Below are 57,671 nucleotides of genomic sequence, written 5' to 3' on the forward strand. Positions count from 1 at the left end.
CTTCTCCCTTTTGTCTCATCAATTACTAATTCTCTCTTGACAAATATGTATCGCAGTGCTATATATAATATATAACGAAGTGCGATATATCGCACTGGAATGGAGGGTATTATGGATTCTCATATCAGGAAGGTATATGTACCGATGACAGAGACGGGATTTTATATATTGCTTTGTCTTCGAGAAGAGTCTCATGGTTATGGTATTGTCCAAAAAGTAGAAGAGATGACCGCTGGGGAACTGAAATTAAGTCCTGGTACCATGTATGGAAGTCTTTCTAAGATGGAGAAAGATGGTTTGATTCGATTCGTAAGAGAAGAAGAGAAAAGAAAGATCTATATTATTACAGATCTGGGACAGCAAGTATTAGATCTGGAGATGAAGCGAATTGAGAGATTATATCGTAATATGATGGAGGTGCGGAAGAATGGAAGATAAGAATGTGAAGACGGAATTTCGGTATTTTACGGTGCCTGAATGGGAGAGAGAGCAGAGATATCTGCAGGAACAGCACAAAAATGGGTGGAAATTTATTAAAGTGACGGGACTTGGAAGATATCATTTTGAGAAGTGTGAGCCGGAGGATGTTGTGTATCAGCTGGATTACAATCAGGAAGGGATTGCCCACAAGGAGGAATATATTCAGATGTTCCGGGATTGTGGATGGGAATACCTGCAGGATTTCTTTGGATATAGCTATTTTCGTAAGCCGGTCGCTGAGATGAATGGCGAAGAAGAGATCTTCTGTGACGATGCCTCCAGAACAGAGATGATGAAGCGCGTTTTCCGGGGAAGAATCATTCCGCTGCTTATTATATTTTTTCTGATCATTCTTCCGCAGTTGTTTTTACAAAGAGGTCTGGGCAATCGAGTGGTGGTTGGAATGTATATAGCGCTGTTCGTTCTTTATCTTGGAATATTTGCTTATTTTGGATATCGCTTCTGGGAATATCAGAAGAATTTAAAAAAGTAATGAGGGAAAGAGGAAAATGAAAGCAACAGTATTAGTAGATAATATTTCAAATGGTGGACTTTGCGGGGAATGGGGCTTAAGCATCTATATTGAATATGAGGGGAAAAACATCCTTCTTGATACAGGAGCTTCAGACTTGTTCCTGAAAAATGCAAAGGAACTTGGAAAGGAAATTGAGGATGTAGATTATGCGGTTTTATCTCATGCTCATTATGATCATTCGGATGGGATGGACGCTTTTTTTAAACATAATGAAAAAGCGAGTTTCTATCTAAGAAAAGGCAGCAAAGAGAATTGCTATGGGAAGAAATGGATTTTTCATAAATACATAGGGCTGCCGAAGGGAATTCTTGAGAAGCAAAAGGAAAGAATTATTTTTGCAGAAGGAGATACTTCCCTTTGTCAGGGCGTCTCATTGATTCCGCATAAAACAGCTGGATTGGATGAGATTGGAAAGGAAAATCATATGTACATCCGTACAGGCAGTGGATGGGCTGCAGACGATTTCTCACACGAGCAAAGCCTGGTGTTTGATACAGATCAGGGATTGGTCATCTTTAACAGTTGTTCTCATGGGGGAGCTGCGAATATCATTCATGAAATCAAAGCGACATATCCGGGAAAAACAATCTGCGCGCTGGTCGGAGGATTTCATATCTTTGGCAAAAAAGAGGCAGAAGTCCGAAGGCTTGCACAGCATATTAAGAATACCGGTGTGAAAGAGATCTATACCGGACACTGCACCGGAGAACGTTCTTTTGAGATTCTGAAAGAAGAACTGGGGGATATGGTACATCAGCTGAAGGTTGGGCTTGAGATGGAGTGGTTGTAGAATGAACTCTACGTATCGTAGGTTGTAATGTGTAAGGCGATTATTTACAATGAACTCATAATAAATGAAAAGAGGAATCTATTATGAGTTATGTGACTGGAATGGTTATTAAAGAGATAAGAGAAAAGCAAAATATCACACAGAAAGAACTTGCAGATAAAATTAATGTAAGTGATAAGACGGTCTCAAAATGGGAGACTGGAAAGGGACTTCCTGATATTGCGATTATTGAGGATCTGGCAAAGGCACTGGGGACATCCATTGCAGAATTGCTAACAGGAGATTTGAGAAAGAATGAAAATCCAGCAGGAAATATGAAAAAGATGCATTTTTATGTATGCCCGGTCTGTGGTAATATCATTACATCCGTCGGACAAGGATCTTTTTCCTGCTGTGGAATTACTTTGCCAGAGCAGGAATGTGAAAATTGTGATGAAGATCATATGATCAATCTGGAGACGGTGGATCAGGAGTATCATGTAACATTGAACCATCCGATGACAAAGAGGCATTATATTTCTTTTGTCGCTTATGTGACATCTGCAGGAGCAGAAATTGTAAAGTTATATCCGGAGCAAGACATTTCCATAAGATTTCGTAAGAAAGGGCATGGACTTTTATACACATACTGTAACAGGCATGGTATGTTCAGGATAGTAATATAAGAATAGAAATAAGATGAAAATTGTTGGTATTATAGGAGATGACGATATGGGAGAATTATCGAAATTACCGAATATAGGAAAAGTCGTTGAAGAACAGTTGAACCAGGTGGGAATTTTTACTGAAGAGGAGCTGCACTCTGTAGGGGCAAAGCAGGCATGGTTGAAAATTCAGCAGATAGACGAATCGGCCTGTATCCACAGACTTCTAGCATTGGAAGGAGCAATTCTGGGAGTAAAGAAGACCCAGTTATCGGATGAAAAGAAGGCAGAATTAAAGGAATTCTATCAGTGGCATAAAAAATAATCGGTGGAGGCAGGTAACATGATCAGGATTGCAACGGAAAATGATGCAGAAGAATTACTGGAAATCTATGCATATTATGTAGAAAATACGGCTATTACTTTTGAATATGAAGTTCCTTCTGTGGAAGTATTCCGTGAGCGAATTCGCAAGACACTTTGCAGATATCCTTATCTGGTTGCTGAGCATAACGGAACCATTGTGGGATATACATATGCAGGTCCATTTAAGGAGAGAAGAGCCTATGACTGGGCAGTAGAAACAACAGTCTATGTTTCCAAAGATGCAAGAAAACAGGGAATTGGCAGAGAATTGTACGAAGCGTTGGAACATGTGCTGGCTTTACAGAATATTGTGAATCTAAATGCCTGTATCGGATATCCGGTCGAAGAAGATGAATATCTTACGAAGAACAGTGTTCAGTATCATGAGCATATGGGTTATCGCTGGGTTGGAGAATTCTACAAATGCGGATATAAATTTGGACGATGGTATAATATGGTGTGGATGGAAAAATGCATCTTGGAACATCCGGCACATCCTTTGCCAATAAAAACTTTTGCGGAAATCAGAGGCAGAATCTGAGGAGGAAAAGCAGTAAAGGGAGGAAGATTATATGTGCGCAAGTATCGTTTCCAATAGAAAGAAGACGATTGTTGGATGGAATCTGGACATTCTGGACATGGAATACCGTGTAGTCGTTGAAGAGGACAAGGTGTATATAGCAATTCTGGATGAAAAGGAAGGATGGATGCCGTTATTTGGCGCCAATGCAAAGGGAGATTTTGTGGCAATGCCTACTTGCTGGCCATTTGATGACAGGAGTGATCCAAAAAGTGCAGATGTTCATAATATAATTATGTTAGATATAGATCTGCTTTTAGGTAAAAGAACATTGGATGAATTGAAGATTATTGTAGAGCATGAAAGTTTGAATTGAATCAACAGAAACGAAAAGAGAAGCACAGGGGCAGATGATGCCCCTGTGAAAAGCTGTTTTATGAATTGTTGGGGAATAATTTCCCAAAAATCCAGTGTGTAAATGGTGCCGCTGCAAACATGTTCCAGAAGAATGCCATCGGAAAGTTCTTAAAAAAGGTTCCGACCCAGATGGCAGGCAGTTGGTAAATCGGTGCTCCTGCAAGGATAATGTTGAACAGAATAGATGCTACGAGGCTCATGGTCGGACACATAATGGCAACAGTTCCTGCCTGGCGAAGCAGTTGGCAGATATAGGGATTATCTTTACTTGGATCACAATGTCTGGCGGCAAAGGCTGCTCCTATACGATTGCCCCAGAGATTAGAGAAGATGAAGACGAATAATCCCATGTAGACAGCTTCTTTTAATGCATCCCAGAAAACGAGATTCGTCATGTTACTGAAACCTCCGGCAGTCAGGTTGATTCCCTGTTTGATGGCGATGTTGTAGATTTCCATGCCGTATGCCATGGCATAGGACATGATGATTCCAAAGATAATTCCTTGTTTTTTGTTTCTTGGCATATTGATTCCTCCATTTTGGTTATTGTGTAAGAACTATAATTATGTATTGCTTAGAATAATATAGAATTCTGCGGAAACAAAAGTTCCCTATAACAGAATAAAAAAAGCGCGTGACTTCTTATAAGAAGTTCACACGCTTTGCATACATTAATTTAAGCTACACGGCTTTTTTATTTTATCTCAAATAATTTTGCGCTGCAAGTAAAATTTTTCAATAAAATATGAAAAAAATAAAACAGTCTCATTGCCTGACAGAAAATTCTAAGGTAAATTATGTGTAGGAGGTGCTCTTATAGCAAATGAAGATAAAAAGATTTTAAGAACAGAAAATAAATGCAAAAGGGGGAACAAAAGATGAACTATCTGCAAAATGCAAAAAAGAGAGAAATCATCATACAGAATATGTATTCCATTATAGGAAATCTGATCTATTGCTTTGGATTTAATATGTTGATCGTGCCAATGGGATTGTATAGCGGAGGCTTTATGGGTGTCTCGCAGTTATTTGGATTGCTCCTTACGAAAGGACTGCATATTCCGATTCCGCCGCAGGCGAACCTTACTGGTATCATATATTTTGCAATTAATGTACCGCTTTTGTACATGGGATATCGAATTCTGGGCAAAGAGTTTGCTGTAAAAACGATGATTATGGTAGGGATGATGAGTGCCTTCCTTGTTGTAATCCCGATTCCTGAGACTCCTATCGTAGAGGACTATCTCACAGCCTGTATTATCGGAGGAATTGTGTGTGGAGTAGGCTGTGGACTTGTGCTTCGTGGAAGATCATCAGCAGGAGGACAGGATATCATAGGATTATGCTGTTCGAAGAAATATAAGAATTTCAGTGTTGGTAAAGTCACAATCATTATGAATATCTTTGTATATGGAATCTGTATGTTTTTATTTAACATTGAGATTGTCATCTATTCACTGATATTTGCAACCGTATCTTCTCTGGCCGTTGATCGGGTACATATTCAGAATATTAATACCAGTGTCATGATATTTACCAAAAAGGTTGGTATCTCAAAAGCAATTATGGAGCAAATGGGACGAGGTGTCACGAATTGGGATGGCGAAGGTGCATACACGAATAAGACATCCTATATTTTGTTTGTTATGATATCCAAGTATGAAGTGGCACAGATAAAGAAAATCGTACATAGCATTGACCCTAATGCATTTATGATATTTACAGAGGGATGCTCTGTAGATGGAAATTTTGAAAAGAGATTATAAATTATTGCCCCCGTTCTGTTTAATAGAACGGGGACATATTTAGAGGGGCAATAATGGAGAGTGCAATTATAGGAGACGAAATACCTGTTCAACAGCTGCCTGCATATTTGCTTTCGCACAGTCTGGATCCATAGCTTCTTTCAGGGTTGTAATTCCTCGTACAATTGGGAAAAATGCATCGATTCCAGTCTCGTTGCAAGCGGTTGCTTCAGGAGTGACACTTCCGGCAAATGCAATGACTTTGGCGTCATATTTTTTCGCAAGTTTCGCAACACCGACAGGTGCTTTCCCCATAGCTGTCTGATGGTCCAGACGACCTTCGCCGGTGACAACAATATCTGCATCTTTTAGTTCTTTTTCTAATTCTACGGCATTGAGGATTAAGTCGATTCCGGGTGTGAGTTTGGCGTGAAGGTAGCTTAACAGTGCAAAGCCAAGACCTCCTGCAGCGCCTGCACCTTCTGCTTTCTCATAATCACATCCAAGGGCTGCACGAGTAACTGCTGCATAATGAGCCATTGCCTGGTCCAGTTCTTCTTTGATGTTATCGGTAACACCTTTTTGTGGTCCATAGATATAAGTGGCTCCATTGTTTCCGCAGAGAGGATTCGTTACATCACAGGCAACCTGAAAATGGCAGTCTGTTAAATGGGGATTTTTATTCTGGATATTAATGGTATGAACTTTGCCAAGTGCCTGCCCACCTTCACCCACATCGTTTCCCTTTTCATCAAGAAATACAAAGCCAAGTGCTTTTAACATTCCGATTCCGCCATCGTTCGTGGCACTTCCGCCAATTCCGATAATAAAGTTCCGGCATCCTTTTGTAATAGCATCATTAATCATCTCACCGACTCCATAAGTTGTTGAATGTAGAGGATCCTTTTGGCTGGTAAGAGTGATTCCGGCAGCAGATGCCATTTCAATAATGGCGGTATCTGTCTCTTTTAGATATCCGTAATAACAGGAAACGGGATTGCCAAGAGGTCCAGTCACTGTGACATCGATCCGCTCGCCGTTCAATCCTTCAATTAGAGCATCTGTAGTACCTTCACCACCATCAGCAAGAGGCTTCACAACTACTTTGGCATCTGGTTTTGCAGCAAGAATTCCAGCTTTGACGGATATTCCTGCTTCCATAGATGTCAGGCTTCCTTTCAGAGAATCCATTGCGACTACGACTTTCATATTATATCCTCCGATCATATAGGGGTGTACTTTTTTTGTTGTTTATTATACAATTTTGGTTGAAGGGATGCAATAGACAGAAAGGTGTTGGTGATAAAGTTGAAGCTTAGGAATGTATTAATCGTAGTAAATGATATTCAACGATCAATAGAATTTTATAAAGATTTATTTGGCCTGGATGTCATTCTGGATCAGGATGGCAATGTAATCCTGACAGAGGGGTTGGTATTACAGGATGCATCGGTGTGGAAGCAATTTATTCAGAAAGAGATCATTCCGAAAAATCACGCTACAGAACTTTATTTTGAGGAGACAGATATAGAAGGATTTGTTGAAAAATTAGAAAACTACAAAGAACCCATACAGTATGTAAATCCATTAATGGAGCATACTTGGGGACAAAAAGTGATTCGATTTTATGATCCGGACGGTAATCTGATAGAAGTTGGGACACCGATGTAAGGAGAGAAAAACGATGAATATTAGAAATGCAACAATGAGTGATTTGAGTAAGATTGCTGCTGTAGAAGCAGAATGTTTTCCGGCGGCAGAAGCAGCAACAGAAAAAGATCTAAAAGACCGCCTGGAAGTATATCCTGATCATTTCTGGCTGTTATTTGATGAAGATAAGATGGTCGGATTTGTCAATGGGATGGTGACGAATGAACCGGATCTGACAGATGAGATGTATGAAGATGCTTCTATGCATGATGAGTCAGGTGATTGGCAGATGATCTTTGGAGTAAATACGATCCCAGAATATCGCAAGCAAGGCTGTGCAGCAGTATTGATCAGACAGGCGATCGAGGATGCGAAAGAACAGGGAAGAAAGGGACTGGTGCTTACTTGCAAAGACAGGCTGATTCGTTATTATGCAAAGTTTGGCTTTGAAAATGAAGGTGTCTCTGCATCTGTACACGGAAATGTAGTGTGGTATCAGATGCGACTGACGTTTTAAGGATATCTAAAGCCATTGATATTTATGATATTAAGTGATAGAGATTGGATGAGGCGAAATATGGAAGAATTATACAGATTGATTGAAGAAAAGATAAAGAAAGCGGGATATCCGGGAGAGATTGATGGAAGAGAGTTTTATGATGAAGTCAGCGATGAAGCAGATTCGCAGGAGAACGGCACATATATTTTTATGATCAAGAAAAGCGATTCCATCTATTATCAGGGATGCATGGAGATTATGGATGAACAATTCGATCTACATTATGTAGATATTCATGATAGCGATAAAGTATATCATGTGGATTTTGATTAAGGTGTATATAGTGTAAAAAGTGCTGATGAACCGGCTTGATTTTGCAAAGTTTTTTGTTGATATATAGTATTGCATTCGTTTTTTTTATTTTTTATAATGATGTGAGTTTTGAGAAAATAAGATTACTTTGGAAGGATGCAGACTATGAAGAGAGATATGACAACAGGAAATCCTGCAAAGATTATTGTGAATTTTACGATGCCGATTTTTATAGGAAACATATTTCAGCAGTTTTATAGTATGGCAGATACCATTATCGTTGGTAAATTCGTTGGAAATGCAGCATTAGCGGCAGTTGGTTCCTGCGGAACACTGGTATTTTTGATTATTGGCTTTCTACAGGGATTGACGGCTGGTTTTACGGTCATTACGGCGCAGCATTTTGGTGCGGGCAATATGAGAGCTATGCGCCAATCAGTGGTGACCGCTTCTGTATTGTCGGCAGTTGTATCTGTAATTCTTACCATTATTAGTATGGTAATGATGCAAGATGTTCTGCGCTGGATGAATACGCCATCTGATATGTATGATCAGGCATATGAATATATTATGGTAATCTGTGGCGGAATTGTAGCGCAGGTATTGTATAATCTGTTATCAAGTATTTTAAGGGCAGTTGGTGACAGTAAGAGACCATTATATTTTTTGATTCTGGCAGCAGGACTGAATATTGTATTAGATCTGGTGTTTATTATTGTGTTCCACATGAGTGCCGGCGGTGCTGCTTATGCAACTGTAATTGCACAGGGAGTGTCAGGACTTTTGTGTCTTGTGTATATTAAGAAGAAGGTACCGATTTTGCATCTGTGTAGGGATGATTGGAGATGGAATACAGACCTTGCAAAATGGCAGATGAAGATTGGATTCCCAATGGCTTTTCAATATTCTATTACGGCTATTGGAACAATTGTCGTTCAGACAGCTCTGAATAGTCTTGGATCAGTAGCAGCGGCTGGATTTGCAGCGGCGGTTAAGATTGAGCAGATTGTAACACAGGCTTACATTGCGCTGGGAACTACGATGGCCAATTACTGTGCTCAGAATGTCGGCGCGGGTAAGATTCTTCGGATTCGTAAGGGATTCTGGTCAGGAACATGGATGGGCATCGGATATGCCATAGCGACAGGTGCACTCATGTTTTTCGCGGGGAAATACATGACGGTTCTCTTTGTATCGGAGAACCTGAAAGAAATTATGGGATATGTAGATATATATCTAAAATGTGTCGGAGTGTCGTTTGTCCCGCTGGTGTATGTTAATCTCTATCGCAATGGAATTCAGGGAATGGGCTATGGATTATTACCGATGACAGCAGGGATTGCAGAACTGATTGGAAGAAGCATAGCAGCAGGCGTGGCATCCCATTGTCAGAGCTATATTGGGATCTGTCTGGCAAGCCCTGTTGCCTGGATATTGGCAGCTATATTGCTCATTGTTATGTATTTCTGGATTATGAAGCAGTACAAATTAAAGGGAATGTTGCCGTAGCATATTCCTTTTTTTTTCTTCCTATGATATAATTTAATATAATTATGCGAAAGCAATAACAGAACTGAAAATAAGGAGCACAGACTTATGAAAAGAGTATTGTTGAAACTCAGCGGGGAAGCACTCGCAGGGGATAAAAAGACGGGATTTGATGAAGCTACTTGTATGGGGGTAGCAAAGCAAGTTAAGCAGCTGGTGGATGATGGTGTTCAGGTTGCGATTGTTACTGGTGGTGGCAATTTCTGGAGAGGCAGAACCAGTGAGACGATTGACCGTGTGAAGGCAGATCAGATTGGTATGCTGGCTACCGTTATGAATTGTATCTATGTTTCGGATATTTTCCGTTATGCCGGAATGAAGACAGAAGTGTTCACTCCATTTGTATGTGGTGCATTCACGACGCTGTTTTCTAAGGATGCAGCAGTAGAAGCTTTGAATGAAGGAAGGGTGATTTTTTTCGCTGGTGGAACTGGACATCCTTATTTCTCAACGGATACAGGAGCTGTACTTCGTGCAATTGAAATAGAAGCGGATGCAATGTTGCTGGCTAAGGCGATTGATGGAATCTATGACAGTGATCCGAAGGTCAATCCGCAGGCGAAGAAGTATGATGAGATTTCCATTCAGGAGATTATTGACAAGAAACTGATGGCAGTAGATCTGACAGCATCCATTATGTGTCTGGAGAATAAGATGCCGATGCTGGTATTTGGACTGAATGAAGAAAACAGTATCGTAGAAACTATGAAAGGAACATTTACAGGAACGAAAGTGACTGTATAAAATAGGAGGATATCAATATGAATGAAAGATTAAAAGTTTACGAGGATAAGATGAAGAAAACGATGGCTAACCTTGAAGGGGAACTGGGAGCTATTCGTGCAGGACGTGCCAATCCAAATGTGTTGAATAAAATCGTCGTTGATTACTATGGCTCTCCTACTCCGATTCAGCAGGTAGCCAATGTATCTGTACCAGAAGCTCGTATGATTCAGATTCAGCCATGGGAGAAGAATATGCTGAAAGTCATTGAAAAAGCGATTCTGGTATCTGATCTTGGAATTAATCCAACCAATGATGGAACATGTATTCGTCTTGTGTTCCCGGAATTAACAGAGGAGAGAAGAAAAGAACTGGTTAAGGATGTTAAGAAAAAAGGTGAAGCTTCCAAAGTCGCAATCCGTAATATCCGTCGTGATGGAAATGACGAATTTAAAAAGCTGAAGGGTTCTGATGTATCTGAGGATGAGATTAAGGATATGGAAGAAGATCTGCAGAAACTGACGGATAAGTTTGTAAAAGAAGTAGATAAAGCAGTAGAAGTGAAATCCAAAGAAGTAATGACTGTTTAATAAGAGTTGAGAGTGGGACAGAACCGAAGCCTGTGCATAGAGGGTCTGTCCCTCAATTCATATAAAGTATCAGCAAGAGCGCCGTTAAGTGCGCTTTTTGTGTGGAAGGAGAATAATCTTATGAATATACCGCAGCATGTTGCGATTATTTTAGATGGAAATGGACGTTGGGCAAAGTCTAAAGGAATGCCACGAAATTATGGACATGCGCAGGGCAGTAAAAATGTTGAGCGTATCTGTGAAGAGGCATATCGCATGGGAATTAAATATCTGACTGTGTATGCATTTTCCACAGAGAATTGGAACCGCCCCCAGGACGAAGTTGATGCGTTGATGAAGCTTCTGAGAAATTATATGAAGACTTGTCTGAAAACAGCGGCAAAAAATGATATGAAGATTCGTGTTATTGGAGATATTACAAGGTTGGATGATGATATCCGCACTAGAATTGAAGAGTTGGAAGAAGCAACAAAGAATAACGGAGGATTGAATTTCCAGATTGCAATCAATTATGGAAGCAGAGATGAAATTATCCGAGCCGTCAGAAAACTTGCCAGAGACTGTGTAGATGGAAAAGTACATCCTGATCAGATTGAGGAGAAGACCTTTGAAAACTATCTTGATACACATGATATCCCAGATCCCGATCTTTTAATCCGTACAAGCGGAGAATTGAGACTTTCTAATTATCTGTTGTGGCAGCTTGCGTATACGGAATTTTATTTTACAGATGTCCCGTGGCCGGATTTTTCAAAAAGAGAATTAGAAAAAGCGATTGAACAATATAATGCCAGAGATCGGCGTTATGGAGGAATAAAGGAGGAACAGAAGGAAGATGTTTAAGACAAGACTGTTAAGTGGTATCGTATTAGTAATTGTATTACTTATTACGGTTGGATATGGTGGCAATCTGTTATTCGCATTTCTGGGAATCATCAGTCTGATTGGATTGTCAGAATTGTATAAAGTTGTAGATGTGCAGAATAAGATATTAGGATTTGTTGGATATCTGGCTGCAGCTGCTTATTATGCAATGCTGCTTACTGGAAATATTCAATATGTGATGTTGCTTACCATTCTTTTCCTGGTTCTGGTAATGGCAGTGTATGTATTTTCATTTCCTACTTTCAGGGCAGAGCAAGTAATGACAGTTTTCTTTGGTCTGTTCTATGTTGCTGTTATGTTGTCTTATGTATATCAGACTAGAATGCTCCCAGATGGAGGTGTCGTGGTCTGGTTGATATTCTTAAGCTCCTGGGGTTGTGATACTTGTGCATACTGTGTTGGAATGTTGATTGGTAAGCATAAGATGGCTCCGAAGCTGAGCCCAAAGAAATCTGTGGAAGGAGGAATTGGAGGAATTGTTGGTGCAGCACTGCTGGGAGTTCTTTTTGCCCTGGCGATGAACCAGTGGGGAGGCGCTCAGGCTAATCCGATACATTATGCGGTTATCTGTGCAGTTGGAGGAATGATCTCACAAGTAGGAGATCTTGCTGCTTCCGCAATTAAACGTAATCATGACATTAAAGATTATGGAAAATTAATTCCAGGACATGGTGGAATTCTGGATCGTTTTGACAGTGTAATCTTTACGGCGCCTGTCATTTATTATCTGGCAACATTTCTTGCTGGAAATATCTAAAAAAATACTGTTAAGATGGAAGTTACCATATAATGATTAAGAGAGGATATCTATGAAAAAAATAGCCATATTAGGATCTACAGGGTCAATTGGAACCCAGACACTGGAAGTTGTCAGAGAAAATGGAGATATTGAAGTCCTTGGCTTGGCAGCTGGAAACAATATACAACTTCTGGAAACACAGATTCGTGAATTCCATCCAAGACTTGCTGCGGTCTGGTCAGAAGAAAAGGCGCAGGAGCTCCGTACGCGTGTCTCAGATATGAATACCAGAATTGTATCGGGAATGGATGGATTGATTGAAGTATCAACAATATCAGAGATGGAAATACTAGTGACAGCGATCGTAGGCATGATTGGCATTCGCCCTACCATAGAGGCGATTAAAGCCGGGAAAGATATTGCGCTTGCGAATAAAGAAACATTGGTAACGGCAGGTCATATTATTATGCCGCTGGCGGCAGAAAAGCATGTGTCGATTCTCCCGGTGGACAGTGAGCACAGCGCAATCTTTCAGTCTTTGCAAGGTAATGACCATAAGGCAATCCATAAGATTCTTCTGACAGCTTCCGGTGGACCGTTCAGAGGAAAAAAGCAAGAAGATCTGTTGGAAATAAAAGTAGAGGATGCATTGAAGCACCCGAATTGGTCTATGGGACAAAAGATTACGATTGATTCTTCTACTATGGTAAATAAAGGATTAGAAGTTATCGAAGCAAAGTGGCTCTTTCATGTAGATGTAGATCAGGTACAGGTAGTCGTACAGCCACAGAGCATCATTCATTCTATGGTAGAGTATGTAGATGGTGCCATAATGGCAGAACTTGGGACGCCAGATATGAAGCTTCCGATTCAATATGCTCTGTATTATCCAGATAGAAGATATCTTCCGGGTGAGCGAGTTGATTTCTGGAATTTAGGAAAATTAGACTTTGAAAAACCGGATATGGATACCTTCTATGGATTGCAGTTGGCATATGAGGCGGGGAGAAAAGGTGGCTCTCTTCCGACCGTATTTAACGCGGCTAACGAACTTGCGGTCAGTCAGTTCTTAAAACGTGAGATTAAGTATCTCGAGATCATTGAGATTATTGAAGACTGTATGCGTGCTCATAAAAATATTGAGAATCCTACGCTTGAACAGATATTAGATACAGAAGCAGCAACTTACGAGAGAATTAACAGCAGGAGGTAATTCATAACTTGGGTATTATATTAGCGATTATAATCTTTAGTTTCATTGTGTTCTTTCATGAATTTGGTCATTTTATATTGGCGAAAAAGAATGGAATTGATGTAGAAGAGTTTGCCATTGGAATGGGACCTGCTTTGTGTTCTAAAGAATATAAAGGAACAAAGTATGCAATCAGACTTTTCCCAATTGGCGGTTATTGTGCTATGGGAGAAGATGAGGCAGCAACAGATTCACCGAATAATTTTAATAATAAATCCGTATGGGCACGAATTTTCGTTATTGCAGCAGGGCCGATCTTTAATTTTATTCTTGCTTTTGTATTTGCTGTAATATTAACAGCTATGGTAGGGTATGATCCACCAGTTGTCAGAGAAGTGGAGCAAGGATATCCCGCGGCAGAAGCAGGAATTCAAAAAGGCGATACCATTGTAAAGATGGGCAACAAAAAAATCAATATCTACCGAGAAATCAGTATCTATAATCAGTTTCATCAAGGAGAGGATGTAGAGATTACTTATATTCATGATGGAAAGAAGCAGACCGTTACATTGATACCAAAAATGGATGAGGAATCTGGTTATACACGTATAGGAATTACAGGATCTGGAAATACAAAGGCAAATATATTTACTTCGATTCAATATGGTGTGTATGAAGTGAAATTCTGGATATGTACGACTCTTGAAAGCTTAAAGATGCTGATTACAGGACAGATTGGAGCTGATCAATTGTCCGGTCCTGTTGGAATAGTCAGCGTAGTGGATAACACATATCAGCAGAGTAAATCTTATGGCCTCTTTATTGTAATTGCTCAGATGTTGAATATTGCGATTCTCCTATCTGCGAATCTGGGAGTTATGAATCTGCTCCCATTACCGGCACTGGATGGCGGACGTCTTGTATTCCTGTTTGTTGAAGCAATCAGAAGAAAAAGAATACCACCAGAAAAAGAAGGATATGTACATCTGGTCGGGATTGCATTATTGATGGTGCTAATGGTATTTGTAATGTTCAATGATATCAGGAGAGTGTTCTTTTAAGTGGGAATTTAGATTAGTTAGTAATTGGGTGTGTACGGCGCAAGGGAGTTGGATAAGCTGGTCTGTTTCCGGTATCCTTCGCCAAGAATCCATAACAGAAAAAAGAGTTGCAATTTCGTGACCGGACTGATTCACCGAGAAATTTGAATAATTTCTCGATTCAACAGTCCTTTCGAATTTGGCTGGATGCCAAATTCTCACACGGAATTGCAACTCTTTTTTCTGTAACGGATTCTATCGCTTGGCTGGACGGAAACAGACCAGCCTATCCAGCTCCCTTGCGCCTGACATTCTCAATCACGGAATGAACTCATCTGGGGGAATTCCTAGCGTGAAGCGCAATGGGGAGCGATGTTTTTATACTATTCATCATTATTTCAATGGAAGATTCAGTTAGTTATTCTGCCAGTTTTTTGACAATATCTTTACTATGATCGTTCGCTCTGCATGACGCGCAGGAATTCTCCCGGATGAGGAAGTTGCGGATTTGGGGGATGTCAGGCGAGAAGATGGCCTCGAAATCATCAAGATTTCGGGGTGAATCAGCCTGGTCACAAAATATCTGCTTCTTTTCCTGTTATGGATTCTTAGCGAAGGACTCCGCAATGGCAACCATCCCATCTATCCTCTCGCCGTACACCTCCCAATTACCAACTAACTAATCTAAATTCCCATAAAGATTGAAAAATGCATATTTATTCATTATAATATATAAATATTGCGATGTTTTGAGCATAACAATTCGACTCTGGAGGATGACAAGATGAAAACGAATAAGAGAGCAATTTTGAATCTACATATAGCAGTAATGATGTTTGGACTATCAGGTGTAATTGGTCAGTTTGTAGAGATACCTCCGGTTATGGTTGCTTTTGGGAGGGTGGCATGTTCTTCGGTTTTGTTATTGTTAATGATGCGAATGAAAAGAGAGCCGTTGAGGTTGAAGGAGAAGAAAGATTATGTATTGATAATTGTAACGGGTATGATATTGGCAGTACACTGGACTACGTTTTTTCAGTCAATACAAGTATCTTCTGTAGCGATTGGAACGATTACTTTCTCGACATTTCCACTGTTTTTGACTTTTCTTGAACCGTTAGTCTTTCATGAGAAGCTTTATAAACAGAGTGTTATTGGAGCAATGCTGTTGATGATAGGTGTATTTATAACAATTCCTGAATTTTCCATAGGAAATCAGACGACAGTTGGAATCATCTGGGGAATGATCTGTAGTTTGACATATGCATTCTTGACCTTGGCAAATCGTTATTTTTCAGATAAATATGATGGTAAACTAATATGTTTTTATGAGCAAGGAACAGCTGCAATTGTGTTAATTCCGGCCTTATTTTTGTTAAATGTACACTGGAGGAGGCAAGATATAGTAGGTGTAGCATTTATTGGATTTGTGTGCACGGCATTTGCATATACATTATATGTAGATGCACAAAAGAAAGTAAAAGCGCAGACGGCGGGACTTATATCAGGAATGGAAACGGTGTATGGAATATTATATGCCTTAATCTTTTTGGGAGAAATTCCAACCATACGAGAAGTAATAGGAGGAATGATGATTCTAGGTGTCGCACTTTTCTGTTCTATACAAAAGAATAATTAACAATGAAATATCAGAAAATATATTAATATTAGATGAGGATAGAAATATTAATAATAAATTTGAAATATATATTGACAAATATACCGATTAGTGTTAATATCTAATTACAAAATAACAAAATTGATTTATAAAACAGATAAAAATCATTTGTTATCAGAATCAACAGCAATGTTGAAAAAGTTCCGAGAAATAAGGCGCTAAGTATCGGAAAAAGTTTATGAAAGGAAGGTACAAGCCACCAAAAACGTAAACTAAATCTTATAATTTAAAGAAAGTAAGAGGTATAGACCATTGGATAGTGAGTCAAAATAAGAACGGATGCGAAGTAATTGTTTTTTGCATCCGTTCTTATTTTGTGAGGAAATATAAAAGTAAAACGGGTTAATTGTCAGTGAATTCGACATATAAAGAAAAATAATAAAAAAACACATGAAAACACTAAAAATATATTGACAAATATTGATTTGGATGATAATATATAATCATAAAATAACAAATCGGAATTGTAAGACAGACGCGAGCTGTAAACAATCATTTGTTATTAAAATCAACATCAATGTTGAAAAAAGATTTCCGAGAAAATAAGGCGCTAAGTATCGGGAAGAGAAGTTTATGAAAGGAAGGTACAAGCCACCAAAAACGTAAACTGAATTTTAAAAATTAAAGAAAGTAAGAGGTACAGACCATTGGATAATGAGTCAATATAAAGGCGGATGCGAAGTGAAAGATATTTGCATCCGTTTTTATATTGTGTTACCATACATTCGATAAGAGTAATTAAGTTGGGATGGAACAGATCCTGGCGGAGAGGGGAATACAAAGTGTCTGTTCATGATAATGTGCGAAAAGAGTATGGGAAAATAGCTTTGGAGTTGTATGGGGAATCTGTTCTGACTGAGACAATTTCGCCAGAGAATATGTCTGAAAATGTAGGATATACATTCGAGGAATTAGCGATGGCTCCCGAGGGAGCGAATATGGGACTTGGTTGTGGAAATCCTCATCGAAAAGCGCAGATTCAGCCTGGGGAGATCGTACTGGATCTGGGAAGCGGAGCAGGATTGGATTGCTTTATTGCCGGAAAGATCGTGGGAAGAAGAGGACGTGCGATTGGAGTGGATATGACTCCAGAGATGTTATCACGTGCCAGAACTATTGCAAAAGAAAATAAGATTCGTAATGTGGAATTTCGTCTTGGAGAGATTGAAAATCTGCCGGTTGCAGATAATACGGCAGATGTCTGTATCTCGAATTGCGTGATTAATATGTCTGATAATAAACTGCGAGTTTATAAGGAGATATTCCGTGCATTGAAGCCCGGTGGAAGAATATCAATCTGTGATATTGTGATCATGAAGGAGCTAACAAAAGAAATGCAGGAAGATGAAGCCATGCACTCATGCTGAGTGTCTGGCGCTTCTTCAGTTGAAGAATTGGAAAAGATTGTAAAGTTTGCCGGATTTGAGCAGGTGGAGATTACGACGAAGCCTGTCTCAAAAGAATATGAACAACGCTGGGGGCGGAGCCTGTCAATAGGAGAATACATTATGTCATCTTCTGTGACAGGGCGAAAACCTGAGATTCTATAACAATAATAGCCAAAGGAAGCCATAGATACGAATGGCTTCCTTTGGTTATTACTGTATTTCCATGAATTTTCCCTGTGGTCCGAACGAGAATAAGGAACGAGTGATCCAACTTGATGCTTCTTTAAGTGCAGGGACATATTTTTCTAATTCACTCACATCTTCTACACCGATAAATCCGCTGAACGAAAGAGCGGCAATTACGGTTCCTTCAATATCCCTTACTGGAACAGCAACACAGCTTCCTCCTTCTGTAGACTCATGATTATCAAAAGCATAACCGCGCTTTGCCGTAATGCGAAGTTCTTGCCAGAATAGATTCGGGTCTGTGATTGTATGGCTGGTCAAAGGAACTAGATTGCTTGCCTCAATAATTGCTTCGGCATGGGAAATAGGAAGTTCTGAAAGGAAAACCTTTCCTCCTGCACAGGCATAAATTGGAAGTTCAGAATAGATGGGAGGAACGTAATCAACAATTTTATTCGTCCTGGATTGCTGAAGAATAATACAGGAAGTCCCTTTGCGGATCAATAAGTTCATTGCCATATTATATTCATTGGTATAATGCTGCATGATCAGAGATGCAACGTCTTGCAGTGCGATATATAGATTATTGCGCTCTGTTACAAAACTAATCTTTTGACCAGTTATGTAACGACTGTCATTCAATTGAAATACCCACCCCGATAATTCTAATGTTTTTAAAATACGAAACGTAGTGGAGGGGTTTAGCTTACATGTTTTTGCAATTTCATTAACACCAAGTGGTGACTTAGAAGTTCTTAATAAATCCAATACTTGCAGGGCACGTTCCACCATTTTGATCGTTTCGGTATTTTTTTGCTCTCTCTCTTCCATAGATATAACTCCTTTCGACCTCTTCTTGTGTCCTTATGCGTAATGAAACACATGATATAGAATATCTAACTTAAATATATGCTGTATTTTGTGAAAAGTCAACTATATGGCATCTGAAAATAGAATAAAAATTGGATGGTTTTCCATAGATAAATTACAATTTTATACAAGTTCAGCAATTCTGGATACGCCTACATATACCTCGGAGATTTTATACCAGGTGCTGTAATCAACAACACCGGTGGCCGGCAATCCGAAGACGGATTGGAATTTTTGTACGGCAGCAGCGGTAGCTGGACCGTAGATGCCATCAGCGGTGACCTTGGGAATTGCAGGGTATGCACTGGCAATGGTATTGAGTTGTTCTTGCATCTGGCGGACTTTGGGGCCAGAAGAACCTTGCTCCAGATTATATCCTGGCCAGGAAGAAGGGATGCCTGAGATGGCTTCGGCGGTATTAATGTACATGTCGTCACCGTAATAGTAGCGCAGGATTTCAATAGGGGTATATCCCTGTTCTCCCAGAGACATCGAACCCCATTGTGTCATCCAGTTTGGACATTGAACACGCCTTCCGTCACAATACTGGGTCAGAATCGGCTGGCGTACATTTGGACGTGACAGATAATCAGCAAAAAGTTCATCTACGATTACGGAGATGGTGTCAAATACATTCCTCTCTGGGATCCATTTGTGGTCAAATGCTGTAGATGAAGTTATGGTGAAGTCATAGCCTTGATTTCGGTACCATTCAGTATATACTCGATTCAGAGTGAAGGACATAATTGCCAGAACATTTGCCCGGATAGTATTTGCCGGCCATGTGGCATAGATTTCACTGGAGGCAACATTTTTGATATAATCCTTGTATTTCACATAATAATTTTGTGCAGTAGAATCTCTTGGACTTCCATCATGAACGACAATGTATTCGGGGACAACGACGCGGCTTAGAACGATTTCGCCGGTTTCATTCATAGGTTTGATCTCATCTTCCGGTATTTTAGCGGGATATGTTCCATATAATGTGTGTGCAGGGATGACAAAAACTTCTTCTGATGGTTCTGGGGTATCAGTTGGGCGAAGAGAGATGTTTTGAATTGCGGTAACGTCTGGAAGCAGTTCGGCGCCGGCAATGCTGACAGGTTCGTATCCGGGAGCCTCTACTTGGAATGTATATTCTGCATAAGGTTGTTCTTCAATCGCAGGATTTGTACTATACTCTAAAGGAGGAGTATTTAGTTCGATGACTTCTGTCTGACCGGAGGAATCTGTTTTTAATTGTTCTAATTGACTTTCTGGAACACCAGTATATGAAATGGATATGGTGGCATCTGCAATCGGATATGCATTAATTTCAGATGTAATATTAATCTGTAGTTTTCCTTTATCAGGTGTATCCAACTGATTGGGATTCATTGCATTCATAAAAGTACCTCATAGAGAATCTATTACAATTAGCATATGAAATCAGAGAAGAAAGCGTTACTTGTATTGTACATTTTTGTGAGAATGAATATAATGTGAATAGAATATTGGTAAGACTGAGGAGGATGAATGAGAAGAAGAAAGAAGCGAGGATGCCTATATGCATTGACGACGGTGGTCGGTGTATTTTGTATGTTGCTGTTCATTATATATGTAACAGGTGAAAAATTAAATATTCAAAAAGAAGCAAAAAAAACCGTATCTATACCATATCAGGAGATAGACGCAGAATTGGAAGAAAGCTTGGGAGAAAAGTATTATTATCAGCAAATTGGAGCTGAGGAACAAGCAATCTATCAGGAAATTCTACAGGGAATCAAGGAGAATGTAGATGAAATTTATACGCATGGGTCAGATGCGGACAGAACGATTCAGTTATTTCAATATGTTTTAAAAGATTATCCTGATATATTCTGGTGTGATGGGACGGCAACAGCAACTGCGTATGAGGAGGAAGAGTCCTATACTATATTGCGGCCGGATTATATATATAATAATGAAGAAAAGACTGTTATGAAAGAGGAGATTGAAGATACAGTGTTGGACTGTCTCTCGGGAATATCTGCAGAGGAATCAGAATATCAGAAGATACTGTATGTCTATGAATATATTGTTAATACAGTGGATTATGATCAAGAAGCTTCTGATAATCAGAATATTTACAGTGTTTTTGCGCACCATCGTTCTGTGTGTGCCGGGTATTCCAAGGCGACACAATATCTGTTGGAAAAATTGGGGGTATTCTGTACTTATGTGACTGGAACGACGACAGGGGGGCAGAGTCATGCATGGAACCTGGTGCGTTGTAACGGAGAGTATTATTATGTGGATACGACATGGGGAGATCCAGTGTTTCAGGCAGCGGAGGGTGAAGAAGTGAACCAGCTGCAGAATATTAGTTATGACTATATGTGTTGTGATGATACGGAACTTTTGAAAAATCATACGCCGGATAATGACGTGGAACTTCCATCTTGTACAAGAATGGACTGTAATTACTATGTGATGAATGGAATGTATTATGATTCTTATGATGGGGAAATCATACTTCAAAAGATGAATGATATCATCTCGTCCAAAGGAAATCCAGTGGTGTTGAAATTTAAAGACAGTGGAGTATATGGTCAGGCACATGATGACATTTTTCAAAATATTATTCACAAGGCAGCGCAGAATCTGGCATCCTGGTATGGGCTGACAGAAGTGAAGTATCAATATATGGATGAACCGGAGCTGAATAAGATTACGATTTATTGGCAGTATGAGTAAGATTTAAGAAGAATTAGTGGTTGAAAAATGAATCTATTTGTAGTATAATTTTTACAATTTGTGGAGACGAGGATTGTCGAAGAGTGATAGAATAAAACAAGGCGGTTTTGTGCTTGCACAAACTGCCTTATTTTTTGGAATTATAGCTGTTTCGGAGGGATGTTCGTCCTGCATAAATTAAGGAAGGGAAAAGGTGAATATATGAAAGCATTTCTTATATTGGAAGACGGGACCGTCTTTACCGGAACCAGCATAGGTTCAACAAGAGACATGATTAGCGAGATAGTATTTAATACTTCAATGACAGGTTATCTTGAGGTGTTAACTGACCCTTCTTACGCCGGACAGGCCGTTGTAATGACCTATCCATTAATTGGCAATTATGGAATTACGCCGGATATGGAATCGAAAAAGGCATGGCCGGACGGGTATATCGTAAGAGAATTATCCAGAATGCCAAGTAACTTCCGATGTGAAGGCAGCATTCAAGATTTCCTGAAAGAACAGGATATACCGGGAATCGCGGGAGTTGATACCCGGGCACTGACGAAGATATTGCGTGAAAAAGGTACCATGAATGGAATGATCACTACGAATGAGAATTATGATCTGGAAGAAATCATCCCGAAGTTAAAAGCTTATGTGGTAGGGGACGTAGTATCAAAAGTCACATGTAAGGAAAAATATGTCTTAGAAGGTGATGGACCGAAAGTTGCGCTGATGGATTTTGGCGCGAAGAATAACATTGCCAAGTCTTTAAATAAGCGGGGATGTGAGGTGACAGTATATCCGGCAGACACTTCTGCAGAAGAGATCATAGAATCGCAACCGGATGGAATCATGTTATCGAATGGGCCTGGAGACCCGGCTACCTGCGTATCTATTATCAAAGAAATCAAAAAATTATATGATTCAGAGATTCCAATTTTTGCAATTTGTCTGGGACATCAGTTAATGGCTCTGGCAAATGGTGGGAAAACCTATAAGTTGAAATATGGACATCGTGGTGGCAATCATCCGGTGAAGGATCTAAGTAATAATCGTGTGTATATTTCTTCACAGAACCATGGATATGCAGTAGATGGCTCAAGCCTGGATCCGTCGGTTGCAGAAGAAGCATTTATCAATGTCAATGATGGAACCAACGAAGGACTTTCATATGTTGGGAAGAATATCTTTACCGTACAGTTCCATCCGGAAGCATGCCCTGGTCCTCAGGATTCGGGTTATTTGTTTGACCGGTTTATGGATATGATGAAAGGAGCAAAATAATGCCTAAAAATAAAGATATAAAAAAAGTATTGGTGATTGGCTCCGGTCCTATTATTATTGGACAGGCAGCAGAGTTTGACTATGCAGGTACACAGGCCTGCCGTTCATTAAAAGAGGAAGGCCTGGAAGTTGTTCTTTTGAACTCTAATCCGGCAACGATTATGACAGATAAAGATATTGCAGATCGTGTATACATTGAGCCGTTGACTCCAGAGGTAGTGGAACAATTGATCTTGAAGGAAAAGCCAGATAGTGTGCTTCCGACTCTGGGAGGACAGGCAGGATTGAATCTTGCAATGGAGCTGGAAGAATCAGGCTTTTTAAAGGAGCATGGGGTTCGTCTGATTGGAACAACATCGGAGACTATAAAAAAGGCGGAAGACCGTCTGGAATTTAAGGCTACCATGGAAAAGATTGGGGAGCCTTGTGCAGCATCTCTGGTCGTAGAAGATGTGGAGTCTGGTATTAAATTTGCAGAAGAAATTGGTTATCCGGTCGTTCTGCGTCCGGCCTATACATTGGGAGGAAGCGGCGGCGGTATCGCACACGACAGAACGCAGCTGGTAGAGATTCTGGAAAATGGACTTCGTCTTTCTCGTGTTGGTCAGGTTCTGGTTGAGCGTTGTATCGCCGGATGGAAAGAGATCGAGTATGAGGTGATGCGTGACAGCAATGGTAACTGTATTACTGTATGTAATATGGAAAATATTGATCCGGTCGGCGTTCATACCGGTGACAGTATCGTTGTAGCACCTTCTCAGACGTTGGGAGATAAAGAGTATCAGATGCTTCGTACTTCGGCATTGAATATTATCAGTGAGCTGAATATTACAGGAGGATGTAACGTACAGTATGCATTGCATCCAGAGACATTTGAGTACTGTGTTATCGAGGTGAATCCTCGTGTCAGCCGTTCTTCGGCACTTGCATCTAAGGCAACAGGATATCCGATTGCCAAGGTTGCGGCTAAGATTGCACTTGGTTATACTTTGGATGAGATTAAGAATGCGGTTACGAAGAAGACTTACGCAAGCTTTGAGCCTATGCTTGACTACTGTGTAGTAAAGATTCCAAGACTTCCATTTGATAAATTTATCAGTGCAAAACGTACACTGACGACTCAGATGAAGGCAACCGGAGAGGTCATGAGTATCTGTGATAATTTTGAAGGTGCCCTTATGAAGGCCATCCGTTCTCTGGAGCAGCATGTTGACAGTCTGATGTCTTATGACTTCTCTCATTTATCCAGAGAGGAATTGCTGGAAGAGCTGGAGGTGGTGGATGATCGCCGCATCTGGAAGATTGCAGAGGCGATTCGTCAGGGAATCACCTATGATGAGATTCATGCGATTACCAAGATTGATAAGTGGTTCATTGACAAGATTGCGATTCTGGTTGAAATGGAACAGAAACTGCAGAACAGTACACTTGATGCTGAGACCTTAAGAGAAGCAAAGCGTATGGAGTTCCCAGATAATGTGATTGCAAGACTGACCGGTAATACAGAGCGTCAGATTCACGATATGCGTCATGAATATGGAATTACGGCTTCTTATAAGATGGTTGATACCTGTGCGGCAGAATTTGCGGCTGAGACACCATATTATTATTCCGTATACGGAAGTGAGAATGAAGTAGAAGAGACAACCGGCAAGAAGAAGGTTCTGGTGCTTGGTTCTGGTCCGATCCGTATCGGTCAGGGTATTGAGTTTGACTTCTGCTCTGTACACTGTACGTGGGCATTTGCAAAAGAAGGTTATGAGACGATTATTGTAAATAACAACCCAGAGACGGTTAGTACCGACTTTGATATTGCGGATAAATTGTATTTTGAACCATTGACACCGGAAGATGTGGAAAGTATCGTTGATCTGGAGAAACCAGATGGAGCAGTGGTACAGTTTGGCGGACAGACAGCTATTAAACTGACGGAATCTTTGATGAAGATGGGCGTTCCGATTTTAGGAACATCTGCTGAAAATGTAGACGCTGCAGAAGACCGTGAGTTGTTTGATGAGATTCTTGAAAAATGTGGAATTCCAAGACCGACAGGTGGAACTGTATTTACTGCGGAGGAAGCCAAAGAGGTTGCAAACAGACTGGGCTATCCGGTATTGGTAAGACCTTCTTATGTACTTGGTGGACAAGGAATGCAAATTGCAATTAATGACCACGATATTGATGAATTTATTGGTATTATCAACCGAATCGCCCAAGATCATCCAATTCTGGTAGATAAGTATCTACAGGGCAAAGAGATTGAGGTTGATGCAGTATGTGACGGTGAAGATATCTTGATTCCTGGTATTATGGAGCATATCGAGCGTGCCGGAATCCATTCTGGCGATAGTATCTCCGTATATCCGGCACAGAGCATTTCCGATAAGACAAAGCGTACGATTGAGGATTATACGAAGAAGCTTGCGCAATCACTTCATGTAATTGGATTGATTAATATTCAGTTCATTGTGGTGGGAGAGGATGTCTATGTCATTGAAGTGAATCCCCGTTCCAGCCGTACCGTTCCTTACATTAGTAAGGTGACTGGAATTCCAATCGTACCGTTGGCTACAAAGGTGATTATTGGAAATAAGATCAGAGATCTGGGATATACGCCGGGGCTTCAGCCGGAGGCGGATTATTTTGCAGTAAAGATGCCGGTATTCTCCTTTGAGAAGATCCGCGGTGCAGATATCAGCCTTGGACCAGAGATGAAATCCACCGGTGAGTGTCTTGGCATTGCCAAGACATTTGACGAGGCATTGTATAAGGCATTTCTTGGAGCTGGTATTAAATTGCCGAAGCATAAGAATATGATCATTACAGTGCGTGATGACGACAAAGAAGAAGCTGTGGAAATCGGACGCAGATTTGAAAAGATCGGATATAAGATTTTTGCAACAAAGGGAACGGCGGATGCATTGAAAGAAGCTGGTGTAAGAGCCAATGCAGTTAATAAGATTGAACAGGAATCACCAAATCTTATGGACCTTATCCTTGGACACAAGATAGACCTTGTCATTGATACGCCGCCACAGGGTGCTGATCGCTCCAGAGATGGATTTATCATTCGAAGAAATGCGATTGAGACAGGTGTCAACGTCCTGACGGCTATTGACACAGCGGAGGCGTTGATTACTAGTCTAGAGAATACAGATATCAAAAAATTGACATTAATTGATATTGCGACAATATAATATGGTTGCTTTGAAGAAAAGGAATGTGCAGATATGCATGTTCCTTTTTTTAGTAAAAGCAACTTTTTTGTTGACAGATTATTTTGAATATGATAATATATCTCACGTTGTGTTATGTAACAAATTTGTAATAATTGTAATAAAGTTTAAAGAAATGAATATACTTTATTAAAACAATGTTCATACATTGCAAAATAGGAGGGTATAAATTTATGATAAAAAATAAGAGACTGAGTTCGATGTTCGTGTTTTTGGCAGCATGTTCACTGATGGCAACGGGGTTTACCAGCCAGGCAGCCTCTTTACAGTCTGAGACAAACCATACAACAGGGATAGAGACAGCTGACATACAGACTACAGCGATGCAGACAATATCTGAAGAATTCGTGGCTTCCGCCAGTGAAGTTACAGCAGAGGGTCAGCAAATGGCAGCTGAAGAAACAGCCAGAAGAGAACAAGAAGCAAAAGAACAGGCAGAAAGAGAGGCACAGGCTGCGAAAGAATTGCAGCAGAAGCAAGAACTTCTGGCATCTATCATATTTTGCGAGGCAGGAAATCAGCCATACGAAGGACAAGTGGCGGTAGGAGCTGTTGTTCTAAACCGCGTGAACAGCGGAAGCTATCCCAATAGCATAGAAGAAGTCATCTATCAGCCAGGCCAGTTCGGTCCGGCATCCACAGGATGGCTCAACCAAGTCAGAAATTCCGGCGGTTACACCGCAACAGCCCTACAGGCTGCAGCAGATGCACTGGCAGGAGCCAACCCAGTTGGCGGGTGCCTGTACTTCGACAAAGGCGGATGCGGTACCAAAATAGGAGATCATTACTTTCATTAGTAAAATGTTAAAATGGGGACGTAGTAAAATGCAATTTTACTACGTCCCCATTTTAAAAATGCCCTGTACCCAAATTAAGATTTTATGAATTTTTATGTGAAATATACACAAGAATATTAAAATCCTGTACACTGTTGTTTGATAAGGAGTGAAGACAACGATGTACAGGATTTTAATTATTGAGGATGATATGACGATTGCGCATGCGCTTGCAAATCATTTGGAAAGATGGGATTATGAAACGCGGTGTGCGGAGGATTTTAAGTATGTGACAGAGGTTTTTCTGGAGTATGATCCGCAGTTGGTGCTTTTGGATGTTATGCTTCCGTTTTTTAATGGATTTCACTGGTGCCAGGAGATTCGAAAGATATCGAAGGTGCCGATTATTTTTCTGTCTTCAGCCAATGACAATATGAACATTGTGATGGCTATGAATATGGGTGGAGATGAGTATATTGAGAAGCCGTTTGATCTGAATGTAGTGACGGCGAAGGTTCAGGCTATCTTGCGAAGGGCGTATTCTTTCCAGGGTTCGGTCAATGTGATGGAATATCATGGGGCGGTATTGCATTTGAACGATGCGGTGATCGGTTATCGGGATCGGGAATTAGAATTGACAAAAAATGAATTTCGCATTTTGCAGATGCTGCTGGAGAATCGGGGAAAGATTGTCTCGCGAGATGATCTGATTACGAGACTCTGGGAGAGCGATGAGTTTATCGATGACAATACTTTGACGGTCAATATTGCCAGGCTTCGGAAGAAATTAGAGCAACTTGGACTGGATGATATGATCCGCACAAAAAAAGGGATAGGATATATGGTGGAGCAATGAGGATAGTGATGTCATTTTTGCGAGAGCAGACCAGAGAGATATGCTTGTATATGGGGCTGGTCGGAATATTTATTGTAATGTTATTCTTATATAATGTTCCGTTGGATGCGGTTCAATATATTGTGTTATTGATGATTTTGTGGGGAGTTTTCTGTGGAGCAATCGGCTTTTTCCGATATCGGAAACGTCATGAGGCACTTTTAAAGGTGGAAAGGAGTCACGGAAAATGTCTGGATGATCTGCCACAGCCGGAAGGTATGCTGGAAGATGATTATCAGAGAATTGTACGACTTTCTGATAATCTGATCAGAGATATGGAATCGACAGCTCGTATTTCCAAGCGGGAGATGGAAGATTATTATGGAATGTGGATACATCAGATCAAGACACCGATTGCGGCAATGCATGTCTTACTGCAATCCTATGAAAACGGAGATGTAGTTGATCAGATTCTGACTAAAAATATAAAAATGGAACTTTTCAAGATTGAACAGTATGTCGAGATGGTCCTTACTTATCTTAGAGTAGAGGATATGTCGTCGGACTTGTCTCTGAAAACATATGATCTGGATGATATCGTGAAACATGCAGTCCGTAAATATTCACAGCCATTTATTTTGAAAAAGATTAAGTTAAATTATACTACAATAGATATTCAAGTTCTTACAGATGAAAAATGGCTTCTCTTTGTTATTGAACAGATTCTGTCAAATGCATTGAAATATACCAAAAGTATGGGGAGTATTGCCATTTATATGGAAGAGACAAAGCAAGGAAAGTGCCTTGTGATAGAAGATACTGGAATTGGTATTCAGCCAGAAGATTTGCCGCGAGTGTTTGAAAAGGGATTTACAGGATATAATGGCAGGGCAGATAAAAAGTCTACTGGGATTGGTCTGTACCTGTGTAAAGTGGTTATGGACAGGCTTCGGCACAGCATATGGATCGAATCAGAGGTTGACCAGGGAACCAAGGTGTTTCTATGTCTGTCCAGAGATGAAGGCTACTTCGAATAGAATCCATTCTTACAAAGATGTAAGTTTATACAGGGAAAATGTAATCCAATTCGATGGAAGGACATTTTCCCGTTTTTTATAATAAGATTTGTAGAGAACAAAGAAAGGATGGATAGATTATGGCACTGTTGGAAGTGAAAAATGTAAAGAAAATATATACGACCCGTTTTGGGGGCAATCAGGTGGAGGCACTTAAGAATGTGAATTTTTCTGTGGAACCAAGAGAGTATGTTGCAATCATGGGAGAATCAGGATCGGGAAAGACGACTCTTTTGAATATTCTTGCGGCACTGGATAAGCCTTCCGGAGGAAAAGTATATTTGAAAGGCAGAGATCTTGGAAGTCTCAGAGAGAAAGAAATTGCAACATTCAGACGTCAAAATCTGGGGTTCGTGTTTCAGGACTTTCATCTTCTGGATACGTTTTCTCTCAAAGATAATATCTTTTTGCCTCTGGTACTTTCCGGCAAAAAGTACGAAGAGATGGAAAAGCGATTAAGGCCGATTGCAGAAAAACTTGGTATTCAGGGAATATTGGACAAATATCCTTATGAAGTGTCCGGCGGACAGAAGCAAAGGGCAGCGGTAGCAAGAGCGCTGATTACCAGGCCGCAGTTGATTCTGGCAGATGAGCCTACAGGAGCGTTGGATTCCAGGGCCGCAGATGATCTGATGAATCTTTTTACGACCATTCATCAGGACGGACAGACAATCGTAATGGTCACTCATAGTGTGAAGGCGGCAAGCAACGCAAAACGGGTGTTGTTCATCAAAGATGGCGAAGTGTTCCATCAGTTGTATCGTGGCAGTCTTACCAATGAGGAAATGTATCAAAAGATCTCAGATACACTGACCGTGTTAACAACGGGAGGTGAGAGGCATGAGTAGCTCCATTTATTCCAGGCTGGCTGTGACAAATATTAAGAATAACCGAAAGACCTATGTTCCGTATATCCTGACGGCTATTCTGACGGTTATGATGTACTATATTATGGATGCTCTTTCCAAAAACCCGGAAATTGGAGATGGAAGTCTGAAATCAGTATTGGATTGTGCAGTTTGGGTTATTATAATTTTTGCAATTATTTTTCTGTTCTATACAAATAGTTTCCTGATTAAGAGACGGAAAAATGAAATCGGCGTGTATAATATACTGGGCATGGGAAAACCTCATATAGCAAGGATGCTTACAATTGAAACGATGATTACAGCAGTGCTCAGCATTGGCACAGGGATGATCTGTGGAATTATTTTCAGCAAATTGATGTATCTGATTTTTTTGAAAATCCTGCACTACGACATAGGAATGAAATTCAATTTATCAGTAGATTCACTTCGCAATACATTAATCCTCTTTGTCGGAATATTTTTGCTGACATTGGGATATAACCTGCTTCAGATTAAACTGTCGAATCCAATAGAACTGCTTCATGGAAGTGAGCAGGGTGAAAAAGAGCCAAAGACAAAATTACTATTGACAATATTTGGCTTGATATCACTTGGAATTGGATATTATATTGCTATTATAACAAAAGAACCTTTGACGGCTCTCACTAATTTTTTCGCAGCAGTTGTATGCGTAATCTTAGGAACATACGCATTGTTTGTGGCAGGCAGTATTGCACTTCTTAAAATGCTTCGCAAAAATAAGAAATTTTATTATCAGACCAGACATTTTACGGCAGTTTCCGGCATGATTTACCGTATGAAACAGAATGCAGTCGGACTGGCCAATATCTGTATCCTCAGTACGATGGTTCTGGTCATGATATCAACCACAGTATCTCTGTATGCAGGAATGGATGATATATTACATATACGATTCCCGAAAGAATGTAAAGTGAGTATTGAGACTGCCAATCCTGAAAATGAGCAGATGGCAGATCAGATTATTGAAGAAGAAACCAAAAAAGCAGGCGTTAGGCTGGAAAGTATTCTGCAATATCATAATGAAGAATTAATGGCATCAAGATCAGACGATGAATTTCAGTTGAGAGAATTTGGAAATTATGCGGTTGCTAATACTTGCGAAATAAATCTGATTCCGCTGGAAGACTTCAACCAGATGGAAAATCAAAAGAGGAGTCTTATGGCAGATGAAGTCCTTGTATACAATGTGAAAGGAATGTATGGGAAAGATACGATTAAAATTGGTGACAAAGAGTATCATGTAGCAGAAGAACTGGAACACATGAAAGCAGAACCAAAAAACCAGTCCGGGATATATGAAACCTATTATGTGATATTCCCAGATATAGATCAGATTCAGGATGTACTAAATCATGTATATCAGGATAGTACAATGGATGCAGACTGGATTGCCAAGAAAAGCAGCATTTCTTATGATATATCATTTGACCTGAAGGGGAAAAAACAAAATTGCAAGGATGCAATGAATGTTATCAAGAGCCGGATTGAAAATGAAATTCCGAATGCATCCTGTGAAAGCCGTGAATTAAGCCGTAAAAGCTTTTACGGTTTATACGGCGGACTGTTTTTTATCGGAGTCTATCTTGGAATCATGTTTCTGATGGCAACCGTACTCATCATCTATTACAAACAGATTTCCGAAGGATACGATGATCGTAAACGTTATCAGATTATGCAAAATGTAGGAATGAGTAAAGCAGAAGTCAAACGTTCTATCCGAAGTCAGGTCCTTATCGTATTCTTCCTTCCGCTGGTAATGGCAGTTATACACATCACTGTGGCATTTGGTGTGATTACAAAATTACTGGCAGTATTAAACCTCGTCAATGTCGAATTATTCCGACATTGCACAGTCGCTACCGTTGCAGTATTCGCTGCATTCTATGCAGGAGTATTCACGATTACTACCAGAGAATACTACAAAATTGTTAAATAGATGTTGTTGACACATCCCTTTCTTAGGTTGTATTGTGTATATAGAACATATCATCAATGAACTAGGATGATAGCGATAAGGAGGAGCATGTAGTATGACAAAAGCCGGAGAAAGAGAATTAGTAAAAGTAGAGCATGTGAATGGAGGAGCAGGGTTCATCACAAGAGAGCAGTTGGTTTCTTCTGAGGAAGTCGGAGAAGCTTGTAGGATGTATGCGAAGATATCGGTTCTTCCGAACTGTGAGATTGGATATCATGAGCATCATGGAGAGACGGAATCGTATTTTATATTGTCTGGACATGGAATGTATGATGATAATGGTAAAGCGTATCCAGCTGAACCGGGGGACTTATTCCTGTGTAAAGACGGAGATGGACATGGGCTAAAGAATACTGGAACAGAAGAACTTACATTTATGGCATTGATACTTAAAAAATAATATGGGTAGTTTTCATAGACTAAGTGAAAGGGAGTAAGTTGTCGGAGGACTTACTCCCTTCAAAAGTTAAATATATAATTATAGATTTCGGAAAATATCCATAAGCCGGTCATTGTCTTTTGGCATCATGATACAAAATCGCACATATTCTCCCTCAAGACTTTCAAAAGAGGAACAATCACGGATCATCATACGTTCGCGGATTGCGGCTTCAAATACATCAAATGAAGTAATACCTGTTTTAAGAATTCGAATCAGGATAAAGTTCGCATAGGGATTATAGATTTTTAATGTGCCTTGGGCTTCTAGCTTTTTCAACTCTGTGTAGAGTCTGGTACGTTCAGAGTCAATCAGCTGATAGGTAGCATGGATGTATTCTTTGTCATTTAACATAAGTTCGCCTGCAAAAGCGCCGATACTGTTCAGACTCCATGGATTTTGATGGGTAATCAGAGCCTGAAGAAATGCTTCGTTACTTGTAAGCCCATAACCAAAACGCAGCCCTGGAGCGGCGAAGAATTTGGAGACACCACGGATGACCATGAAGTTGTCGTATTTTGGAACAAGAGGGATAGAACTGATTTCGGTTCCTTCAGGGGCAAATTCCACGTAAGTCTCGTCGATCATGACGAAAATATCGAGCTCTTTGCAGCAGTGGATGATCTGTTCCATATCATTTATGCTGATAGCAGAAGAAGTAGGATTGTTTGGATTACAGATGATTACAAGATCGATTTCTTTTGTTAAATTATTTAAAAAATCTGAAATATTTAGACAAAAGTTATCCTCTTCCTTTAGATGATAGTATTCCAGAGTTCCACAGACCAGGGAAAGTTCTCGTGCGTATTCTGAATAGGTAGGTCCGAGTACAAGGGCTTTTCGAGGAGCACGCTGACTGATCAGAAGGGAGATTAGTTCGGTAGAACCATTCCCGACTACAATATGCCGTGGATCTGCATTACAGTAGGAACCTATGTTTTTTTTGAGACTGGTGTAATTTCGGTCTGGATAGCTGCTGATGATGTCCAGATTACCGGCCAGTTTCTTTTTTACTGTCTCTGATAATCCAAGTGGATTGACATTTGCGCCGAATTTAACGATTCCTTCGGCGGAAATGTGGTAATATTCTGCAATCTTTTCTAAATCACTTCCGTGAAATTCTGGTTTCTTTTCCATATCTATGCATCCTATTCTATAATAATTTCATGATTTTGTGTTTCTGGCATTGCCTTTACTTATCAATCAATGCTATAATTTATTATAGTATGTTTTTAGAAAAATGCAACGAAAGAAGCAGGTGTCAGACTTGAAAAATAAAATCCAGAAATTTTCCAAAGGAGACTTTCAGCTCAAACAACCTGATGTCATATTTGATGAAACAAATCTGGTTCTCATTATAGGAGAAGGGGAAGTATATCGGGGGAGTTTTACAATTAAGGCGAATAGTGAGGGAACAATACGGGGGTTGGTCTACCCGTCTTCTTTTCGCGTTCATTTTAAAGACCAGGGATTCGAGGGGAATCCTGCAAAAATAGAATTTACTTATGATGGAAGAGGATTGCGTCCCGGACATGTAGAAGAAGGAAAATTCACAGTTGTGTGCAGCGGCGGAGAGTATGAACTGTCATTTACTGCAATTATTGAGAAGCCTTATGTGATGACGTCTTATGGTAAAGTGCAGAGTACGGATGATTTTCGCAAGCTTGCCATTAAGGATTTTTCTGAGGCGGGAAGATTATTCCGTTCCAAAGAATTCTATGAAATATTAAAATATGAAAATGAGAGAACATTTTATCTTTATGATAATATGCGGAAATGGTCACTTGGTGAACAGGCGATGGAAGAATTCCTGGTAGGAATAAAACAGAAAGAGTGTATCTTTCTGACTTTGCCGGGAGAAGGTATGTTGTTTGAGGATATTTCGGAACCTACCAAGGGAACTTTGACGCTGATGAAGAATACCTGGGGATATATGCCGATTCATATTGAGACTGAAGGTGGGTTTATTCGAGTATCCCGGCCGGAAATCAGCACCGAAGATTTTGTGGGGAATGCGCATGAGATTGAATATGTAGTCCGTCCGGAGCGTTTGCATGCTGGACGTAATTATGGTGCGCTTAAGTTTGTTACACCTTATGAGACCTTGAAATATGAGATTGAAGTTCTGCAGAATCAGGAATATCATGAAAATCACAGAGTACCGGAACTTCTGCTTGCGCAGATATTGAAAGAATATGTTGGGTATATTGGCGGAAGGATTAAGCTGGAAAATTGGATCGACAGTGCAGTTGAGAAGATGACTGCACTTCGAAAGTTAGAGCCGCAGAGTGAACTCTATCAGTTGATGCAGGCTCAGATTTATCTTGCGGGTAATAAAGTAGAAGAAGCAAAATGGATTCTTGAAAATTATAATTATAATAGATTTGCAATCGGAAAGGATCCTGTGACAAATTGTTATTATCTTTATCTGACAGCGCTTGTCAGAGGTAAGGGGAATCATGTAGAGCGTGTACTTGATGAGATTGGCAAGACTTATATGCGTCATCAAGATTCATGGGTCCTTCTGAGCATGTTGTTAGATCTTGATCCTAGATATAAGAATGCATATAAAAGAATTGAAGTATTAGAGCAACAGTTCGAATACGGAATACACGGTGTATTATTCTATCTGGAAGCATATTTGTGCTATCAGGAGAAGCCGACACTGTTGAAAAAACTTGGAACATTTGAGATGCAGGTTCTGAACTTTGCATCCAAATACCGTTTAATGACGAAGGAATTAGCATTGTACGTGTCGAATTTTGCCAGTCAGCAGAAGAACTACAGTGATTCTATGTTCCGGATTTTGGAGCGTATATATAAGATGTACAATGAGCCAATGATTCTGAATACTATCTGTACCCTTCTGATTAAAGGAAATAAGACACAGAAGCGTTATTTTGTGTGGTATCAGCGTGCAGTTGATGCGGAATTAAAGATCGCGCAGTTGTACGAGTATTATATGATGACTCTTGATGAAGACAATGCCAGAGGACCACTTCCAAAGACAATTCTATTGTATTTTATGCATGGGAATTCGCTGAATTATAAAAAGGCAGCTTTTCTTTATGCCAATCTGATAACCTATGAAGAAACGGCTGGAGATTTATACTTGAATTATAGGGAACAGATGGTGGCGTTTACATGGGATCAATTGATGAAGCGCCATATTACAGAGTCTCTTCGAATATTATATAAGAGATTCTGCCAGGAAGAAGAGATGACGGCAGAACGGATGGAAGCCATGCGGGACATCTGTTATTCTTATGAGATCAAGACGAAAGTTCCAAACATGAATTGTGTTCTTGTAATTGAGAAAGATGGAGCAATCCGGCAGAGAGTTCCATACGATGAAGATGGTGCAATTATTTTCCTGTATGATAAAGAATCAAGGATTGTATGGGAATCTGTAGAAGGACGTCATTATACGGATTCTATTGCATATGAGACAAGACGGCTCTTTTATGAACCGCGTTTCCTTGATATGTGTCGTAAGTATGCAGCATCAACGGGAATCTGGAAGCAGGAAAATGAAAAAGAAGAGCCGACGTTTGAAAAAATAAAAGTTAAAGGAATCAATGCATTTGATGAAAAAGACGTATTTCGCATGTGCAGTAAACGGATTCGTGAGGATAATTATGAAGAAGATGAGTTCTTAAATTATCTTTGTATTGAATTGTTCAAAAGACAGCAGTATGATAAGGTGACTCTGATGTATCTTGCGAATTATTACTGCGGTGCGACCAGAGATATGAAAAAACTCTGGAAAGTATTACGGGAATATGGAATCCCTGCATTCAAAGTCGGAGAGCGTATAATTACCCAGATGCTATTTTCTGAAAATCTGTTTCAGGAAGAAGAGATATTTGAAGATTACTATATGTCTGATAATGTCTATTTTCGTTTGAAACAGGCGTATCTGGCATATGTATCCAGAGAATATGTGGTATATGGACGAAGCTTGAAATCCTGTGTATTTGATATGATTGCAAATGAATGTGATAAAAAAGAAGAATTACCGGATATCTGTAAAGTTGCGCTTTTAAAGTATTATTCCGGACGAGATTATACTGCGGCTTTGGAAGTAATCCTTCATCAAGTATTGAGAGAGATGTGCGAGAAACAGATTGTTTTCCCGTTTTATCTGCAATATAAGAAAGAATGGCTTAGAGAAGTACAATTGTATGATAAGACAATGATTTCTTATCAGTCAGCGCCAGGAAGCAGAGTTACTTTGTATTACAAAGTAAAACAAGGGAACCGTGATGGATTGGGGTATCAAAGTGAAGCCATGATGCCGGTATATGAGAATTTGTATGTAAAACAATTTGTCCTGTACGACGATGAATCCGTGAGTTATTATTTCGCGGAAAGCAGGGAAAAAGAGGATATCACTACAGAGAAATCTGTGTTGAAAAATGAGAATCAAATTGCAGGCTCTGGAAAATATGGAAAGTTAAATGATATGACTAAGATGGCGCCTGCATCGCGCAGAAAAGCGATGATAGAGTACCAGGAAGAAGAAATTATGGCAGAACATTTATTTAAGATTTATTAGGAGAGAGGAGGATATGATAATGAAAAGGGGCAGTATTCTGGGCTATGATCTAAATGAAAAGAATTGCCAGATCAGTTATTACGACGAGAACAAAGAAGAACCTGAGACACTGGAAGTTTCCGTAGATAATTATCAGATTCCTCTGGTATTAGGATATTATAAAGAACATTGGGTTTATGGAAAAGAGGCGAAAAGGCTTGCGGCAATCAATGAGGGATGTACGATAACCGATCTTTTTAATAAGGCGGTACATCGAGAAAAAGTAAGAGTTGGTGCACGTAATCACGATGCAGTATGGCTCCTCGCCAAGTTTGTTAGTCTGACACTGGAAGAATTTGAAGATATCAAATTTATAACGTTTACAGTTCCGTTTACAAATATTGATATGTCAAAAATGATGAAAGGAATTGGTCAGCATCTTGGCGTTCCGAAAGAAAAAGTATGTGTTCAGGATTATAAAGAGAGTTTTTGTCATTATATGTTTTATCAACCAAAAGAGTTGTGGCAGTATGAATCAGCATTATTCTATTGTGATGCGCATGAGATACGGGCTTATATGCTGCGGAAACTGAATGCAATCAGTGGCAGAGGAAAAGATATGTTCGTGACAGTTGATGAAGTGGCAAATGCGCGTATGAAGGAGCTGGAAGCAATCTATCCGGTACTAAATGTTGATAAAGCAAAAGATGCGGATGAGCGATTTAAGACATTTATTCAGAGCGTATTTGAGAAAAAGGTAGTATCTTCCGTATATTTGACGGGAGAGGGATTTGAGAATAATTGGTATCCGAATTCTTTGAAAGTACTTTGTAATGGAAGGAGAGCTTTCCTAGGCAATAATTTGTACAGTAAAGGAGCGTGCTATACATCAATCCGAAAATGTCTTGATTATGATGAGGGACCGGTCTATCTGGATGAAACCAAGATGACGGAGCAGATATGTCTGCGTATGCGGGTGAATGGTCAGGAAGGCTGGTATCCAATTGTCTCATGGGGAACCCATTGGTATGAAGCAGATGGACAATGGGATGTGATCCTGGAAGATACCTCAGATATCGAAATTCACGTAGAGACATTGGCAGGAGAAGAACTTCAGGTTGAAACGGTTTCGCTGGAAGGTCTCCCTGAAAGAAGAGATTATTCTCTGAGAATTCAGATTGAAGCAATGTTTATGGATGAACGTACCTGTAAGCTCACATTTAAAGATGTCGGATTTGGAGAATTTTTCCTGTCGTCCGGTTTTCAGGTAGAGAAGATATTACATTTAGGAGGAATCAATGGGCAGTTTAATTCTATGTCATAGAAAAAAAGCAAAACAACCATACGAGATATCCAGAGTTCATATGAGAATCTATACGATAGAGGAACTGTGCTATTATATATGCAACAATCTGTATCTGATTGATTATACGATTATAAACAGACAGCTTTGTAATTGGATTGACACTGAATTAGATATGAAAGAGCTGGCTGATAAGCTGCGCGAAGAATTGAGGCAGAACTGTTCGATGGAGCAATTTGTGTTGACAATTTTGAGAGAATCAACGATTTATGCAGCGGCGGATATTAATAAGATCCAGAGTTTGTTAGAACATCTTCAGAACCAGAAAGATGTAGAACGAACAAAGTATAAAGCAGACAGTTTGCAAAATAGTGGAGAATATGAAACTGCGATACTGGTATATCAGTCTATCATCAATCAGGAGTGGGATGATTCTGTGCCCAAGATGTTTTATGGTAAGGTGTATGCATGTCTGGGAGCGGCTTATGGACATCTGTTTTTATATGAGGAAGCTGCCAGGATGTATCAGGAAGCCTATCGAATATGCGAGGAATCAGATCTGTTGAAGGCATATCTTTATTGCTGTTATCGTTTTATGCCGGAAGATCAATATGTGAAAATGTTATCAGGAAATCCTATTTACCTGAGTGTGAATTCTCTTTTGAGAGACGAGATGAAAGAAGTGCAAAAGGAAATTGATATAGATATGCCGGAAGAACAGCTGGTACAGTGGAAAAAGGAATATCGCAGAACGGATAAGAAAACAGTATAAATTTACAGGCACCTGAAAAAGGTGCCTGTTGTGTTATCCTTGTGTAAATCGAGACAGGAATTGTTTTGTACGTTCTTCTTTAGGGTGTTCGAATACTTCGTAAGGATCTCCCTGTTCGAGAATGTATCCATCGTCCATGAAAATCACCTGATTGGCAACATCTCTTGCAAATGCCATTTCATGTGTGACAATAATCATTGTAGTGTTCTTGTCTGCAAGTTCTTTGATTACTTTCAATACCTCTCCGGTAAGCTCTGGATCCAGTGCGGAAGTTGGTTCATCAAAGCAGAGAATATCAGGCTGAAGTGCTAATGCGCGGGCAATTGCGACACGCTGGCATTGTCCTCCGGACAATTGATGAGGATAATTATCCATACGATTTTCCAGACCCATTTGAATGAGAAGGTTCTCGGCCTGTGATTTGATCTCTTCGTGGATTTCCTTTTTCTTTGCTTTGTAATCAGGCTGCTCTTTGGCTAATAATTCTTTGGCCAGCATAACATTTTCCAGAGCAGTGTACTGTGGAAAGAGATTGAATGACTGAAAAACAAGACCAAAATGAAGCCGTTTTTTTCGAATTGCGGTTTCTTTTTGTGTAGATGGATCCGCATAGTCAAATAATGTTTCTCCATTTACACGGATAATACCTTTGTCTGGTTGTTCTAAAAAGTTCAGACAACGCAGAAGAGTGGTCTTACCGCTGCCGGATGAACCAATGATGGATACGACTTGCCCCTTTTCCAGAGAAAAACTGATGTCCTTCAATACTTCTGTGTTATTAAAAGATTTGCAAATATGTTCAACTTCTAAAATAGCCATTGTATGACCTCCCTTTTATCTAAAATAGTCTAGTTTCTTTTCCAGACGCCCAAGCAAAACAGTAAGAACGCCGTTGAAAATCAGATAGTAGACAGCTGTGAAGAACAATGGCCAAATAACACCAGAAATTCCCTGTGAGCCTTTCATAAAGGCCTGGCCAGCCCAGATGATCTCTTGCAATGCAATGATTCGGGCCAGTGAAGTGTCTTTTACCAAAGTAATGATTTCATTGGACATTGGCGGAACAATATGTTTGATCATCTGTAATAACTTTACTTTGAAGAAAATCTGAGTTTTAGTCATTCCAAGTACAAGACCGGCTTCTTCCTGGCCTACAGGAACACCTTGTATACCGCCGCGATATATTTCGGAAAAATAACAAGCATAGTTTATAATGAAAGAAACGGATGCAGCGAGAAAACGGCCGGTTTCACCACTGCCCCAGATTGGATTGTGTAATACAAGTCCAGGAAAATAATAAATTATAAGCAACTGAATCATAAGTGGAGTACCACGTACGATCCAGACAATCAACTTTGTAAGATAACTCAAAGGTTTAAAATGGGACATAGAGCCAAAAGAAATAATCAGACCCAGAGGAAATGCCCCGATCAATGTTACAAAGAAAAGTTTTAAAGTTTGTAAAAAGCCGATGTTTAGTGAGTTGATGACAACCGGCATTTGTTCCATTATATGTTCCATAGGATTATCCTGCTTTCTCTTTGTGTAATGATTCTAGTGAAAAATAGAGAGCGGGGAAAACCGCCCTCTATGAATATACATTACATTATTATTTTGATTATTGTTCAAGAATGGCATCCTTTACACCATATTTCTCAGCACATTCCATCATGCTGCCATCTGCATAGCTGGAAGCGAAGAATTCATTCAGTGCTTCTGCCAGATCAGATCCTTTACGGAAACCAACACCGTATTCTTCACTGTTCAGTTCTACTGTATGGGTTAAGGATTCGTAACTTGTTCCTTCTCCGATCATAGCAGCTGCCATAAGTAAATCGATAACAGCAGCATCAGATGTTCCTGCAGATACTTCCATCAGAGCATCTGCCTGAGATGCAACTGCTGTATACTCAAGATTCAGAGCACTAACTTCTTCTTCACCGGCACTTCCTGTCTCAACTGCGAAAGCGAGATCAGCAAGACTGTCGGTATCCTGATATTGATCTGCCTTATCAGAAGGAACTACAACAACCTGTGCGTTTTTGCAGTATGCATTGGAGCATTCCATTGCACTTGTAACTTCATCTGTTAATGTCATACCGTTCCATACGCAGTCAATGGTCTTGCCATCAAGCTCCATAATCTTGTTATCCCAGTCGATTTCAACAAATTCAACATCAACTCCAAGGCTGTCTGCAAATGCTTTTGCCATGTCAGCATCAAAACCAACCCATTCATCGCTGCCTTCTTCTTTGTAATCCATTGGTTCAAAATTTGTAATACCTACGACCAATGTTCCCTTTTCTTTTACGTAATCAGAATCGCTCTGGCTTTCTGTTGACTCCTTGCTGTCTTCTTTAGAATCAGAAGAACCACAAGCTGCCAAGGACAGAACCATGATTAATGATAACGTGAATGCAATAAATTTTTTCATAGTACATCTCCTCAATATTATTGTTAAATTATATTTCTTTTACGTTACAATATTATCAAGTTAGCAGACTAAAGTCAACAGGATTTTTAAAGAAGAGAGATTGCTTTTCTGAACGCCTTGTATTATACTGGTATTGCATGTCAAGTGCATTGATACAGTACTTTGTATGATTTGGGTATAAAAAAAGAATAAGTAAGGAGCTTACATTCATGGATAACTTTGAAAAAGTTACGACAGGTATGGGAGAGGAATGTGGAGTTTTTGGAGCCTATGATATGGACGGAAGCGATGTTGCTTCTGATGTATACTATGGGCTTTTTGCGTTGCAGCACAGAGGACAGGAAAGCTGTGGTATTGCTGTGACGGATACTTATGGGGAAAGAAAAGTACATTTTAAAAAAGGACTTGGTCTGGTAAATGATGTTTTTGATGCCGAAGCATTGGAAGCATTACATGGTAATCTTGGGGTTGGTCATGTCCGCTATTCAACAGCTGGAGGTACAAGGGCAGAGAATGCTATGCCGCTGGTTTTGAATTATGTAAAAGGAACTTTGGTGATTGCACATAATGGTAATTTGACGAATGCAGTGGAACTTCGGCATGAATTGGAATATACGGGGGCTATTTTCCAGACAACGATTGATTCTGAAGTGATTGCATATCATATTGCAAGAGAACGTCTGAAGACGAAGAATGCCGAAGATGCAGTAAAAAAGGCCATGAAAAAAATAGAAGGTGCTTATGCATTGGTAGTAAGTTCTCCGAGAAAGATGATTGGTGCAAGAGATCCATATGGTTTCAAGCCTCTTTGTATCGGGAAAAGAGATAATACTTATTTTTTGGCTTCTGAAAGTTGCGCGATTGCGGCAGTTGGGGCCGAATTTGTCAGAGATGTGGAACCGGGTGAAATCGTAAGCATTACGAAAAAAGGAATCAAATCCGACATGTCGATGGCAATTCATCCTGCGAAACAGGCAAGATGTATCTTTGAATATATTTATTTTGCCAGAACAGATAGCTGTATGGATGGCGTAAATGTTTATCATTCGAGAATTGTTGCGGGAAAAGCATTGGCAGAGTCTTATCCTGTGGATGCGGATCTGGTAGTTGGTGTGCCAGATTCTGGTCTGGTAGCTGCAAAAGGATATTCGGAACAGTCTGGAATTCCCTACGGAATGGCATTTCATAAAAACAGTTATGTCGGCAGGACTTTTATTAAACCAAAACAAAGTGAGAGAGTCAGCAGTGTCAAAATCAAGCTGAATGTTATCGAAGAAGTAGTCAAGGGGAAAAGAATTGTTATGGTAGATGATTCTATTGTAAGAGGAACTACCAGTGCCAATATTATTAAAATGTTGAAGAAAGCAGGGGCGAAAGAAGTTCATGTCAGAATCAGTTCGCCGCCATTCTTGTATCCTTGCTATTTTGGTACCGATGTACCATCTAATGAACAGCTGATTGCCCATTCACATACGACAGAACAGATTCGTGAGATGATAGGGGCGGATTCACTGGGATATATGGAGATTGACAAATTAAAGGATATGGTAGGAAATCTGAGCTATTGTGATGCTTGTTTTACCGGCAAATATCCAGTAAAAGTACCGGGGAAAGATGTTTCCCTGGCATTTGAGTAGTAGATCTGTAACAAGGAAAAAGAAAAGGAGAATCAGATTATGAGTAATGACAGATATCAAAGCCCGCTTTCTGAGCGTTATGCTAGTAAGGAGATGCAATACATCTTTTCGCCAGATAAAAAGTTCAGAACATGGAGACGACTTTGGATCGCTCTTGCAGAAACAGAAAAGGAATTGGGACTGCCAATTACAGAAGAACAGATTGAAGAATTAAAAGCTCATGCAGATGATATCAACTATGATGTAGCAAAAGAAAGAGAGAAAATTGTGCGTCATGATGTTATGTCGCATGTTTATGCGTATGGACAGCAGTGTCCTAAAGCAAAGGGAATCATTCATTTGGGTGCCACTTCTTGTTATGTTGGCGATAATACAGATGTCATTTTAATGTCTGATGCTTTGGAATTGGTGAGAACAAAGCTGATTAATGTAATAGCAGAACTTGCAAAATTTGCTGATGAATATAAGAACCTTCCGACTCTGGCATTTACGCATTTTCAGCCGGCTCAGCCGACAACTGTTGGAAAACGTGCAACACTTTGGATGCAAGAGTTTATGATGGATCTTGAAGATTTGGAATATGTAAAAGGAAGTCTTAAATTACTGGGCTCTAAAGGAACCACTGGAACACAGGCAAGTTTCTTGGAATTGTTTGATGGCGACCAGGAGACGATTGATAAAATTGATCCGATGATCGCAGAGAAGATGGGATTTAAAGCGTGCTATCCAGTATCCGGGCAAACATATTCTCGTAAGGTAGATACCAGAGTATTAAACGTTCTTGCAGGCATTGCGGCAAGTGCACACAAGTTCTCGAATGATATTCGACTTCTTCAGCATTTGAAAGAAGTGGAAGAACCATTTGAGAAGACACAGATAGGATCTTCCGCGATGGCGTATAAGAGAAATCCAATGAGGAGTGAAAGAATTGCTTCATTGTCGAGATATGTTATGATTGATGCACTGAATCCGGCTATCACTTCTGCGACACAATGGTTTGAAAGAACTTTGGATGATTCTGCTAATAAGCGTCTCAGTGTACCGGAAGGTTTCCTTGCAATTGATGGTATTCTTGACCTGTGTCTGAATGTAGTAGATGGTTTGGTGGTATATCCAAAGGTGATTGAGAAACGACTTATGTCCGAACTCCCGTTTATGGCAACAGAGAATATTATGATGGATGCTGTGAAAGCTGGCGGTGACAGACAGGAACTTCATGAAAGAATTCGTGAGTTGTCAATGGAAGCAGGCCGTAATGTGAAAGAAAAAGGGCTGGATAATAATCTTCTTGAACTGATTGCAGCTGATCCGGCATTCAATCTGACATTGGATGAGCTGAAGAAAACTATGGATCCGGCAAAATATACAGGCCGTGCATCTGTGCAGGTAGAAGCGTTCCTTGAAAATGTTGTGAAACCAGTTCTGGATGCCAATAAGGATGTCCTTGGCATGACTGCGGAAATCAATGTTTAATATTACCAAAAAATAAAAAATCAAGTGTTTTTTTTGAAAAATCTTAAATGGCGTAAACGGCGTGTTTGCGCCATTTTTCTTTTTTGTATTGACTGATTAAAAGTCATAAAATGGCAAAAGTGACGAAAATTCTTCAAAATTCTCTGCAATTATTGAAGAAAAAATGGGTGAGTGATATTATAGACACATCGAATAATGTTATTCAAAATATCAATACAATGAAGGGGGTCATGTTGTGGAGGCAGCATTAAATAACATTTTTTCAACTATTGGCAGTTATCTTTCAAACTACATTCTGATCGTAGCACTTCTTGGTGGCGGTATCTGGTTTACTGTGAAACTTGGTTTCATTCAGGTAAAGGGCTTCGGCGAAGGAATGAGAAGAACGTTTGGTGGACTTTTCAGCAAAAAAGGCGAGGCGGGAAATGATGGTATGTCTTCTTTCCAGGCACTGGCTACAGCTATTGCAGCTCAGGTAGGTACTGGTAACATTGCTGGTGCGGCAACAGCACTTGCAGTCGGTGGACCAGGAGCGATCTTCTGGATGTGGATTGCGGCATTCCTTGGAATGGCAACAATCTATGCAGAGGCAATTATGGCACAGAAATATAAGAAGATTGGTGATGACGGAGTTGTGACAGGTGGTCCTGTTTACTATATTCGTGCAGCATTTCAAGGACCATTTGGTAAGTTCCTTGCAGGGGCATTTGCAATCCTGATTGTTCTTGCACTTGGCTTCATGGGTAATGCTGTGCAGTCCAATTCTATTGCGGCAGCATGGAATACAGCATTTGGAATCCCAAAATGGGTTATGGGTGCTATTCTTGCAGTTGTAGCTCTGTTTGTGTTTGTTGGAGGCATGGGACGTATTGCTAAGATTACTGAGATGATTGTTCCGGCTATGGCAGCACTTTATATTATAGGTTCATTGATTGTCATTATCTATAATTTTAAAGAGATTCCTTATGCGTTCAAATCTATTATTGTAGGTGCGTTTGCACCGTCTGCGGTTGTCGGTGGTGCGGCAGGTGCAACGATCAAGCTCGCACTTACAAAGGGTGTTGCAAGAGGTTTGTTCTCTAATGAGGCTGGTATGGGTTCTACACCTCATGCTCATGCAGTGGCGAAAGTAGATCATCCGGTAGAGCAGGGATTTGTGGCTATGATTGGTGTGTTTATTGATACATTCGTAATTCTGAACCTGACAGCTCTCGTAATTATTACAACACATTCTATTCCGACTGGACTTACCGGAGCAGAGTTAAGCCAGTATGCATTCTCAACATTATATGGAAAAGGCGGAGATATCTTTATTGCTGTATGTATGCTGTTCTTTGCGTTTTCTACTATCCTTGGATGGTATTTCTTCGGACAGGCTAATATCAAGTATCTGTTTGGAGCAAAAGCAGTAAAAGTGTATTCTGTGATTGTGGCGGTTTGCGTGTTCCTTGGATCACTAGCAGAGGTTGAACTTGTATGGACAATGCAGGATTGCTTCAATTCTCTGATGGTTATTCCGAACATTCTTGCGTTGTTTGCACTTAGCGGAGTGATTAAAGAAGTACATAATGATTACTTTAAAAATAAAAAGAACAAATAACTATTCGTTATTTCTATAGAAAGTAATGAAGATTTTTGCTGAGAAGAATAGAAAGTTTCAATAAATGCAAAGGGCAAAATCAACAAAAATAGAAATAAATATTAGTGCAATGTGCATAAAATAATTTAATTTTAAGATAGCGGTTGCAAAAAAAATAACAATACGCTATTATAGATATAGGCAATTGAATATATTCAGGAATTCGATAAATCACGTCGGATTTTGAATGAGAATATATTGAAAATGTCTATACATAAAAAATAAGAGTGGGATGATATTTTCCAAGAGAGAGTCAGGATTTTGACCGCCGAAGAGGCAAACCTTATATAAAGTGGTGAATATATATGAGGCGAAACTTTCAGGCAAAAGGACTGGAGAATGTACCACATTCTGAATCTTGTGCTGTATGATAAAGCTTTAAAGGAATACATTATCAGGGCAAAAGACAGAAAAGGACGATTACGCACATGGTTGTGTTTGAATCGTCCTTTTTTAATTGCTATGCATTTAGTATGAGTTTTCATATAGGCTGGCAGATTGACTGAAAGGAGAAAGTGGAACGTGAATCAAAAGAAATACATCATTATAACGAATAATCCACTGGTTTTTGATAAGCTTAAGGAGACGCACAACGTAGAATACAAGGAGATTTCTTACGAAGAGATTCTAAAAGAAGTTAGAGACAGAATCCATGAAGGTCATTTGCTTCTGACGCACCCATTGTCGGGGAGCGTGAAGCCTAATGAAACACCATACAAATCCATAATGATTACGGAGGGAAAGGGGGAGATCGACGAGAGGTCTCTCACGTTGATTGAAAACGCCATACAAGCGTGCCAGAAGTTTGAGTTTAAATCAGACAAATATAAAGCTTCGGTATATGACGATTTTCAGTTGATTGACTGGACCTTGCTGGAAAGTGGAATGGCATCGGCTGATGCGTGGTAGGTCATAAGTGAGGTTGTAAAAGCGTTAAAGCTTACACAATAATATCAAATTTCTTGAAGGAGGGAACTACAAGTGAGATTAGAAATGGGACACATTTACATTAAGGATATTCAGTTCGCAGCTGAGTCTAAGATTGAAGACGGAATCCTTTATGTATCCGAAGAAGCCGTTAAGGCTGTCGCTCTTGAGGATGAGAAGATTAAGAGCGTATCATTTGACATTGCAAAACCAGGTGAGTCAGTAAGAATTACACCAGTTAAAGACGTAATCGAACCAAGAGTTAAAGTTGAAGGAAGAGGGGGAATCTTCCCGGGCGTTATCTCTAAGGTTGATACAGTTGGTGAAGGAAAAACTTATGCATTAAAAGGAATGGCTGTAGTAACAGCAGGTAAGATCGTTGGTTTCCAGGAAGGTATCATTGATATGACAGGTCCGGGAGCTGACTATACACCTTTCTCAAAGACCTTGAACCTGGTAATGGTATGTGAACCGGTTGATGGAATCAAACAGCATGATTATGAGAAGGCTGTTCGTTTCGCAGGATTCAGAGTTGCAGTTTATATTGGGGAATTAGCTCGTGACTTGACACCTGATGAGACAAAAGTATATGAGACATGCACAATTAAAGAAGGTATGGAAAAATATCCAGATCTTCCAAGAGTTGCATATGTTCAGATGCTTCAGAGTCAGGGATTATTACATGACACATATGTATATGGTGTGGATGCAAAGAAAATCGTTCCTACAATTTTAAGCCCAACAGAGATTATGGACGGTGCAATCGTATCTGGTAACTGTGTGTCTGCTTGTGATAAAAACCCTACATATGTACACTTGAACAATCCAGTTGTACATGATTTGTTTGAGCAGCACGGAAAAACATTAAACTTTGTATGCCAGATCATCACAAATGAAAATGTATACCTGGCAGATAAACAGCGTTCTTCTGATTGGACAGCTAAGCTGTGTAAGATGTTGGATCTGGATGGCGTTATTGTATCTCAGGAAGGATTTGGTAACCCAGATACAGACCTTATCATGAACTGTAAGAAGATCGAAGCTGAAGGCGTTAAAACTGTAATCATTACAGATGAATATGCTGGACGTGATGGAAAGTCTCAGTCATTGGCTGATGCTGATGCAGCTGCAGATGCAGTAGTAACTGGCGGAAATGCAAACCAGGTAATTATCCTGCCAAAACTTGATAAAGTAATTGGAACTTTGGATTATGTAACCAAGATTGCTGGAGCAAGTGAGGAGACACTTCGCGAAGATGGATCTCTGGAAGTTGAGCTTCAGGTACTCACAGGTGCAACTAATGAGACCGGTTTCAATAAGCTGAGCGCAAGATAGGAAGGGAGGATAATATAATGGCTAAATTAAAAGTTGTTCATTACATCAATCAGTTCTTTGCACAGATTGGTGGAGAAGAGAAAGCAGATTATCCGGCTGAGATTCGTGTTGGCGAGATCGTTGGACCGGGTATGGCATTGACACAGAATTTTGGGGATGAAGCAGAGATTATTGCTACAATCGTTTGTGGTGACTCTTACTTTAATGAGAACCTTGATAAAGCAAAAGCTGATATCCTCGCTATGGTAAAAGAGCAGAATCCAGATGTATTCGTTGCTGGTCCTGCATTTAACGCTGGACGTTATGGTGTTGCTTGCGGAACTATCGCAGCAGCAGTTCAGGAAGAACTTGGAATTCCGGCTGTAACTGGTATGTATGTTGAAAATCCAGGTGCTGATATGTTCAAAGATAAGGTATATATTGTATCTACAAAGAACAGTGCAGCAGGTATGAGAGATGCTATTAAAAAATTAGCTCCTCTTGCATTAAAAGTTGGAAAAGGTGAGCCGATTGGCGCTTCTTGTGAAGAAGGATATATTCCAAACGGCGTTCGTGTGAACTTCTTTGAAAAAGAAAGAGGATCTCAGAGAGCTGTTAAGATGCTTATCAAGAAATTGGCTGACAAACCGTTTGTTACAGAATATCCAATGCCTGACTTCGATAGAGTAGCTCCGAATCCGGCAGTAAAAGATCTTGCTCATGCTAAGATCGCTCTGGTTACTTCTGGTGGTATTGTACCAAAAGGAAATCCAGATCATATTGAAAGTTCAAGTGCATCTCACTATGGTGAGTATGATATCGCTGGTGTTATGGATCTTACCGAAGAGACATATGAAACTGCTCATGGTGGATATGACCCAGTATATGCAAACGAAGACTCTGACCGTGTATTGCCGGTTGATGTACTTCGTGACATGGAAAAAGAAGGAATTATTGGAGAACTGCATCACCTGTTCTACACAACAACAGGAAATGGTACAGCCGTTGCTTCAGCAAAAGCATTTGCAGCAGAATTTTCTCAGAAATTACTGGCTGACGGTGTAGACGCAGTAATCCTTACCTCTACTTGAGGTACCTGTACTCGTTGCGGTGCAACGATGGTTAAAGAGATAGAGAGAGCTGGTATCCCGGTTGTACATATCTGTACAGTAACTCCTATTTCTATGACAGTTGGTGCGAACAGAATCGTTCCGGCTATCGCAATTCCACATCCTCTTGGAAATCCAGCACTGGATAAAGATGAGGAAAAAGCACTTCGTCGTCGTATTGTTGAAAAAGCTTTGAATGCTCTTACAACAGAAGTAGACGATCAGACAATTTTCGAATAGGTGTTACCTTATATTAAAGGAGAATAACAAAAATGGATAAGATTTATGATGTTATTGTCCTGGGTGCAGGTCCTGCTGGTTTAGCAGCAGGACTGTATGCAGGAAGAAGCCGTCTTTCTGTTCTGATTATTGAAAAAGGTCAGGATGGCGGACAGATTGCAATTACAGATGAGATAGAAAACTATCCGGGACAGATCGTAGAAGGCGAATCAGGTCCATCCTTGATTGCAAGAATGACAGAGCAGGCTGCAAAATTTGGAGCAGAGCGTGTGTCTGATACAATCAAAGAAGTGGAGCTTGAGGGCGAGATCAAAGTCCTGAAGAGCGCAAAAGAAGAGTACAAAGGAAGAAATGTAATCATTGCTACCGGTGCTCATGCACGTCCGATCGGATGTAAAGGTGAAGCTGAATTCACAGGAAAAGGTGTTTCCTATTGCGCCACATGTGATGCAAACTTCTTCGAAGATTTTGAAGTATATGTAGTAGGTGGTGGAGATTCCGCTGTAGAAGAAGCTATGTATCTTACAAAATTTGCAAGAAAAGTTACGATTATTCACAGACGTAATGAACTTCGTGCTGCAAAATCTATTCAGGAAAAAGCATTCAAGAATCCAAAACTTAACTTTATGTGGGATTCTGTAGTTGAAGAAGTTGGAGGAGATGATATCCTTCAGTGGATGAAAGTAAAGAATGTAAAGACTGGCGAGATCACTACAGTAGAAGCTGATGAAGAAGACGGAATGTTCGGTGTGTTTGGATTTATCGGTACTGTTCCGAATACCAAACCATTCGAAGGAATCATTGACATGGATGAACGCGGATATATCAAGACGGATGCTGATATGCATACAAACATCCCAGGTGTATATGCAGCAGGTGATGTTCGTGTCAAGAGTTTAAGACAGGTTGTAACTGCAGCAGCTGATGGAGCAATCGCAGCTGTTCAGGTAGAAAGAAGCATGTCTGATTACTTCTAGATTATATAGCCGGAGAAAAGTAAATCGCGGTGCGAAGCGGCGCATGGTCATAAAGTGATGCCTTTTGGTTCTTCCGGGTTATATAAAAAGCAACATAATAAAAGGAGGATGATACCAATGTTAGATTTGGATAAGACAAACTTTCAGGCTGAAGTATTAGAGGCAGAAGGTTATGTATTTGTAGATTTTTATGGAGATGGATGTGTTCCATGCCAGGCTCTGATGCCAAAGGTACACGAGTTTGCTGAAACATATGGAGATAAATTAAAATTCACATCTCTGAACACAACAAAGGCACGTCGTCTGGCAATCAGTCAGAAGATTCTTGGCCTTCCGGTTATGGCTATTTACAAAGACGGAGAGAAGATCGACGAAGTTGTAAAGGAAGAAGCAACACCGGAAAGTATTGAAGCGATGATTCAGAAATATATCTAAGAGATATTTCTTGATCATATAACATGTTTTTTACCACTTAAGAAAGGAGAAAGCATAATTATGGCTATTTTAGAAGGGAAAAAAGCAATAATTATCGGAGACCGTGATGGAATTCCGGGACCAGCTATCGCTGAATGCGTAAAGACTGCTGGTGCTGAGATCGTATTTTCATCAACGGAATGTTTCGTCTGAACGAGCGCAGGCGCAATGGACTTAGAGAATCAGAAGAGAGTAAAGGAATTCGCTGAAGAATACGGCGCAGAGAACTTAGTAGTAGTTCTTGGAGCAGCTGAAGGCGAAGCTGCAGGTCTTGCAGCTGAGACTGTAACATTAGGCGATCCTACTTTTGCAGGTCCATTGACAGGGGTCCAGCTTGGACTCACGGTATATCACGTATGTGAACCTGAAATCAAAGAAGAATTTGATGAAGCAGTATATGACGAGCAGGTTGGTATGATGGAAATGGTTCTTGACGTAGACGACATCGTTAGTGAGATGGAAGCTATCAGAGAACAGGCTTAATCGATGCTTAAAAAGGGGCAGACCCGGTGTGTACCCACTAGGGTACTGCCTCTTTTTTCTATGAATTTCGTCAAAGCAAGAAAAAAGAAAGGTGGAAAACCCATGAATAGTGTAATCAAAGGAGCAAGCTACGTATTGGCACATACTCCTGATATGGTTTTATATAACGGAACAACTCAGACAACAGAGAGAATCGTAAATCCAGAGTCTGAATACTTAAAAGAACTTCCAGGACATCTCCGCTCTTATGAGGATGCAGTTTCTTACTGGCCAAACCAGACATATATTGGAAATGTACATCCGGATGAGCTGGCTGAGGTAGAGTTCCCATATTATGATAAGAAAAAAGAAGGCGCAGAGCGCTACGGAAAATATGGCGAGATCATGCCAGAGGAAGAATTCCTGTTCCTTGTTCAGGCATGTGATATGTTCGAAGTTGTAAAACTCGACAAAGAATTCGTTGCAAAATATAAAGATGCATTTGCAGCAGACCCGATCATCTCTGATGATATCGTAGAGAAGATTGAGGAAGGTGTGGAGATTGCAGAGATCGAAGCATTGATTAATGATGACCATGCAGAAGCATTATATTTTGAAAACAAACTGGTTGGATGTGTCAAGCCTGCTCATGATATCGATGTGAACTTGTCATCACACGTAATGCATGAGAACCTGATGAGCAAGGCATCCAGTGTACTGGCACTTCTCTATGCAGTACGTAATGCAGGAATTGACAAAGCAGATGTAGAGTATGTAATCGACTGTGCGGAAGAGGCATGTGGTGATATGAATCAGCGCGGTGGCGGTAACTTTGCAAAGGCTGCAGCTGAAGTTGCAGGTCTTGTGAATGCAACAGGTTCTGATGCAAGAGGATTCTGTGCAGCTCCGACGCATGCATTGATTGAAGCAGCAGCACTTGTAAAATCCGGTGCATACAAGACGGTAGTAGTTACTGCTGGCGGATGTACAGCAAAACTTGGTATGAATGGAAAAGACCATGTGAAGAAAGGCCTTCCGATCCTTGAGGACTGCCTGGGAGGATTTGCAGTTGTCATTTCTGAAAATGATGGTGTAAACCCAGAGATTGACCTTGGAATGCTTGGACGTCACAGTGTTGGAACAGGTTCCGCACCACAGAACGTAATCGGAAGTCTGGTAGCTGATCCACTTGACAGAGTTGGAATGAAGATTACAGATATCGATAAATTCTCACCAGAGATGCAGAATCCGGACATCACAAAACCGGCAGGAGCAGGAGATGTTCCGCTTGCAAACTACAAGATGATCGCAGCTTTGGCAGTAAAGAGAGGCGAGCTTGACAGAAAAGAACTGGCATCCTTTACAAAAGACCACGGTCTTACCGGATGGGCTCCTACCCAGGGTCATATTCCTTCAGGAGTACCATATGTAGGATTTGCACGTGAAGATATTCTGGAAGGAAAGATTAAGAATGCAATGATCATCGGAAAAGGAAGTCTGTTCCTTGGACGTATGACAAACTTATTTGACGGTGTATCCTTCGTAATTCACGGAAATACAAAGGCAGAAGAAGAAGCTGCTGCAGGTGTATCCGAAGAAGAGGTTAAGGGACTGATCGCAAAAGCAATGAAAGACTTTGCAGCTACCCTGATGGCAGAATAGGGGGGCTTTGATATGGCAAAAAATATTGAAAAGATGATCGCTGAGACATTCATGGAGATGGCACAGGGACTGGAAACAGGAAGCTTTGGCAAGAGACCAAAGGTTGCCCTCACAGGAATGGGAAGCGAGCACGGAGAAGAGAACTCCATGGCTGCAGCAGTGGCGGCAGCAAAAGATGGAATCGATGTATATTACATTGGTACATTAGAGGCAGAAGGCGTAACGACCGTCAAAGTGGCGAATGATGAAGAAGGCCATGATAAGATGGAAGAGATGCTGAAGAATAAAGAAGTGGATGCTGCAGTGACCATGCACTTCCCATTCCCGATTGGTGTATCAACGGTTGGACGCTGTGTAACACCAGCGATGGGAAAAGAGATGTATATTGCGAACACGACCGGAACTTCCAGTACAGACCGTATTGAAGGTATGATCAAGAATGCAATCTATGGAATCATTACTGCAAAAGCATGTGGAAATGCCGCTCCATCAGTAGGAATCCTGAATGTAGACGGCGCACGTCAGACAGAAAAAGCCCTGAAACAGTTAAAGGAACAGGGATATGACATTACATTTGCAGAGTCATCCAGAGCAGATGGCGGATGTGTGATGAGAGGAAATGATGTGCTTCAGGCATCACCGGACATTATGGTAACGGATTCCCTGACAGGAAATATCCTTGTGAAGATGCTTTCATCTGCAAATACAGGCGGAAGCTTTGAAGCAACAGGATATGGCTATGGACCAGGCATTGGAGAAGGATATGAACAGTTAGTCATGATCGTATCCAGAGCCAGTGGAGCACCGGTCATTGCAAATGCGATCCGATATGCAGCACAGCTGGTAAGAGGAAAAGTCTTTGAAGTAGCAAAAGAAGAATTTGCGGCAGCTCAGAAGGCTGGATTAAAGGACATCCTGGATGCATTAAAAGCATCTCAGAAACCGGCAGGAGCAGCAGAAGAAGTCAAAGAACCACCAAAAGAGATCGTAACAGCACAGATACCTGGAATTGAGGTTATGGATCTGGAAGATGCAGTGAAAGCATTGTGGAAGATCAATATCTATGCAGAGAGCGGAATGGGATGTACCGGACCGATTATCCGAGTGTCTGATGCAAATCTTGCAAAGGCAGAAGAAGAGCTTAAAAAAGCTGGATATATTCAATAATAATTGTATTGTGGCATCTTGATGTGTCAAGATGCCACTTTCTTTTTAGGGACAGATGGATTTATAATAAAACCGTGAGGTGTTAATAGTTATGGAAGCGGTTTTGAAATTAAGATATCCAGGCATTCAAATTTATGTTCCATGGAAGAGAATAATAAGTGCAATTATCAGTATTTTATTTTGGAGTGCTTTAACTGTTGGGGTAATGAATCAGGCACAAGTCTGCGCAGAACTTCCAACGGTCGAAGGAATGAATAGTACGATGACGCATGCTGTAGATGCAATGTCAACGAATAAAATTTCAATGGTTATCAGAGAACAGACACACACTGGTTCGCCAAGATTTGCAGATGTGGTAAATCTGAATATTAGTGAAATACCTAAAATATCAGTAAAACCCACTGCAATATCGACAAATTCTGTTGAAAAAAGCTATCAGGAATCACTGCCAGATGAAGCTCTTCCAGTGGGAATTTTGGATGAAATACCAGAAGAAGAGGGAGACGTAAGTAACAGTTACATCAATATTAATGGTTTCTTGTGTGATGAGAATGGCTTGATTGTTGGGTACGAAGATATGCCGGTTGCCGATGGAGTTTTGGCATTTCCAAATAACAATAAATGTACTGGAATTGCGAAATCTGTGGCCGAAGGATTGGAAGCAGAGACAATGGAAATCTATATTCCGGGGAATATTACTTACATAGAGCCAGGTGCATTTGATAATCTAACGTCACTATTCTACATAGAAGTAGCAGAAGGAAATCCAAATTATTATAGTTCTTGCGGAATCTTATATTTGAAAACAGGAGAAGTATTCTGTTATCCGGCAGGAAGATAGAGATTAGGGATGTTATTTGAGAAGAACTCAGAAAGCATCCCTAAAACTATGTAAAATTATACTATAATTTTCAGAATGTAGGTGCTATAATAAGTTGGATTAATTGATAGAGGTGCAAAAATGAATATTCAACAGGTTGTAGACAATAAGAAAAAATACATGGATATGTTGCTGATGGCTGACCCGGAAGAACAGATGATCGAGAAGTATCTGGATGAGGGCGAGATGTTTATATTGAAGGAGCATGGGGAGGTCAAGACAGTCTGTGTGGTAATGCTGTTGAAAAATCGTAAATGTGAATTGAAGAACATAGCGACCAGAGAAGAAGACCAGGGAAAAGGCTATGGGAAAAATATGATACTTTTTCTGTGTGAGCATTATAGTGCGCAGTGCGACACTATGTATGTAGGAACAGGTAATTGTCAGAAGACGTTAGATTTTTATAAAAAATGTGGATTTGTTAATTCCCATATTATTGTTGATTTTTTTGTAAAGAATTATAAAAAACCGATTTATGAAGATGGTATTATGCTCACAGATATGATTTATTTGAAGAAGCAGCTTGAGTCGGAAGTAAATGTTAAGAAAGTTGTCGATCTTGCTCTGGAAGCTGGAAGAATTCTTTTGAAAAATGGAGCGGAGATATTTCGTGTGGAAGAGACAATTACCAGAATCTGTAATCGTTTTCATGTTGATCAAGTTGATATTTTTACCTTGAGCCATGCAATCTTTGTCACTGCGGAAAATGATATGGAAGAGGCATATACAAAGGTAAAGCAGGTACCTTTGTCTGCTTCGCATCTTGGAATTGTGGCAGAAGTTAATGATTTGTCTCGAGAGATTACTGCTGGGAATGTAGGAATAGATGAAGCATCTGAACGTTTGAAAGTGATTGATAAAATGCCTGCTAAGAAGTGGTATTTTCAAGTGCTTGCGGCTGGTATTGGCAGTGGATTTTTTGGATATTTATTAGGAGCTACGCTGCGAGAGAGTGTGATTGCGTTCTGCATTGGATGTCTGTTGTATTTATGGGTATTGGTTGGAAAGAAACATAATATGTCTAAGATGATCGTGAATATTGTGGGAGGAGCGATTATTACTTTGATGGCAATCATTGCGATTCATCTTCCTTTTCTAGGGGGAGTCAGATTGGAAGGAATGATTATCGGTTCAATCATGCCGTTGGTTCCGGGACTGGCATTTGTGAATGCAATACGAGACATAGCGGACAGTGATTTTCTGTCCGGGACAGTGCGTATGATTGATGCGTTGCTAACGTTTGTTTATATAGCAGTAGGTGTAGGATTGACGCTCAGTATTTACAATAACATGGGAGGAGGACTTATGATATAATGGGGATTCTGATTAATATATTGTGTGCTTTTATGGGGACTATTGGATATGCTATATTGTTTAATGTTCCCAAGCGTTTTTATCTATGCTGCGGAATGACGGGAGCTGCCGGGTGGCTTATGTATCTGATTGCTCATGAATATTCTTCTCCGGCAGTAGCTTCATTTTTTGGAACACTGGTGGTAGTCTTGATTTCGAGAATGCTGACAGTTAAGATGAAATGTCCAATTACGATATTTCTTGTATCAGGAATTTTTCCAATGGTACCGGGAGCAGGAGTATATTTTACAGCTTATTATTTGGTGACTAATCAGTTGGGACTGGCAGTACAGAAAGGGATGGAATCTTTGAAAATTGCATTTGCCATGGTACTGGGAATTGTCTTGATTGTATCTATACCACGAGAAGTATTTCAGGCGAATTATTGGAGAGAAAGAAAATTCAGACGGCTTAGAAAAGGTTGATGGAAGTTAAAGGGTTGTGCTACAATAAGTATGTATTCCAGGTTATGTAATAAGAGGGAGGGATGCTACATGTTGGAAAGAACTTTACTGAAGATATTGCAAGAAAGCAAGTATACTACTGTTTTAAGTGGTTTTGGTATGTTGATCGAGAGTGATTATCCGGCAATTCGAGACGGAGATGAGTCTTATGATATTGAGTTAAAATACGGATATTCTTGTGAAGAATTGTTTTCGAGCGCATTTTACTCCACCCGAAAAGATCAATTTTTTGAGTTTTATCGAAATGAGTTGTTAAGTCATTTAGATAAACCGCCAGGAAAAGGGTTTTATGAGATGGCGGAATTGGAAAAAGCAGGTTTGTTTCAGTCAATTATTACCAGGCGTATTTTTGGCCTTCCTGGAAGAGCTGGTTGTAAGAATGTAATTAATCTGCATGGTAGTGTATATGATAATTATTGTCCGCATTGTGGACGCAAGTATTCTATGGAATATGTCAGAGATTCTGCCAGAGTTCCGTTGTGTGAGCATTGTAATACGCCAATTCGTCCTAAGGTATGTTTGTTTGGTGAGATGGTAGACAATGTAGTTATTACAAAAGCGGCAGAAGAGATTCAGAAAGCAGATGTATTGCTGGTGCTTGGAACGAATCTCAATTCATATCTCTGTAGTCAGCTGATAGATTATTACGATGGAAGTAAGCTGATTTTAGTAAATGAAGAGCCTCATTTTTCTGATAAATATGCAGATATTGTAATTCATGCAAGAGTAGATGATACATTAGAAAAAATACGAAAGGAATTAGGAAGATAACCATGAGTAAAGTAAGAACAAGATTTGCACCAAGTCCTACAGGGAGAATGCATGTAGGAAAT

General features: G+C 40.1%; 57 protein-coding genes and 1 riboswitch (1 of these 58 running past the window's edge). Of the genes, 49 read left to right on the plus strand and 8 right to left on the minus strand.

Features of this window, described 5'->3' with window-relative positions; all coding sequences use genetic code 11:
* Window positions 1-111 precede the first annotated feature (111 nt).
* From ACQRD1_RS07025 to ACQRD1_RS07055, 7 genes are all read left to right on the plus strand, one after another.
* Window positions 112-438 (plus strand): PadR family transcriptional regulator, encoded by a 327-nt coding sequence (locus ACQRD1_RS07025; RefSeq protein ID WP_235233100.1) that lies wholly within the window; start codon window positions 112-114, stop codon window positions 436-438.
* Window positions 428-973, plus strand: a complete 546-nt coding sequence (locus ACQRD1_RS07030; RefSeq protein WP_235233101.1) for a DUF2812 domain-containing protein — start codon at window positions 428-430, stop codon at window positions 971-973. Before ACQRD1_RS07025 ends, ACQRD1_RS07030 begins: the two co-directional genes overlap by 11 nt.
* A 16-nt stretch (window positions 974-989) precedes the next feature.
* Window positions 990-1,805: an MBL fold metallo-hydrolase gene (locus tag ACQRD1_RS07035; protein ID WP_235233102.1), complete on the plus strand. Its 816-nt coding sequence runs from the start codon at window positions 990-992 to the stop codon at window positions 1,803-1,805.
* 83 nt (window positions 1,806-1,888) lie between these two features.
* Entirely contained in the window at window positions 1,889-2,470 is a 582-nt protein-coding gene (locus ACQRD1_RS07040) for a helix-turn-helix domain-containing protein (RefSeq protein WP_235233103.1), read from the plus strand.
* Between the two features lie 46 nt (window positions 2,471-2,516).
* Window positions 2,517-2,774, plus strand: coding sequence for a TfoX/Sxy family protein (locus ACQRD1_RS07045; protein ID WP_235233104.1), 258 nt, complete (start codon window positions 2,517-2,519; stop codon window positions 2,772-2,774).
* An 18-nt stretch (window positions 2,775-2,792) separates the two neighbouring features.
* Window positions 2,793-3,356 (plus strand): GNAT family N-acetyltransferase, encoded by a 564-nt coding sequence (locus ACQRD1_RS07050; RefSeq protein WP_235233105.1) that lies wholly within the window; start codon window positions 2,793-2,795, stop codon window positions 3,354-3,356.
* 31 nt (window positions 3,357-3,387) lie between these two features.
* On the plus strand, window positions 3,388-3,711 hold the full coding sequence (locus ACQRD1_RS07055) for a hypothetical protein (protein ID WP_427787213.1): 324 nt from the start codon (window positions 3,388-3,390) through the stop codon (window positions 3,709-3,711).
* A 58-nt stretch (window positions 3,712-3,769) separates the two neighbouring features.
* Here ACQRD1_RS07055 and ACQRD1_RS07060 read toward each other — a convergent pair whose 3' ends face one another.
* Window positions 3,770-4,276, minus strand: a complete 507-nt coding sequence (locus ACQRD1_RS07060; protein WP_235233107.1) for a DUF2798 domain-containing protein — start codon at window positions 4,274-4,276, stop codon at window positions 3,770-3,772.
* Window positions 4,277-4,630: 354 nt separating this feature from the next.
* Between ACQRD1_RS07060 and ACQRD1_RS07065 the strand changes: the two genes are divergently transcribed.
* On the plus strand, window positions 4,631-5,518 hold the full coding sequence (locus ACQRD1_RS07065) for a YitT family protein (protein WP_235233108.1): 888 nt from the start codon (window positions 4,631-4,633) through the stop codon (window positions 5,516-5,518).
* A gap of 66 nt (window positions 5,519-5,584) precedes the next feature.
* Here ACQRD1_RS07065 and ACQRD1_RS07070 read toward each other — a convergent pair whose 3' ends face one another.
* Window positions 5,585-6,706 carry a glycerate kinase family protein gene (locus ACQRD1_RS07070; RefSeq protein WP_235233109.1) on the minus strand — a complete coding sequence of 374 codons (1,122 nt, stop codon included), beginning with the start codon at window positions 6,704-6,706 and terminating at the stop codon, window positions 5,585-5,587.
* Window positions 6,707-6,805: 99 nt separating this feature from the next.
* Between ACQRD1_RS07070 and ACQRD1_RS07075 the strand changes: the two genes are divergently transcribed.
* From ACQRD1_RS07075 to ACQRD1_RS07135, 13 genes are all read left to right on the plus strand, one after another.
* On the plus strand, window positions 6,806-7,168 hold the full coding sequence (locus ACQRD1_RS07075; protein ID WP_235233124.1) for a VOC family protein: 363 nt from the start codon (window positions 6,806-6,808) through the stop codon (window positions 7,166-7,168).
* Window positions 7,169-7,181: 13 nt separating this feature from the next.
* The gene (locus tag ACQRD1_RS07080; protein ID WP_235233110.1) at window positions 7,182-7,664 is read left to right on the plus strand and encodes a GNAT family N-acetyltransferase; all 483 of its coding nucleotides are present in this window, start codon (window positions 7,182-7,184) and stop codon (window positions 7,662-7,664) included.
* Window positions 7,665-7,724: 60 nt separating this feature from the next.
* Window positions 7,725-7,979: a hypothetical protein gene (locus tag ACQRD1_RS07085; protein WP_235233111.1), complete on the plus strand. Its 255-nt coding sequence runs from the start codon at window positions 7,725-7,727 to the stop codon at window positions 7,977-7,979.
* A 144-nt stretch (window positions 7,980-8,123) separates the two neighbouring features.
* Window positions 8,124-9,467 (plus strand): MATE family efflux transporter, encoded by a 1,344-nt coding sequence (locus ACQRD1_RS07090; RefSeq protein ID WP_235233112.1) that lies wholly within the window; start codon window positions 8,124-8,126, stop codon window positions 9,465-9,467.
* 87 nt (window positions 9,468-9,554) lie between these two features.
* A complete protein-coding gene (pyrH, locus tag ACQRD1_RS07095; RefSeq protein ID WP_235233113.1) occupies window positions 9,555-10,250 on the plus strand; it encodes a UMP kinase in 696 nt (231 codons plus the stop codon).
* Between the two features lie 17 nt (window positions 10,251-10,267).
* Entirely contained in the window at window positions 10,268-10,819 is a 552-nt protein-coding gene (frr, locus tag ACQRD1_RS07100; RefSeq protein ID WP_235233114.1) for a ribosome recycling factor, read from the plus strand.
* A gap of 120 nt (window positions 10,820-10,939) precedes the next feature.
* On the plus strand, window positions 10,940-11,662 hold the full coding sequence (locus ACQRD1_RS07105) for an isoprenyl transferase (RefSeq protein ID WP_235233115.1): 723 nt from the start codon (window positions 10,940-10,942) through the stop codon (window positions 11,660-11,662).
* Window positions 11,655-12,461, plus strand: a complete 807-nt coding sequence (locus ACQRD1_RS07110; RefSeq protein WP_235233116.1) for a phosphatidate cytidylyltransferase — start codon at window positions 11,655-11,657, stop codon at window positions 12,459-12,461. Before ACQRD1_RS07105 ends, ACQRD1_RS07110 begins: the two co-directional genes overlap by 8 nt.
* 52 nt (window positions 12,462-12,513) lie before the next feature.
* Window positions 12,514-13,656, plus strand: a complete 1,143-nt coding sequence (locus tag ACQRD1_RS07115) for a 1-deoxy-D-xylulose-5-phosphate reductoisomerase (protein WP_235233117.1) — start codon at window positions 12,514-12,516, stop codon at window positions 13,654-13,656.
* Between the two features lie 8 nt (window positions 13,657-13,664).
* A complete protein-coding gene (rseP, locus tag ACQRD1_RS07120) occupies window positions 13,665-14,696 on the plus strand; it encodes an RIP metalloprotease RseP (RefSeq protein WP_427787214.1) in 1,032 nt (343 codons plus the stop codon).
* A gap of 763 nt (window positions 14,697-15,459) precedes the next feature.
* Entirely contained in the window at window positions 15,460-16,314 is an 855-nt protein-coding gene (locus ACQRD1_RS07125; protein WP_427787215.1) for a DMT family transporter, read from the plus strand.
* A gap of 821 nt (window positions 16,315-17,135) precedes the next feature.
* A complete protein-coding gene (locus ACQRD1_RS07130; RefSeq protein ID WP_235231815.1) occupies window positions 17,136-17,720 on the plus strand; it encodes a methyltransferase domain-containing protein in 585 nt (194 codons plus the stop codon).
* Window positions 17,721-17,747: 27 nt separating this feature from the next.
* Window positions 17,748-17,903 carry a hypothetical protein gene (locus tag ACQRD1_RS07135; RefSeq protein WP_235231816.1) on the plus strand — a complete coding sequence of 52 codons (156 nt, stop codon included), beginning with the start codon at window positions 17,748-17,750 and terminating at the stop codon, window positions 17,901-17,903.
* A gap of 48 nt (window positions 17,904-17,951) precedes the next feature.
* On the opposite strand, the gene ACQRD1_RS07140 is transcribed toward ACQRD1_RS07135, so the two are convergent.
* Together ACQRD1_RS07140 and ACQRD1_RS07145 are read right to left on the minus strand one after the other, a co-directional pair.
* A complete protein-coding gene (locus ACQRD1_RS07140; RefSeq protein ID WP_235231817.1) occupies window positions 17,952-18,758 on the minus strand; it encodes an IclR family transcriptional regulator in 807 nt (268 codons plus the stop codon).
* Window positions 18,759-18,920: 162 nt separating this feature from the next.
* Window positions 18,921-20,186 (minus strand): peptidoglycan-binding protein, encoded by a 1,266-nt coding sequence (locus ACQRD1_RS07145; RefSeq protein WP_235231818.1) that lies wholly within the window; start codon window positions 20,184-20,186, stop codon window positions 18,921-18,923.
* A 129-nt stretch (window positions 20,187-20,315) separates the two neighbouring features.
* Between ACQRD1_RS07145 and ACQRD1_RS07150 the strand changes: the two genes are divergently transcribed.
* From ACQRD1_RS07150 to ACQRD1_RS07190, 9 genes are all read left to right on the plus strand, one after another.
* Window positions 20,316-21,515, plus strand: coding sequence for a transglutaminase domain-containing protein (locus tag ACQRD1_RS07150; protein WP_235231819.1), 1,200 nt, complete (start codon window positions 20,316-20,318; stop codon window positions 21,513-21,515).
* Window positions 21,516-21,716: 201 nt separating this feature from the next.
* Window positions 21,717-22,787 carry a carbamoyl phosphate synthase small subunit gene (locus ACQRD1_RS07155; RefSeq protein WP_235231820.1) on the plus strand — a complete coding sequence of 357 codons (1,071 nt, stop codon included), beginning with the start codon at window positions 21,717-21,719 and terminating at the stop codon, window positions 22,785-22,787.
* Window positions 22,787-25,984: a carbamoyl-phosphate synthase large subunit gene (carB, locus tag ACQRD1_RS07160; RefSeq protein WP_235231821.1), complete on the plus strand. Its 3,198-nt coding sequence runs from the start codon at window positions 22,787-22,789 to the stop codon at window positions 25,982-25,984. The genes ACQRD1_RS07155 and carB overlap by 1 nt, the downstream gene beginning before the upstream one ends.
* 212 nt (window positions 25,985-26,196) lie before the next feature.
* On the plus strand, window positions 26,197-26,820 hold the full coding sequence (locus ACQRD1_RS07165) for a cell wall hydrolase (protein ID WP_235231822.1): 624 nt from the start codon (window positions 26,197-26,199) through the stop codon (window positions 26,818-26,820).
* 160 nt (window positions 26,821-26,980) lie between these two features.
* Entirely contained in the window at window positions 26,981-27,655 is a 675-nt protein-coding gene (locus tag ACQRD1_RS07170) for a response regulator transcription factor (RefSeq protein ID WP_235231823.1), read from the plus strand.
* An 8-nt stretch (window positions 27,656-27,663) separates the two neighbouring features.
* Window positions 27,664-28,671, plus strand: coding sequence for a sensor histidine kinase (locus ACQRD1_RS07175; RefSeq protein ID WP_235231824.1), 1,008 nt, complete (start codon window positions 27,664-27,666; stop codon window positions 28,669-28,671).
* A 119-nt stretch (window positions 28,672-28,790) separates the two neighbouring features.
* Window positions 28,791-29,558: an ABC transporter ATP-binding protein gene (locus ACQRD1_RS07180; RefSeq protein WP_235231825.1), complete on the plus strand. Its 768-nt coding sequence runs from the start codon at window positions 28,791-28,793 to the stop codon at window positions 29,556-29,558.
* Window positions 29,551-31,536, plus strand: coding sequence for an ABC transporter permease (locus ACQRD1_RS07185; protein WP_235231826.1), 1,986 nt, complete (start codon window positions 29,551-29,553; stop codon window positions 31,534-31,536). The genes ACQRD1_RS07180 and ACQRD1_RS07185 overlap by 8 nt, the downstream gene beginning before the upstream one ends.
* Before the next feature lie 94 nt (window positions 31,537-31,630).
* On the plus strand, window positions 31,631-31,975 hold the full coding sequence (locus ACQRD1_RS07190; RefSeq protein ID WP_235231827.1) for a cupin domain-containing protein: 345 nt from the start codon (window positions 31,631-31,633) through the stop codon (window positions 31,973-31,975).
* 78 nt (window positions 31,976-32,053) lie between these two features.
* On the opposite strand, the gene ACQRD1_RS07195 is transcribed toward ACQRD1_RS07190, so the two are convergent.
* A complete protein-coding gene (locus ACQRD1_RS07195) occupies window positions 32,054-33,151 on the minus strand; it encodes a pyridoxal phosphate-dependent aminotransferase (protein ID WP_427787216.1) in 1,098 nt (365 codons plus the stop codon).
* Window positions 33,152-33,281: 130 nt separating this feature from the next.
* Between ACQRD1_RS07195 and ACQRD1_RS07200 the strand changes: the two genes are divergently transcribed.
* From ACQRD1_RS07200 to ACQRD1_RS07210, 3 genes are read left to right on the plus strand one after another with little or no spacing between them, the layout of a single operon-like run.
* Window positions 33,282-36,572: a DUF5717 family protein gene (locus ACQRD1_RS07200; RefSeq protein WP_235231830.1), complete on the plus strand. Its 3,291-nt coding sequence runs from the start codon at window positions 33,282-33,284 to the stop codon at window positions 36,570-36,572.
* Between the two features lie 19 nt (window positions 36,573-36,591).
* Window positions 36,592-37,875: a DUF5716 family protein gene (locus ACQRD1_RS07205; protein ID WP_235231833.1), complete on the plus strand. Its 1,284-nt coding sequence runs from the start codon at window positions 36,592-36,594 to the stop codon at window positions 37,873-37,875.
* Window positions 37,850-38,626 (plus strand): hypothetical protein, encoded by a 777-nt coding sequence (locus tag ACQRD1_RS07210; protein WP_235231835.1) that lies wholly within the window; start codon window positions 37,850-37,852, stop codon window positions 38,624-38,626. Before ACQRD1_RS07205 ends, ACQRD1_RS07210 begins: the two co-directional genes overlap by 26 nt.
* A gap of 33 nt (window positions 38,627-38,659) precedes the next feature.
* Here ACQRD1_RS07210 and ACQRD1_RS07215 read toward each other — a convergent pair whose 3' ends face one another.
* From ACQRD1_RS07215 to ACQRD1_RS07225, 3 genes are all read right to left on the minus strand, one after another.
* Window positions 38,660-39,445, minus strand: coding sequence for an amino acid ABC transporter ATP-binding protein (locus ACQRD1_RS07215; protein ID WP_235231837.1), 786 nt, complete (start codon window positions 39,443-39,445; stop codon window positions 38,660-38,662).
* A gap of 15 nt (window positions 39,446-39,460) precedes the next feature.
* Window positions 39,461-40,147, minus strand: a complete 687-nt coding sequence (locus ACQRD1_RS07220; RefSeq protein WP_235231838.1) for an amino acid ABC transporter permease — start codon at window positions 40,145-40,147, stop codon at window positions 39,461-39,463.
* A gap of 97 nt (window positions 40,148-40,244) precedes the next feature.
* Window positions 40,245-41,060, minus strand: coding sequence for a transporter substrate-binding domain-containing protein (locus ACQRD1_RS07225; RefSeq protein ID WP_235231839.1), 816 nt, complete (start codon window positions 41,058-41,060; stop codon window positions 40,245-40,247).
* 209 nt (window positions 41,061-41,269) lie between these two features.
* On the opposite strand from ACQRD1_RS07225, the gene purF reads away from it, so the two are divergent.
* From purF to gltX, 16 genes are all read left to right on the plus strand, one after another.
* Window positions 41,270-42,697 carry an amidophosphoribosyltransferase gene (gene purF / locus ACQRD1_RS07230; RefSeq protein WP_235231840.1) on the plus strand — a complete coding sequence of 476 codons (1,428 nt, stop codon included), beginning with the start codon at window positions 41,270-41,272 and terminating at the stop codon, window positions 42,695-42,697.
* Between the two features lie 39 nt (window positions 42,698-42,736).
* Window positions 42,737-44,170, plus strand: coding sequence for an adenylosuccinate lyase (gene purB, locus ACQRD1_RS07235; RefSeq protein WP_235231841.1), 1,434 nt, complete (start codon window positions 42,737-42,739; stop codon window positions 44,168-44,170).
* Window positions 44,171-44,405: 235 nt separating this feature from the next.
* Window positions 44,406-45,770, plus strand: a complete 1,365-nt coding sequence (locus tag ACQRD1_RS07240) for an alanine/glycine:cation symporter family protein (RefSeq protein ID WP_235231842.1) — start codon at window positions 44,406-44,408, stop codon at window positions 45,768-45,770.
* Between the two features lie 272 nt (window positions 45,771-46,042).
* Window positions 46,043-46,154: riboswitch (glycine riboswitch) on the plus strand.
* Window positions 46,155-46,331: 177 nt separating this feature from the next.
* A complete protein-coding gene (locus tag ACQRD1_RS07245) occupies window positions 46,332-46,718 on the plus strand; it encodes a GrdX family protein (RefSeq protein ID WP_235231843.1) in 387 nt (128 codons plus the stop codon).
* Window positions 46,719-46,790: 72 nt separating this feature from the next.
* A complete protein-coding gene (locus ACQRD1_RS07250; protein WP_235231844.1) occupies window positions 46,791-48,071 on the plus strand; it encodes a glycine/sarcosine/betaine reductase component B subunit in 1,281 nt (426 codons plus the stop codon).
* 17 nt (window positions 48,072-48,088) lie between these two features.
* The gene (grdB, locus tag ACQRD1_RS07255; protein WP_235231845.1) at window positions 48,089-49,399 is read left to right on the plus strand and encodes a glycine reductase complex selenoprotein B; all 1,311 of its coding nucleotides are present in this window, start codon (window positions 48,089-48,091) and stop codon (window positions 49,397-49,399) included.
* Window positions 49,400-49,431: 32 nt separating this feature from the next.
* On the plus strand, window positions 49,432-50,376 hold the full coding sequence (gene trxB, locus ACQRD1_RS07260) for a thioredoxin-disulfide reductase (protein ID WP_235231846.1): 945 nt from the start codon (window positions 49,432-49,434) through the stop codon (window positions 50,374-50,376).
* A gap of 117 nt (window positions 50,377-50,493) precedes the next feature.
* Window positions 50,494-50,811 carry a thioredoxin TrxA gene (trxA, locus tag ACQRD1_RS07265; protein ID WP_235231847.1) on the plus strand — a complete coding sequence of 106 codons (318 nt, stop codon included), beginning with the start codon at window positions 50,494-50,496 and terminating at the stop codon, window positions 50,809-50,811.
* Window positions 50,812-50,871: 60 nt separating this feature from the next.
* A complete protein-coding gene (gene grdA / locus ACQRD1_RS07270; protein ID WP_235231848.1) occupies window positions 50,872-51,333 on the plus strand; it encodes a glycine/sarcosine/betaine reductase complex selenoprotein A in 462 nt (153 codons plus the stop codon).
* Window positions 51,334-51,435: 102 nt separating this feature from the next.
* On the plus strand, window positions 51,436-52,974 hold the full coding sequence (grdC, locus tag ACQRD1_RS07275; RefSeq protein ID WP_235231849.1) for a glycine/sarcosine/betaine reductase complex component C subunit beta: 1,539 nt from the start codon (window positions 51,436-51,438) through the stop codon (window positions 52,972-52,974).
* 12 nt (window positions 52,975-52,986) lie between these two features.
* Window positions 52,987-54,141, plus strand: coding sequence for a glycine/sarcosine/betaine reductase complex component C subunit alpha (gene grdD, locus ACQRD1_RS07280; RefSeq protein ID WP_235231850.1), 1,155 nt, complete (start codon window positions 52,987-52,989; stop codon window positions 54,139-54,141).
* A 91-nt stretch (window positions 54,142-54,232) separates the two neighbouring features.
* Window positions 54,233-54,982, plus strand: a complete 750-nt coding sequence (locus tag ACQRD1_RS07285; RefSeq protein WP_235231851.1) for a hypothetical protein — start codon at window positions 54,233-54,235, stop codon at window positions 54,980-54,982.
* A gap of 120 nt (window positions 54,983-55,102) precedes the next feature.
* Window positions 55,103-56,335: a GNAT family N-acetyltransferase gene (locus tag ACQRD1_RS07290; protein ID WP_235231852.1), complete on the plus strand. Its 1,233-nt coding sequence runs from the start codon at window positions 55,103-55,105 to the stop codon at window positions 56,333-56,335.
* A complete protein-coding gene (locus tag ACQRD1_RS07295) occupies window positions 56,335-56,799 on the plus strand; it encodes a threonine/serine exporter family protein (protein ID WP_235231853.1) in 465 nt (154 codons plus the stop codon). The genes ACQRD1_RS07290 and ACQRD1_RS07295 overlap by 1 nt, the downstream gene beginning before the upstream one ends.
* A 69-nt stretch (window positions 56,800-56,868) precedes the next feature.
* A complete protein-coding gene (locus ACQRD1_RS07300) occupies window positions 56,869-57,609 on the plus strand; it encodes an SIR2 family NAD-dependent protein deacylase (protein WP_235231854.1) in 741 nt (246 codons plus the stop codon).
* Between the two features lie 2 nt (window positions 57,610-57,611).
* On the plus strand, window positions 57,612-57,671 hold the start of the coding sequence (gene gltX, locus ACQRD1_RS07305) for a glutamate--tRNA ligase (protein ID WP_235231855.1). It continues 1,401 nt past the right edge of the window; only the first 60 of its 1,461 coding nucleotides appear in the window; it begins with the start codon at window positions 57,612-57,614; the stop codon falls past the right edge of the window.

Source organism: Bariatricus sp. SGI.019 (genome assembly GCF_050315235.1).
In the GTDB taxonomy this organism is placed as follows: domain Bacteria; phylum Bacillota; class Clostridia; order Lachnospirales; family Lachnospiraceae; genus JAFBIX01.

What these genes read in the sequence shown, in the direction of transcription:
- ACQRD1_RS07215 (WP_235231837.1), bottom strand. Translation starts at nt 39,445, where the DNA reads ATGGCTATTTTAGAAGTTGAACATATTTGCAAATCTTTTAATAACACA.
- ACQRD1_RS07080 (WP_235233110.1), top strand. Translation starts at nt 7,182, where the DNA reads ATGAATATTAGAAATGCAACAATGAGTGATTTGAGTAAGATTGCTGCT.
- ACQRD1_RS07220 (WP_235231838.1), bottom strand. Translation starts at nt 40,147, where the DNA reads ATGGAACATATAATGGAACAAATGCCGGTTGTCATCAACTCACTAAAC.
- ACQRD1_RS07045 (WP_235233104.1), top strand. Translation starts at nt 2,517, where the DNA reads ATGGGAGAATTATCGAAATTACCGAATATAGGAAAAGTCGTTGAAGAA.
- ACQRD1_RS07040 (WP_235233103.1), top strand. Translation starts at nt 1,889, where the DNA reads ATGAGTTATGTGACTGGAATGGTTATTAAAGAGATAAGAGAAAAGCAA.
- carB (WP_235231821.1), top strand. Translation starts at nt 22,787, where the DNA reads ATGCCTAAAAATAAAGATATAAAAAAAGTATTGGTGATTGGCTCCGGT.
- grdD (WP_235231850.1), top strand. Translation starts at nt 52,987, where the DNA reads ATGGCAAAAAATATTGAAAAGATGATCGCTGAGACATTCATGGAGATG.
- purF (WP_235231840.1), top strand. Translation starts at nt 41,270, where the DNA reads ATGGATAACTTTGAAAAAGTTACGACAGGTATGGGAGAGGAATGTGGA.
- ACQRD1_RS07035 (WP_235233102.1), top strand. Translation starts at nt 990, where the DNA reads ATGAAAGCAACAGTATTAGTAGATAATATTTCAAATGGTGGACTTTGC.
- ACQRD1_RS07210 (WP_235231835.1), top strand. Translation starts at nt 37,850, where the DNA reads ATGGGCAGTTTAATTCTATGTCATAGAAAAAAAGCAAAACAACCATAC.
- ACQRD1_RS07090 (WP_235233112.1), top strand. Translation starts at nt 8,124, where the DNA reads ATGAAGAGAGATATGACAACAGGAAATCCTGCAAAGATTATTGTGAAT.
- ACQRD1_RS07145 (WP_235231818.1), bottom strand. Translation starts at nt 20,186, where the DNA reads ATGAATGCAATGAATCCCAATCAGTTGGATACACCTGATAAAGGAAAA.
- pyrH (WP_235233113.1), top strand. Translation starts at nt 9,555, where the DNA reads ATGAAAAGAGTATTGTTGAAACTCAGCGGGGAAGCACTCGCAGGGGAT.
- ACQRD1_RS07175 (WP_235231824.1), top strand. Translation starts at nt 27,664, where the DNA reads ATGTCATTTTTGCGAGAGCAGACCAGAGAGATATGCTTGTATATGGGG.
- ACQRD1_RS07190 (WP_235231827.1), top strand. Translation starts at nt 31,631, where the DNA reads ATGACAAAAGCCGGAGAAAGAGAATTAGTAAAAGTAGAGCATGTGAAT.
- ACQRD1_RS07195 (WP_427787216.1), bottom strand. Translation starts at nt 33,151, where the DNA reads ATGGAAAAGAAACCAGAATTTCACGGAAGTGATTTAGAAAAGATTGCA.
- trxA (WP_235231847.1), top strand. Translation starts at nt 50,494, where the DNA reads ATGTTAGATTTGGATAAGACAAACTTTCAGGCTGAAGTATTAGAGGCA.
- ACQRD1_RS07185 (WP_235231826.1), top strand. Translation starts at nt 29,551, where the DNA reads ATGAGTAGCTCCATTTATTCCAGGCTGGCTGTGACAAATATTAAGAAT.
- ACQRD1_RS07070 (WP_235233109.1), bottom strand. Translation starts at nt 6,706, where the DNA reads ATGAAAGTCGTAGTCGCAATGGATTCTCTGAAAGGAAGCCTGACATCT.
- ACQRD1_RS07110 (WP_235233116.1), top strand. Translation starts at nt 11,655, where the DNA reads ATGTTTAAGACAAGACTGTTAAGTGGTATCGTATTAGTAATTGTATTA.
- ACQRD1_RS07050 (WP_235233105.1), top strand. Translation starts at nt 2,793, where the DNA reads ATGATCAGGATTGCAACGGAAAATGATGCAGAAGAATTACTGGAAATC.
- ACQRD1_RS07030 (WP_235233101.1), top strand. Translation starts at nt 428, where the DNA reads ATGGAAGATAAGAATGTGAAGACGGAATTTCGGTATTTTACGGTGCCT.
- ACQRD1_RS07205 (WP_235231833.1), top strand. Translation starts at nt 36,592, where the DNA reads ATGAAAAGGGGCAGTATTCTGGGCTATGATCTAAATGAAAAGAATTGC.
- ACQRD1_RS07225 (WP_235231839.1), bottom strand. Translation starts at nt 41,060, where the DNA reads ATGAAAAAATTTATTGCATTCACGTTATCATTAATCATGGTTCTGTCC.
- grdC (WP_235231849.1), top strand. Translation starts at nt 51,436, where the DNA reads ATGAATAGTGTAATCAAAGGAGCAAGCTACGTATTGGCACATACTCCT.
- ACQRD1_RS07300 (WP_235231854.1), top strand. Translation starts at nt 56,869, where the DNA reads ATGTTGGAAAGAACTTTACTGAAGATATTGCAAGAAAGCAAGTATACT.
- frr (WP_235233114.1), top strand. Translation starts at nt 10,268, where the DNA reads ATGAATGAAAGATTAAAAGTTTACGAGGATAAGATGAAGAAAACGATG.
- purB (WP_235231841.1), top strand. Translation starts at nt 42,737, where the DNA reads ATGAGTAATGACAGATATCAAAGCCCGCTTTCTGAGCGTTATGCTAGT.
- ACQRD1_RS07140 (WP_235231817.1), bottom strand. Translation starts at nt 18,758, where the DNA reads ATGGAAGAGAGAGAGCAAAAAAATACCGAAACGATCAAAATGGTGGAA.
- ACQRD1_RS07115 (WP_235233117.1), top strand. Translation starts at nt 12,514, where the DNA reads ATGAAAAAAATAGCCATATTAGGATCTACAGGGTCAATTGGAACCCAG.
- ACQRD1_RS07025 (WP_235233100.1), top strand. Translation starts at nt 112, where the DNA reads ATGGATTCTCATATCAGGAAGGTATATGTACCGATGACAGAGACGGGA.
- ACQRD1_RS07170 (WP_235231823.1), top strand. Translation starts at nt 26,981, where the DNA reads ATGTACAGGATTTTAATTATTGAGGATGATATGACGATTGCGCATGCG.
- ACQRD1_RS07295 (WP_235231853.1), top strand. Translation starts at nt 56,335, where the DNA reads ATGGGGATTCTGATTAATATATTGTGTGCTTTTATGGGGACTATTGGA.
- ACQRD1_RS07105 (WP_235233115.1), top strand. Translation starts at nt 10,940, where the DNA reads ATGAATATACCGCAGCATGTTGCGATTATTTTAGATGGAAATGGACGT.
- ACQRD1_RS07285 (WP_235231851.1), top strand. Translation starts at nt 54,233, where the DNA reads ATGGAAGCGGTTTTGAAATTAAGATATCCAGGCATTCAAATTTATGTT.
- ACQRD1_RS07155 (WP_235231820.1), top strand. Translation starts at nt 21,717, where the DNA reads ATGAAAGCATTTCTTATATTGGAAGACGGGACCGTCTTTACCGGAACC.
- trxB (WP_235231846.1), top strand. Translation starts at nt 49,432, where the DNA reads ATGGATAAGATTTATGATGTTATTGTCCTGGGTGCAGGTCCTGCTGGT.
- ACQRD1_RS07150 (WP_235231819.1), top strand. Translation starts at nt 20,316, where the DNA reads ATGAGAAGAAGAAAGAAGCGAGGATGCCTATATGCATTGACGACGGTG.
- ACQRD1_RS07290 (WP_235231852.1), top strand. Translation starts at nt 55,103, where the DNA reads ATGAATATTCAACAGGTTGTAGACAATAAGAAAAAATACATGGATATG.
- ACQRD1_RS07085 (WP_235233111.1), top strand. Translation starts at nt 7,725, where the DNA reads ATGGAAGAATTATACAGATTGATTGAAGAAAAGATAAAGAAAGCGGGA.
- ACQRD1_RS07165 (WP_235231822.1), top strand. Translation starts at nt 26,197, where the DNA reads ATGATAAAAAATAAGAGACTGAGTTCGATGTTCGTGTTTTTGGCAGCA.
- ACQRD1_RS07180 (WP_235231825.1), top strand. Translation starts at nt 28,791, where the DNA reads ATGGCACTGTTGGAAGTGAAAAATGTAAAGAAAATATATACGACCCGT.
- ACQRD1_RS07060 (WP_235233107.1), bottom strand. Translation starts at nt 4,276, where the DNA reads ATGCCAAGAAACAAAAAACAAGGAATTATCTTTGGAATCATCATGTCC.
- ACQRD1_RS07065 (WP_235233108.1), top strand. Translation starts at nt 4,631, where the DNA reads ATGAACTATCTGCAAAATGCAAAAAAGAGAGAAATCATCATACAGAAT.
- ACQRD1_RS07125 (WP_427787215.1), top strand. Translation starts at nt 15,460, where the DNA reads ATGAAAACGAATAAGAGAGCAATTTTGAATCTACATATAGCAGTAATG.
- ACQRD1_RS07055 (WP_427787213.1), top strand. Translation starts at nt 3,388, where the DNA reads ATGTGCGCAAGTATCGTTTCCAATAGAAAGAAGACGATTGTTGGATGG.